Source organism: Pseudomonas sp. 2FG (assembly GCF_005502935.1).
GTDB lineage: Bacteria > Pseudomonadota > Gammaproteobacteria > Pseudomonadales > Pseudomonadaceae > Aquipseudomonas.
Map to the genome: position 1 here is coordinate 114,827 of NZ_SCMP01000008.1, position 54,828 is coordinate 169,654.

The window sequence follows — 54,828 nt, forward strand, 5'->3', positions numbered from 1 at the left end:
TCACCGGGGAACATTTCGAGCACGGCACCTGAGGGTTGCAGGGTGACTTTCATCAATCTATTCCAAGGTCCTTCCACAGCTCATCGACCCGACGCTTGACGGCCTCGTCCTGGACAATCACCCGACCCCATTCCCGCGTGGTCTCGCCCGGCCACTTGTGGGTGGCGTCCAGGCCCATCTTCGAGCCGAGGCCGGAGACGGGCGAGGCGAAGTCCAGGTAGTCGATCGGTGTGTTGTCGATCAATACCGTGTCGCGCGAAGGGTCCATGCGTGTGGTGATGGCCCAGATCACGTCGTTCCAGTCGCGGGCATTCACATCGTCGTCGGTGACGATAACGAACTTGGTGTACATGAACTGGCGCAGAAACGACCAGACCCCGAGCATGACGCGCTTGGCGTGGCCCGGGTACTGTTTCTTCATGGTCACCACCGCCATGCGGTAGGAACAGCCTTCCGGCGGCAGGTAGAAATCGGTGATCTCCGGGAACTGCTTCTGCAGGATCGGCACGAACACCTCATTCAGCGCCACCCCGAGAATCGCCGGCTCATCCGGCGGACGCCCGGTATAGGTGCTGTGGTAGATCGGCTTCTGCCGGTGGGTGATGCGCTCGACGGTGAACACCGGGAAGCGGTCGACCTCGTTGTAGTAGCCGGTGTGGTCGCCGTAGGGCCCTTCATCGGCCATCTCGCCGGGATGGATCACCCCTTCGAGGACGATCTCGGCACTGGCCGGCACCTGCAACTCGCTGCCCCGGCACTTGATCAGCTCGGTGCGGTTACCGCGCAGCAGGCCGGCGAAGGCGTACTCGGAGAGGCTGTCCGGCACCGGGGTGACCGCGCCGAGAATGGTCGCCGGGTCGGCACCCAGGGCCACGGCGACCGGAAACGGCTGCCCCGGATGCTTGTCGCACCATTCCTTGAAGTCCAGCGCGCCGCCACGATGACTGAGCCAACGCATGATCACCTTATTGCGGCCGATCACCTGCTGGCGATAGATGCCGAGGTTCTGTCGCTCCTTGTTCGGCCCCTTGGTAATGGTCAGGCCCCAGGTAATCAGCGGGCCGACGTCACCGGGCCAGCAAGTCTGCACCGGCAGTGTGCCGAGGTCGACCTCCTCACCCTCTTCGATCACTTCCTGACAGGGCGCGTCCTTGAGCACCTTGGGCGCCATGGCGATGATCTTCTTGAAGATCGGCAGCTTCGACCAGGCATCCTTCAAACCCTTGGGCGGCTCAGGCTCTTTCAGAAAGGCCAGCAGCTTACCGATCTCACGCAGTTCGCTGACCGCCTCGGCCCCCATGCCCAGCGCCACGCGCTGCGGTGTGCCGAACAGGTTGCCGAGCACCGGCATGTCGAAGCCGGTCGGGTTCTCGAACAGCAGGGCCGGCCCCCCGCGCCGCAGGGTGCGGTCGCAGATTTCGGTCATTTCCAGGACGGGCGAAACCTTGGTGCTGATACGCTTCAGCTCGCCGCGCTGTTCCAGGCCACGGATAAAGTCGCGCAGGTCGCGATACTGCATGCTTGAGCCTCATAGCGGCGTGCGAGTCGGGCGCAAAGTTTAGCGCCGAACCCGGTCACTCAGAAGGGCGGATCTGCTCGTAGAATAGATACGCAGGTAGCAAAAAGCCGGGTTGCCCCGGCTTTCGCAAGACTTCCAGCGCTTACTTGCGCTTCATCGACTGGAAGAATTCGTCGTTGGTCTTGGTCGCCTTCAGGCGATCGAGGAGGAACTCGATGGCGGCGATCTCGTCCATCGGGTGCAGCAGCTTGCGCAGAATCCACATGCGTTGCAGCTCGTCCTCGGCCGTCAGCAACTCTTCGCGGCGGGTGCCGGAGCGATTGATGTTGATGGCCGGAAACACCCGCTTCTCGGCGATGCGACGATCCAGGGGCAGCTCCATGTTGCCGGTGCCCTTGAACTCTTCGTAGATCACTTCGTCCATCTTCGAGCCGGTTTCCACCAGCGCGGTAGCGATGATGGTCAGCGAACCGCCTTCCTCGATGTTGCGCGCGGCACCGAAGAAACGCTTGGGCTTCTCCAGGGCGTGGGCGTCGACACCACCGGTAAGCACCTTGCCGGAGCTCGGGATCACGGTGTTGTAGGCGCGCGCCAGACGGGTGATGGAGTCGAGCAGAATGACCACGTCCTTCTTGTGCTCGACCAGGCGCTTGGCCTTCTCGATCACCATCTCGGCGACCTGCACGTGGCGGGTCGGCGGTTCGTCGAAGGTCGAGGCGACCACTTCGCCGCGCACGGTGCGCTGCATCTCGGTCACTTCTTCCGGGCGCTCGTCGATCAGCAGGACGATCAGATGGCACTCGGGATTGTTGCGGGTGATGTTGGCCGCGATGTTCTGCAGCATGATGGTCTTGCCGGCCTTCGGCGGCGCGACGATCAAGCCACGCTGGCCCTTGCCGATTGGCGCACAGAGGTCGATGACCCGGCCGGTCAGGTCTTCGGTGGAGCCATTGCCGGCTTCCATGACCAGGCGCTTGTTGGGGAACAGCGGCGTCAGGTTCTCGAACAGGATCTTGTTCTTGGCGTTCTCGGGACGGTCGTAGTTGATGGTGTCGACCTTGAGCAACGCGAAGTAGCGCTCGCCTTCTTTCGGCGGACGAATCTTGCCGACTATGGTGTCGCCGGTACGCAGGTTGAAGCGACGGATCTGGCTCGGCGAGACGTAGATATCGTCCGGGCCGGCCAGGTACGAGGCGTCCGCGGAACGGAGGAAGCCGAAGCCGTCCTGGAGGATCTCCAGCACGCCATCACCGGAAATTTCCTCGCCGCTTTTCGCGTGCTTTTTCAACAGGGAGAAAATCACATCCTGCTTGCGCGAACGGGCCATATTTTCTATGCCCATCTGTTCGGCCATTTCGAGCAGTTCGGTAATCGGCTTTTGCTTGAGTTCAGTCAGATTCATATAGGAATGACGTAGTCGTGAAGGAGGGGAATAAGCGTTTAGCTTAAGAGGCCGCGCCGCGGAGAAGGCGACAGGATCGCCTGCTGGTTTATCGAAAGTATTCGAGCAGGAGTGCGTCGGCGACGGCTTGCAGAGAGCAACGGAGGAACCGTTGCGAGGCCGAATGTACCACCGGCTTAACGGAGCGTCTAGTCTCGCACCATGAAAAAGCCCCGCGGTGTGCGGGGCTTTTTAACCAAGGCTCAAATTCTCTGACAGCAGCTTAGATATTGCTGTCGAGGAAGGCGGCCAGTTGCGATTTGGACAGGGCACCAACCTTGGTGGCCTCGACGTTGCCGTTCTTGAACAGCATCAGGGTCGGGATGCCACGCACGCCGTACTTCGGCGGGGTGTCTTGGTTTTCGTCGATATTCAGCTTGCAGACCTTCAATTTGCCTTGGTAGGTCTGGGCGATTTCGTCCAGTACCGGGGCAATCATTTTGCACGGGCCGCACCACTCAGCCCAGTAATCGACCAACACCGGGCCATCAGCCTGGAGCACGTCCTGGTCAAAGCTGGCGTCGCTGACGTGGGTGATGAATTCGCTCATGGAAACTCTCCGTGGTCGGAAGCATAAAAGTGGCCGCCATCATAGCCCGGCTTTGCAGTGACCGAAAGCCGCGGCCGATTGAGCTTTGCTATAACGCGCCAGGCAAAAGCTGATCGATCGATGGTTGCGAGGCAATTTAGCGGCTGGCGCCACTCGCGCCTCGAACCCATCAATACGCCGGTCACACAACGCCTGGCATAAGTTAAAGCCTGGATAAGAATGCTCGCCAGCAGCCGCTTCAGCAAGCCACTCACACCCGGCAATAGTCGTATAACGAAATAGCCAATCACCCGGCTTCAGAGCACCAGTCATCGTCAACCGGCTGCCGCGTACTATGCTCCGCGTTGGCGTGGCCGCCCTATCGTGGCAGGATGACGCGCTCAAGCATCGAGACTCTTAGACCATGCCGCTAACGCCTGCCAAGCATTTCTCCATGATCGCCGCCATCGACCTCGGCTCGAACAGCTTCCATATCGTTCTAGCCAGAGTCGATCACGGTGAAATCCGCATTCTTGAGCGGCTCGGTGAAAAGGTTCAGTTGGCTGCCGGGATCGATGAGCAGCGCCAGCTCAGCGAAGAGTCGATGCAGCGCGGCCTCGATTGCCTGCGGCGCTTTGCCCAACTGATTAACGGCTTGCCGCAGGGCGCCGTGCGGGTCGTCGGCACCAACGCCCTGCGCGAGGCGCGCAACCGCACGGCGTTTATCCGCCGTGCGGAAGAAATCCTCGGCCACCCGGTGGAGGTCATCTCCGGCCGCGAAGAGGCCCGCCTGATTTACCTGGGCGTCTCGCACACCCTCGCCGACACCCCTGGCAAACGCCTGGTGGCGGATATCGGCGGCGGCAGTACCGAGTTCATCATCGGCCAGCGCTTCGAACCACTGCTGCGGGAAAGCCTGCAGATGGGCTGCGTGAGTTACACCCAACGCTATTTCCGCGACGGCAAGATCACCCCGGCGCGCTATGCCCAGGCCTATACCGCCGCGCGCCTGGAGCTAATGGGGATCGAGCACGGCCTGCGCCGCCTCAGCTGGCAGGAATCGGTGGGCGCCTCGGGCACCATCCGCGCCGTCGGCCTGGTGATCAAGGCCGGCGGCCATGGCAGCGGCGAAGTGAATGCCGAGGGCCTCGCCTGGCTGAAGCGCAAGGTGCTCAAGCTCGGCGAGGTGGACAAGCTGGAGATGGATGGCATCAAACCCGATCGCCGGGCCATCTTCCCGGCCGGCCTGGCGATTCTCGAGGCCATCTTCGATGCCCTGGATCTGCAGCGCATGCACCACTCCGAAGGCGCGCTGCGCGAAGGCGTGTTGTATGACCTGCTCGGCCGCCATCACCACGAGGACGTCCGTGAGCGCACCCTCAGCGCGCTGATGGAGCGCTACCACGCCGATCTGGAACAGGCTTTGCGGGTCGAAGCCAAAGCGCTGCAAGCGCTGGAGGACGTGGCCGCGGCCTGGGAGCTGGACGACGACTGGCACCGTGAGCTGCTGAGCTGGGCGAGCAAGGTGCATGAGATCGGTCTGGACATCGCCCACTATCAATACCACAAGCACGGCGCCTACCTGATCGAACACTCGGACCTGGCCGGCTTCTCCCGTGAAGATCAGCTAATGCTGGCGCTGCTGGTGCGCGGCCACCGGCGCAACATCCCCAAGGACAGATTCGCCGAGTTCGGCGATGAAGGCGTCAAACTGATGCGCTTATGCGTACTGCTGCGCTTCGCCATCCTCTTCCACCACATCCGCGGCACTCAAGAAATGCCGCAGGTGCAGTTACAGGCCGGGGAGCAAAGCCTGGATGTGCTGTTCCCCGAAGGCTGGCTGGCCGCCAACCCGCTGACTCAGGCCGACTTCGAGCAGGAGGCCGAATGGCTGAAGCGCATCGGCCTCAGCCTTAGCGTACGCTGAGCGGCAGGTTAGTCAGCCGCTCCAGCAGCCCCGCCTGCGCATTGCGCGGGTTCTGATTGCCGGTTGGGCTCACCCGCAGGTAGCGCCCGTCGGGCTGCAGCACCCAGCTCTGGGTGTTGTCGCTGAGGTAGGACTCCAGCTCCTTCTTCACCCGCAGGATCAGCTTCCTACCTTCCACCGGGAAACAGGTCTCGACCCGCTTATCCAGGTTGCGTTCCATCCAGTCGGCACTGGAGAGGTAAATCCTCTCGTCGCCGTCATTGAGGAAGTAGAAGACCCGCGTGTGCTCGAGGAAGCGCCCGATGATCGAGCGCACATGAATGTTGTGCGACACCCCCGCAATGCCCGGACGCAGGCAGCACATGCCGCGCACCACCAAGTCGATCCGCACCCCGGACTGGCTGGCCTTGTACAGCGCGCGGATGACCTTCGGGTCGGTCAAGGAGTTGAACTTGGCCATGATGTGCGCGGACTTGCCCTCGCCGGCCAACTGCGTTTCCCGCGCGATCATGTCGAGCAAGGCCTTCTTCAGGGTGAAGGGCGCGTGCAGCAGCTTCTTCATCCGCAGCGTCTTGCCCATGCCGATCAACTGGCTGAACAGCTTGGAGACATCCTCGCAGAGCGCATCATCCGAGGTGATCAGGCTGTAGTCGGTGTACAGGCGGGCGTTACCGGCGTGATAGTTGCCGGTGCCGAGGTGGGCGTAACGGACGATCTCGCCGCTCTCGCGCCGCAGGATCAGCATCATCTTGGCGTGGGTCTTGAAGCCGACCACCCCGTAGATCACCACCGCCCCCGCCGCTTGCAGACGGCTGGCCAGCTGTAGGTTGGACTCTTCGTCGAAGCGCGCCCGCAACTCGATCACCGCGGTGACTTCCTTGCCGTTGCGCGCCGCGTCCACCAGCGCGTCGACTATCTCGGAGTTGGCGCCGCTGCGATACAGCGTCTGTTTGACCGCCAGCACCTGCGGGTCTTTCGCCGCCTGGCGGAGCAAGTCGACCACCGGGGTGAAGGACTCGAAGGGGTGCAGCAAGAGGATGTCCTGCTTGCTGACCACGTTGAACAGGTTGTCGCTGTTTTGCAGCAGCTTGGGGATCGCCGGGGTAAACGGCGTGTATTGCAGCTCCGGGTGACTAGCCAAACCGGTGATGCTGAACAACCGCGTCAGGTTGACCGGACCGTTGACCCGATACAACTCGCTCTCGCTCAGGGTGAACTGTTTGAGCAGGTAATCGGACAGGTGCTTCGGACAGGTGTCGGCCACTTCCAAGCGCACCGCATCCCCATAGCGGCGCGAGAACAGCTCGCCGCGTAGGGCGCGCGCCAGGTCTTCGACATCCTCGGTATCCACCGACAGGTCGGCGTTGCGGGTCAGACGGAACTGGTAGCAACCCTTGACCTTCATGCCCTGGAACAGATCGTCGGCATGGGCGTGGATCATCGAGGACAAGAACACGTGGTTATCGCCGGCCCCGCCGACCTCTTCGGGCACCTTGATCACCCGCGGCAGCAGGCGTGGCGCTGGGATGATCGCCAGACCGGAGTCGCGTCCGAAGGCATCCACGCCTTCCAGCTCGACGATAAAGTTCAGGCTCTTGTTCACTAACAAAGGGAACGGATGCGTCGGGTCGAGGCCGATCGGCGTGATGATCGGCGCGATCTCATCGCGGAAATAGCGCCGCACCCAAGCCTTGATTTTGGCCGTCCAGTGCCGGCGGCGGATGAAGGTGATGTGGTGCTTGGCCAGCTCGGGAAACAGCACGTCATTCAGAATGGCGTACTGGCGACCCACCTGCTCATGCACCAGCTCGCTGATCCGCGCCAGCACCTGGTGCGGCTGCAGGCCGTCGGCACCGGCCTGCTCACGGGCGAAGGTGATTTGTTTCTTCAGGCCGGCGACGCGAATCTCGAAGAACTCATCCAGGTTGCTGGAGAAGATCAGCAGAAACTTCAACCGCTCCAACAACGGATAGGACTCATCCAGCGCCTGTTCCAGCACGCGGATATTGAATTTCAGCTGCGACAGCTCGCGGTGGATGTAGAGGCTGCTGTCATCCAGGCTCGGCACGCTGATCGGTGCTGGCGCTGGGATCGGCTCCGGCAGCGCCTCCACCGGCGGCGGGACTAGCGGCAGCGATTCCACTACCGCAGGCTCCTCTACGACCGGCGCCACTACAGGCAGCGCTTCAAGCAATTCAGTACTGCTGAGTCCTTGGGTATTCATCGCGTCTTCCCTGGGGGCTTACTGCCCCCGTTTTAACAGTTCTGCCGCACGGACGGCGAAATAGCTGAGGATGCCATCGGCGCCGGCACGTTTGCAGGCGGTGAGGGATTCCAGAATCACCGCCTCACTCAGCCAGCCGTTCTCGATCGCCGCCATATGCATGGCGTACTCACCGCTCACTTGATAGACAAAGGTCGGCACGCGAAATTCCTCTTTGACCCGCCAGAGGATGTCCAAGTAGGGCATGCCCGGCTTGACCATGACCATGTCCGCGCCTTCGGCCAGATCGGCGGCGACTTCGTGCAAGGCCTCGTTGCCATTGGCCGGGTCCATTTGGTAGGTGGCCTTGTTGCCCTTGCCGAGGTTGGCGGCCGAGCCCACCGCATCGCGGAACGGGCCGTAATAGGCGCTGGCGTATTTGGCCGAGTAGGCCATGATCCGCACGTTGCTGTGGTCCGCCAGCTCCAGCGCTTCGCGAATGGCCTGAATACGCCCATCCATCATGTCCGACGGCGCAACCACCTGCGCTCCCGCCGCGGCATGCGAGAGGGCCTGCCGGACCAGCGCATCGACGGTGATGTCGTTCTGCACATAGCCCTGCTCGTCGAGGATGCCGTCCTGGCCATGGGTGGTGAACGGGTCGAGCGCCACGTCGCTGATCACCCCCAGCTCCGGGAAACGCTCACGCAGCGCGCGGATGGCGCGCTGGGCAATGCCCTCCGGGTTCCAGGCCTCGCTGCCATCCAGGGACTTCTTCTCCAGCGGCGTCACCGGGAACAGCGCCAGCGCCGGAATGCCCAAGGCGACCCAGGCCTGCGCCTCTTGCAGCAGCAGGTCAATCGACAGGCGCTCGACGCCGGGCATAGAGGGAATGGCTTCGCGACGGTTGTGACCGTCCAGCACGAAGACCGGCAGGATCAAATCGTCGACCGTCAGGACAGTTTCCCGCACCAGGCGCCGGGAAAAATCGTCACGGCGGTTACGCCGTAGGCGGGTAGCGGGGAACAGACGATTGGCGGGGGTAAAGCTCACGGCAGACTCCAGGGCCCGCGCAGACGGGCGAGTGTGACAGTTATAGGCCGCTATTATGACCAAAGAATGACGACCCGGGCGCCGCTGCGACGGCACGCCACAGCTATTCTCGGCGCCCGGGTGAATCACGTCGAGAACCATCGCCATACTTTCCCCTGACGCCCAAGCGGGTTAGGCTGCGCGTTCATTTCGCCGTGCACACTGACGATGCTCCAACAATTCCTCCAGGATTTCGGCTACTTCGCCCTGTTCCTCGGCACCTTTTTCGAAGGCGAAACCATCCTGGTTCTGGCCGGCTTTCTCGCATTCCGCGGTTATATGGACATCAACGCGGTGGTCGCCACGGCCTTTTTCGGTAGCTATGCCGGTGACCAGCTCTGGTACTACCTCGGCCGTAAACACGGGCGCAAACTGCTCGCCCGCAAGCCGCGCTTGCAACTGATGGGGGTCAAGGCGCTGAGCTACGTTCAGCGCCATCCGGATATCTGGGTGCTGAGCTTTCGCTTCGTCTACGGCCTGCGCACCGTGATGCCGGTAGCCATCGGCCTGTCCGGCTACCCGCCATTGCGCTATCTGCTGCTGAACGGCATCGGTGCGGCGGTCTGGGCTGCCGCGCTGGGCTACGCGGCCTTCCACTTCGGCGCGGTGCTGGAGGGGATGCTCGGGAATATCAAACGTTACGAACTGTGGGTGCTCGGCGGCTTGCTCCTGCTCGGCGCTATCCTCTGGCTGCGCCGGCGCTTGAAGACACCGAAGCTCTGAGCAGGCCGGGTTGCCGGCCCCGCGCCAGCGCTCGGCGAGCAGTTCCAGCGCGATAGGCAGGAAGAAAAAGGCCACGGCGCAAAGGACGTAATTCATGGCCCACCCATATCGTTATGCCTGGCCGAAGGCTAGGATTGTTGCAGAGGATCCTAGCCCATGCCCCGTATTCCTCTGCGGGCGTAGCGTGACAACTTGAGCGGCATTTGACGACAGCCTGCGCAAAGCCCTTCGCCAGGGTGCAGGTGCTGCCATACGGCAACGCTAATCAGCTATTTGCCCCAAGCAGCGGTCTAACTATTTACCCATCTCGGCTAGCCAGGGATCCCCGACCAGGAACTTTCTGCGTGAGGTTCTTGGCCGCCAGCCCATCCAGTGACGAGGCGTCGCCATGCATAAAAAAGTTGCTGTAATCCTCTCCGGTTGCGGTGTCTATGACGGCGCCGAAGTCTACGAGAGTGTGCTCACCCTGTTACGCCTCGACCAACGTGGCGCCCTGGTGCAGTGCTTCGCGCCGAACATCGCCCAGCACCAGGTGATCAACCACCTCAGCGGCGAGGAGATGCCCGAATCGCGCAACGTGCTGGTGGAAGCCGCGCGGATAGCTCGCGGCCAGATCAAGGACGTGCGCGAAGCCAAGGCCGAAGATTTCGATGCGCTGATCCTGCCAGGCGGCTTCGGCGCCGCGAAGAACCTCTCCGACTTCGCCAGCAATGGCGCCCACTGCAGCGTGCAGCCAGATGTGCTGGCGCTGGCCAAAGCATTCGCCGCCGCGCAAAAACCAGTGGGGCTGATCTGCATCGCCCCGGCGCTGGCGGCGAAAATCTATGGCCCCGGCGTCACCTGCACCATCGGCAACGATGTCGGCACCGCCGCGGCGCTGAGCGAGATGGGCGTGCAGCATGAAGCGTGCACGGTCGACGAGATCATCGAAGACACCGAGCGCAAACTGGTGAGCACCCCGGCCTATATGCTCGCGCAATCGATCAGCGAGGCTGCCTCCGGCATCAACAAGCTGGTCGACCGCGTGCTCGAACTGACCGTCCCCCAGAGCTGAACCTAGGGCAACCCAACCTAGATCGGCCCCTAAGCAGGCCGATCCGGCCAATGTTCGCGGCACTCGCGCCGCGCCTCTGGCCAAGCCAGCGCGCTTGCCGCAGCGTACTAAGCCAACCCCGCCGACGCAGAATCAGCATGCCCAAGCAGCCCTTCGAACTCACCGCAGAACTGCAGCAGGCGGTGAGCAGCTTTTTCCAGCGCATTCCCTTCAACCAGGTGCTCGGCATCCAACTCGGCGAGCTGTCGCCCGAGCGGGTGGTGATGTCTCTACCGATGAAGCCAGAGCTGATCGGCAACTTCGTCCACGGCATTCTGCACGGTGGCGTGATCGCCTCGTTGCTGGATGTGGCCGGCGGTGCCATGGCACTGATCGGTGCCTTCGAGCGCCATCAGCACTTGCCCAGCGCCGAGCGCATGGCGCGACTGTCCAAGCTCGGCACCATCGATTTGCGCATCGACTACCTGCGCCCCGGTCGCGGCCAGCACTTCACCGCGCAGGCCGTGCTGCTGCGCTCAGGCAATAAAGTTGCGGTGGTGCGCTCGGAACTGCATGCCGACGACGGCACCCTGGTGGCGGTCGGTACCGGCACCTATCTCTGTGGTTAAGCCGGGAAACCCGGCCTAGCGGGTTGAGGCTCGGGCCAGACGGGTGAGGATGCGATCCAGTGCATTGGCGAAGGCCTGCTTCTCGCGCTCGCCATAGGGCGCAGGACCGCCACCGACCTGGCCTTGTTCACGCAAATCGGTAAACAGATTACGCACCGCCAGGCGCTCGCCCATGTTCCCCGCGTCGAACTCACGCCCACGTGGGTCGAGCGCCGCCACCCCTTTTTTGATCAGCCGATCGGCCAGCGGCACATCGCTGCAGATCACCAGTTCGCCGGGCACTGCATGTTCGACCAGATAATCATCGGCGGCATCCGGGCCGCTCGGCACCACGATCAAGCGCACACAGGCAAAAGCCGGCTTGATCTGACTCTGCCCGGCCACCAGCAGCACCTCGAACCGGCGCTTCAAGGCGAACTTGAGCAGTTGATCCTTGGCGGCCTTCGGGCAGGCATCCGCGTCGATCCAGACTCGCATGGGGAAATTTCCTAGGGGTTTTTTGCGCCAACGGGCGAGCAGTATGCCTCTGCTCGCCCGCTCAACCTCAGCTGGCGCCGAGCCGCTGACGCTCGGCCAGGCGGCTAGGCGCGGAAGCTGGTCGCGGCGGTCTAGCTATTACTCAGGTCGACGCCCGCCGCACGGTGGCCAATAGCGCGGCCGCGCCGACGAACAAGGTGGCGAAGGTCCGATTCATCAGCCGTTGCTGGCGCGGCGTACGCAGCACACGTAGGACCCGCGCGGCCAAACCGGTGTAACCGGCCATGACGATCAGGTCGACCGTGATCATGGTCACGCCCATGGTCAGGTACTGAGCCAGCAGCGGCGCATGCGGGTCGATAAATTGCGGCAGCACCGCCAACATGAACACCACGGCCTTGGGGTTGCTGACGTTGACCAAAAAGCCCCGCAGCACCAAGGTCAATGGCCGGCCCAGCGGGCGCTCGGCAGAGCCACTGGCCAGATCGCTCGGCAACGCCTGCCACTGCCGATACGCCAGATAGACCAGATAACCGACGCCGAACCACTTGATCAGGCTGAAGGCCAGCGCCGAAGTCGCGAGAATCGCGCCAACCCCGGCCGCGACTATGGCGATCTGCAGGGCCAGGCCCAGTTGCAGGCCGAGGGCATTCCAGTAGCCATGCCAGAAGCCGTATTGCAGGCCGCAGGACATCGAGGCAATCGCGCCGGCACCCGGCGACAGGCTGATCACCCAACAGGCAACGAAGAAGGCGAGCCAGGTCTCTAGCAGCATGGCGGGTACCTCAAAAGAAAGGGGCAGGCCCTGCAGCCTACCCCTTGCGTGCAACAGCGCCCAGTACTGTCGGTCAGTCCGGCGAACCCTTGCGCAGATGTACCGGCTCAATCTGCTTGGCTTTGCCGGTGCGCATGCGGATATTGATCGCTTCCACCGCCAGCGAGAAGGCCATGGCGAAGTAGACGTAACCCTTAGGTACATGCACCTCGAACGCCTCGGCGATCAGCACGGTGCCGACTACGATCAGAAACGACAGCGCGAGCATTTTCAGCGACGGATGCTTGTCGATATAAGCACTGATGGTGCCGGCCGCCAGCATCATCACGCCGACCGAAATCACGATCGCCGCAACCATCACCGGTACGTTCTGCACCAGGCCGACCGCGGTGATCACCGAGTCGAGGGAGAAGATGATATCGATGATGGCGATCTGCGTGATGATCCCCATGAAGCCATAGACCTTGCCGCCCGCCTGCTGCGCCTCTTCGGCGCCTTCCAGGCCGTGGTAGATCTCCGAGGAGCTCTTGAACAGCAGGAACAAGCCGCCGAAGAACAGGATCAGGTCACGCCCGGAAATCCCCTGCTCCAGTACCGTGAACAGGTCACTGGTCAGGCGCATGACCCAGGTGATCGAGAGCAACAGCAGAATCCGCGTACCCATCGCCAGGGCCAAGCCGAAGAAGCGCGCCTTGGCTTGCTGCTGCAGCGGCAGACGGCCGACCAGAATCGAAATAAAGATGATGTTGTCGATGCCGAGGACGATTTCCAGAGCCGTCAGGGTCAGAAAGGCGACCCAGATCTCAGGGCTCATTAGCCATTCCATGCGTATACCTCAATAAGGGGGGAGTAAGGGTTAATCGACCTGGGCCAACTGTTGTTCCAGGCTTTCCAAGTGTTCCAGCGCCGCCATCCAGGCCTCTTCCAGCTCGCCTTCGCGGACTTTCAGTTTGGCCTGCTCGGCGAGCAGATCCCTCAGTTCGTCTTTGCGCGCCACTTCGTAGATCGCCGCATCGCCTAGACGGGTTTCCAGGCTGGCGAGCCGGGCATGCAGCACACCGAGTTCCTTCTCCAGCTTCTCGGCCTCACGCTTATGCGGAGCCAACTGCTGGCGCAGCGCCGCCGCGGCCTGGCGCTGGGCGCGCTTGTCGGTCTTGTCCACCGCCGGTGCCGCCGAACTGGCCGGCGTCTGACGCGCGCGATAGTCAACCAACCAGCGCGCATAGTCTTCGAGGTCGCCCTCGAATTCCTGGACGCGCCCATCGGCGACCAGCAGGAACTCATCGGTGGTGCTTTTCAGCAGATGGCGGTCGTGGGAAACCACCAGCACCGCCCCGGCAAAGTCCTGCAGGGCCAGGGTCAGTGCCAGGCGCATTTCCAGGTCGAGGTGGTTGGTCGGTTCATCCAGCAGCAACAGGTTGGGTTTGCCCCAGGCGATCAAGGCCAGGGCCAGCCGCGCCTTCTCACCGCCGGAGAAATTCAGCACCGGCTCATCGCAACGCGGGCCGCGGAAATCGAAACCACCGAGAAAATCCCGCAGCGTCTGCTCACGCTCGGTCGGCGCCAGGCGTTGCAGGTGCAACAGCGGGCTGGCCTTATCGTCGAGCGAATCCAATTGATGTTGGGCGAAATAGCCGACCACCAGATTCTCGCCGCGCACCAGCCGGCCGCCGAGCGGCTCCAACTCACCGGCCAGGGTCTTGATCAGAGTCGATTTACCCGCACCGTTGGGGCCGAGCAAACCAATCCGCGCACCGGGCGCCAAGCCCAGTTTGACCTTCTCCAAGACCGTTTTCTCGCCATAGCCGAGGCGGCCTTCGGCCAGATCGAGCAGCGGGCTGGAAATCTTGTCCGCCTCGCGGAAGCTGAAATCGAACGGCGAATCGACGTGGGCAGCGGACAGCTCTTCCATCCGCTCCAACGCCTTGATCCGGCTTTGCGCCTGACGCGCCTTGGTCGCCTGCGCCTTGAAGCGCGCGATGAATTTCTCCATGTGCGCGCGCTGCGCCTGCTGCTTATCGAAGGCCTGCTGTTGCTGCGCCAGCCGTTCGGCACGGGCCCGCTCGAAGGCCGAGTAGCCGCCGCGATAGAGCGTCAGCTTGCGCTGCTCGACATGGGCGATGTGATCGACCACGGCATCGAGAAAGTCACGGTCATGGGAGATCAGCAGCAAGGTGCCGGGATAGCTTTTCAGCCAATCCTCCAACCACAGGATCGCATCGAGATCCAAGTGGTTGGTCGGCTCATCCAGCAGCAGCAGGTCCGACGGGCACATCAGCGCCTGCGCCAGGTTCAGACGCATCCGCCAGCCACCGGAGAAGCTGCCGACCTGGCGATCCATCTGCTCGTTGCTGAAGCCAAGGCCGGCCAGCAACTTGCGCGCCCGCGCATCGGCGGTGTAACCGTCGGCGCTGTCCAGTTCCGCATGCAGGCGCGCTTGCGCGGCACCGTCATGGGCGGCTTCGGCGGCGGCCAAACCATGCTGTACTTGGCGCAGGCGAATGTCGCCATCCAGCACGTAATCCACCGCCACGCGCTCGAGGGTATCGACCTCCTGGCGCATGTGGGCGATTCGCCAATCGGCAGGCAGCTGACAATCGCCGGAGTCCGGGCTCAGCTCGCCACGCAGCAGGGCGAATAGGCTGGATTTACCGGCACCGTTAGCACCGATCAGGCCGGCTTTTTGACCGGCGTGCAGGGTCAGCTCGGCGTCTTCTAACAAACGCTGCGGGCCACGCTGTAGAGTGAGGTTTTGTAGTCGAATCATAATGGCGGCGGAGTCTACCAGCTTCGCCCACGCATCGCCCGGAAAGCACCATGCCCTCTGACCTGTGGAGTTTTACCATTCGTGCCTACGCCTGCCCCGGAGTCGAGCAGGCCTGCCTGCAGTTGCAACAGGCCGGCGCGGATGTCTGCCTGTTGCTCTGCGCTGCCTGGCTCGGCCAGCGCGAAGTCAGCTGTACGGCTGAGCGCCTGCAACAGCTGGCGGCGCTGGCGCACCCCTGGCAAAGCACGGTGATCATGCCGCTGCGGCAATTGCGCCGAAGCTGGCGCGTAGCGGCCACCGGGGATAGCGCGTTGGCCACGCTGCGTGAACAGCTGAAGAGCTTGGAATTGGCCGCCGAACAGCAACTGCTGCTGAGGCTGGAGGCGGCGGCGCAGATCTGGCCGACGGGTGAGGCCAATGACTTGCCGGCTTGGCTAAGCGGCCTCGCCGCGCAAGCTGGAGAGCAAGACCGCGACGCGCTGCAGGTGCTGCGCGTCGCGGTCAGCCAAGCTTAGGACGCGTTGCTCGGTGCGCTACCGCCATTGCTGGCCGGGGTGGCCGCTACGGCTGGCGCCGCTGGAGCGGCAGGTTTAACCGGCGCCACACTGGCTGCCGACACGGCCACAACGGGCTTAGCCGCCGCAGGCTTGGCCACGGCCGGCTTAGCTGCAGCTGGTTTAGCCGCAGGCTTCACTGGCGCTTTTTTGGCTGCTGGCTTGGCGGCAGGCTTTGCCGCGGCTTTGACTGCCGGCTGAGTGGTGGCTGTAGCCACTGGCTTGCTCGCAGCTTTCACTGGCGCTTTTGCCGCAGCCGGTTTAGCCGCTGCAGGCTTGGCGGCACCCGCGACGACAGGCTTCTTCGCTACGGGTTTAGCTGCTGGCCTAGCCGGAGCTTTTGCCGGTGCTTTAGCTGCGGGCTTGGCGGCAACCGGTTTCGCGGCAGGCTTGGCGCTGCTGGCGGCGACTGGCTTAGCCACAGGTTTGACCGCGGGTTTTGCCGACGCTTTAGTCGCTGGCTGCGCAGCAGGTTTGCTCGCAACCTTGGCCGGAGCTTTTGCCGCGGCAACTTTAGCCGGGGCTTTGGGCGCCAGCGGTTTGGCCACAGGTTTAGCGCCAGCAACTGGTTTTGGCTTAGCGGCACGGCTGCTGAGAACCTTGCTCACCGCTTCCTTAACTTTGCCCACACCCTGAGCCAGCTTCAGGCTTTCCTGAGCGTCGCGCTTGAGTTGGACGATATAGCCTCGGGTCTCGGTTTGGCGGGCCTTGAGGCTGTCGAGCAACTCTTCTAGCTCGGCAACCGCCGCCTTGGCTTTGGCTTGCGCTTTGGCCTTACCGGCCGTGGCGGCATCCTGCAATTTGCTGCGGGCGTTGTGCAACTTTTCTTGGGCTTTGCCGCGTTGTTTCTCCAGCTTGGCCAGCAGTTTTTCTGCATCGACCAACGCCTGGGAACAAGCACTTTCGAGATGTTCGAGCAGGCTCTGAGAAAGCTGCTGCAGCAGATGCAAGGGAGTAGTAACCGACTTCTTATTGGCCGACATAACGCGCCTCCTGGCGAACGTAGGTGCGGCCCATACTAGCCCCCTGATTCGCCGCTCGCCAGTTCCGCCACTCAGCTGCCACAGATGACTGGCATAATCGCCGGCCAGCGCAGATCGCGCGATCACGGCGCCGAGGCGTTTTCTCGCCAACGAAAAAGCTAGAGCCGGGGTGCGCGAATTGCCTGGCGGCGTGCTGCGCATCGAGCTACGGCGCGGACACGGCGGCAAGCCAATGGCAACCAGCAAAGTGCAGGTACTTTATGTCGGCTGCTTGGCCGATGGCAGTGTGTTCGATGAGAGTGCCGAACCACAGTGGTTCCGCCTGGACAGTGCAATCGCGGGTTGGCGCACAGCGCTGCAAGAGATCCCACTCGACGCGAAGTGGCGCCTGGCGACTCCGTCAACCCGGGCCTAGGGTGCCGAAGGTACTGGCGACCCGATCCCGCCCTATGCGCCACGGGTATTTGCACTGGAGTTGCTCGGAACCGCCGACTGAGCAGCGGTTCCGCCAACGGCCACTCAGACGGCTGGCGCAGTCTGTTGTTGATGCGCGGTGTGCAGGACTTCGATCAGGCAATCTTCCAGCTCGAAGCGCTCATGCAAGAGCTGACCGAGACGCTCGAGCTCGGCCCCCAAAGACACGCTGTCGCGGCAGTCGCCGTTATCGCAACGGTCGTTGAACGACAGCGCGGCTTCGGTGATGGCTTCAATCCGTGGATAGATCTGCTTGGCCAACTCGAGCCCCCGCTGATCGCCGAAGGCTTTCGCCTCGCCGGTCAGCTGTTCGTAGACCTCGAAGTGTCCGGCCGAGACATAGTCGACCAGCACCTCACAGAACCTCAGTAGGGCTTGCGCATTGGCGGCAGGCGGCTGTGGACTGTCGTTGAGAACATCGTAGGCGCGCACCAGTTCATGGCGCTCTTGCAACCAACGGTCGATTAGCAGATGAACCCCACCCCAGCGTTCTTGGGCGTTCTGGCAGCTCTCGAGCATGATGACCTCACTTCCCTTATCGATAATGCTGTTATACGTCTGCTCCGCGACGATTTTTTGTCAATCGGTGCTTGGTCTTGGGAAGGCAACGCCGAAACGGCAATATTCCGGCGGCATGTGCAGGCCAGATTAAGCTCGCCAGACAGCGCCTTCAAGGCACCCGCGGAGAAGAATTCATACGAGCGTTTAATCGACACCCCGCACACGGCTTGGCTTGCAGAAACTCACCCGAATCGACCCACGCCCAACACCGCACCACAGTAGACCGGCAGCTTTAGGATAACGCGCCCACTCGCGAGCGCAATCGCCCCGCACCTGCTCAAGCGCGCCGGAGCAATTGGAACAAGGCGAACACGAGCATGCCGGCGAAGGCCAACAAGCTCCACTCTGGAATGCTCATGCCAAACAGTGTCCAGCTGACCTCGGCGCAATCGGCGGTGCCGTGCAGCACCAGGCGCACTATGTCCTGAAATGGCAGGGCCTCCATCATGTAATCCAGGCTCGGCAGACAGGCCGGCAATTCCTCGGCCGGGACGTTCTGCAGCCACACCTGACGCCCAGCAGTCGCAGCACCCGCCAGCGCACTGAGCAGTGCCAATACCGAATAGGTCCGCACCCCAGTCCGCCCAGGCGCATGCAGTGCGGCAATCAGGCAGATCACTCCGAAAGCCATCACGCAGACGCGCTGCACGATGCACAGAGGGCAAGGTTCGAGCCCCAGCACATGCTCCAGATACAGCGCCCCGCCCATCAGGGCGACGCAAGCAAGAAAGGCAAGAAGAAACAACGAACGCGGACTGGCCAGCGGCATGACGACTCCAATGGAGGCAGGGAAAGGTCGTTACGGTAGTGGAAAGCGCCAGGCGCTTACAAGCCAAGCCGCTCGGCCAGAGGGGGCAGCCATCCGGCGCAGGCCACCATGCGTCAGTTGCTGACAGCACCTTGGCTCAGCCGGCGCGAGCCCGCCCGGATCACCTGCAGAGCGCAGACATTTTGGCGTTGCCCGTGCCAGGCGCTCTGCGGCGCAACGCCCAATCGAGTGGCGCAAACACCGCGACACTACAGCGCAGGCACAAGGTGGATTGCCGCGGCAGCGCTCCACCTCCAGAACCTCAGACGTGCACCGACTCCGGCAAGGGCAAGAGCGGCAAACGCTGATCAAGCAGGCCGAGACCTTCCTGAAACAGCTGATTGCTGCGTTCGACTTCGCCCTGCTGAGCCAGCAACCGAGCCAGCTCCGCGCAGGCTTGCGGGTCGCGCGCAAAGCTCAGGCTGCTCTCGAAGTATTCCTTGGCCTTGCCCCACAGGTGATTCTGTAGGCACAGACGGCCGAGGCTCAACAGCAGGTCGGCATCACGGGGTTGCTGTTTCAGCCAGCTTTCGGCCGTTTGCAGCTGGCGCACCGGGTCACGACCCCGCACCAGGCCATAGAGCCTCGCCAGGCGACTGTCGTAGTTGCGCTGCAGTGCAGTGCGCAGCACTTCTTCGGCCTCTTCCTGGGCACCCAAGGCCCGCAGCTGTTCGGCATACACGGCGATCAGCTGCGGCTCGCCGCGTTGCGCCTTGGACAACTGCTGCCAGGCCTGCGTCAGCGGCTGCAGCGCCGTTTCACCGCCGTTCAAACCATCCTGCCCGGCAGTCACCAGCCGCGCGCTCCAGGCTTGGCGCTCGAGCGCTAGCAACTCGGACTCCGCTAGCGCCTTGTCCTTACGCAACTCCGGCAACAAGGCGAGCAGTGCCGACCAGTCGCCGCGCTGCCGATACAGCTGCTGCAGCTGACGCAGCACTTGTCGATGATGGGGATGGCGCTCGCGCATGACCTGCAGGGTTTCCAGCGCCGCATCGGCCTGCCCGCGCGCCTGCTGCAGCTCGGCATGGGCCAAGGCAATCGCCAACTCGGCCTGCGGCTGGCGTTCCAGAGCCCGCTCCAACAGGGCGTCGCTCTCTTCATGCTGGCCCAGTTCATTGGCCGCTCGCGCAGCACCGAGGTAATAGGTCAGCGGCTGCCGCTCGCCTTCTGCGGCCCGTTGTAAGTGTCGCAAGGCGCGAGCCCAGCGACCCTCCGCGAGATCCAGCAGACCCTGCTGCGCCGCCAGTTGCACGCGGCGACTACGATTGCGGCGCGACCAGGGATTGACCACGCCCCCCGAGACAAACACCAGACTGAACAGCCAGCGCGCGCCGTAAACCAACAGCCAGAGCAGCGCCACTACTGCCACTGCCGCCCAGAGGCTCGACTCGTAGCGAAAACCCTTATAGGCGATCAGCACATAGCCCGCGTGCTCGGCGATCGCCAGGCCAAGCAACGCCGCCGCAGCGATGAACACGAGGAGAATCAGCAACAGACGCTTCATGGGCTGGCTTCCTCCAGCTCATCGCTCGTGGGCTGCTGCAAAGCTTTTGCCGGCGCCTGGCGCTGTTGCAGATAGGCTTGCACCGCGCTCAACGCGGGAGCCAGATCCGGCATCTCGACGGCCACCGGCTGGCTGCTCAGCTCGTCGATGCGCGCAAGCAGGGCCTGACTATCCGGGTTGTCCTGATTGAAATGACTCTCCAGCACGCTGCGCGCTTGCTTCAGCGCCTGCTGATAAACCTCTGGCTGACCGTTCAACGCGGCCCACTGCGCTTGCTCCAGCGCCAGCGTCAGCGCCAGGCGGACCTGCGTCAGGCTCTGGCCGGCCAGCAGCGGACGGATGTTCCGGTCGGCATTGAAGTCGATGCGGATGTAACGCGAAATCTTTTCCCACCACTGCGCCCAACGGCTGCTGCCATCGCCTTCGGCGGCCAGCCCGAGCTGCTCGCCAGTGCTGACAAACACCGGCGCCAACGCACTCAGCTGCGCGGCCTGGGCGCGCAACGCGCCAAGCTGCAGGAACAGGCCGGTGCGATCCAGGGCCGCCAGGCTACGCAAGGCTGCCAGGCTCTTCGCCAGTTGCTCACGAGCCGCGAAGGCGGCAGGGTCATCCTGATCGCGGAGAATCTCATCGGCGCCCTGCACCAGCACCTTGGCGCTGTTGATGTCCTGCAGCGCCGACAGGCGCAGGCTGGCCAGACGCAGCAGGTGCTCGGCTTCGGCCAGACGCCAGTCCTGACGGCTGGCGCCGAGCACGCTTTCGAGGCGCTGGCTTAAGTGCTGTTGATCGCCCTGCAACTGGGCCAGCAGACGTCGGCGGGCTTCCAGCTCCTCGGGCAACGGCAGCTCGGCCAGGCGTGCAGCCAGGCTTTGCTCACGCAGGGTCAGCGCCTGAGTCTGGCCACGGGCATCCTCCAGCTGCGCGAGTTGCTCCTGGTCATGCGCCTGCAAGCTACGCACCTGCCACCAGCCCCAGCCGCCAGCCGCCACGCCCGCGGCGCCGAGAAACAGGGCCAGCACGGCCAGGCCATTACCCCGTCGCTCAGGGCTCTTGGCAGCCGATGTGGGCGCATCGAGCGCGGGCTGGGTAGCGTCTTTCGGGGAGGTTGCTTCGCTCACGTATCCTTCCTACATCAGAGGGCAGGTGCAGACTGAGTCTGCAAAGCTGCCAGCAACGCCGCGGCACTCGCGCCACGGCAGTCCACAACCGTTCGAGCGCCGGCGGCACGCGCCAACTCGGCGACCCGCGGGCTCGGTACAAACAAGGGTAACCGCGCCAGCTCGGGCCAGGCATCCGCAGCCAACTGGCGCAGGTGGGCAAACCCCTCGCCACTGCTGACCACCAGGCCATTCAAGCGCTCCGCGGCGATCCGCTCCAGCAGGGTTGCCGCCGGATAGTCCGGCAGACGACGCCGATAGAGTTGCAGATAATCGACCGTCACACCTTGACCGCGCAAGCACTCGGCAAGGGCTTCGCGACCACCTTCGCCACGCAGGATCAGCACTCGCGGCGTAGGTACCGCCAAGGCCGCACGCAACTGCGGCAGCGCGAGCAGGGCCTCGCTGTCGTCACCGCCTGAAGGGCAGGTCACGGGCAAGCCGTAGTCTTCGAGAATCTGCGCCGTGGCGGCGCCGACGCTGAACCACGGCTGATCCGCCAAGGGCTGCGGCCAGTAACGGTCGAGCAGCTCAAGCCCCAAACGCGCGGCCGGCTTGCTGACCACAATCACCGCGCAGTAGCGATCCAACTCGAGGATGGTCGCCCGCTGCTGCGGGGTCTCCGCCAGTGGCTCGATATCCAGGAGTGGCAGGCTGCTGCTGAAGATCGCCTGTTCGGCCAGGCTGGCAGCCAGCGCCGCACACTCCTCGGCGGGACGGGTCAACAGCAGACGCCAGGCGGTCACGGGTGATCGACCTCGCCGTAGACGCCCTCGAGGATGGCCGCCGCGCCCTGCGCCAAGAGGTCTTCGGCGACCCGCACACCCAACTCTTCCGGCTCGGCAAGCGAGCCACGGGCTTCGGCGCGCAGGAGCAGGCCGCCATCCGGCTGGCCGACCAAACCGCGCAGCCACAACTGCTCGCCGTCCAGCTCGGCGTAGCAGGCGATCGGCACCTGACAGCCACCGTTGAGGCGCTTGTTGAGCGCACGCTCGGCACTCACCCGCAGGGCGGTATCGCGATGGTGCAAGGGCGCCAGCAGGGCATGAATCTCGCTATCCGCGCTGCGGCATTCGATGCCGACCGCGCCCTGACCGCCCGCCGGCAGGCTGTCGAGCACACTGATACTGGAGCGGATACGCTCGCCAAACCCGAGACGAATCAGGCCCGCCGCGGCGAGGATGATGGCGTCGTACTCACCGGCATCCAGCTTGGCCAGCCGGGTGTTGACGTTGCCACGCAGGAAACGAATCTGCAGATCCGGCCGCAACGCCAGCAGTTGAGTCTGGCGCCGCAAGCTGGAGGTGCCGACCACGCTGCCGACCGGCAATGCCGCCAGGCTGTCGTAGCGATTGGAGACGAAGGCATCGCGCGGGTCTTCGCGCTCGCAGATGCAGTAGAGACCGAGACCTTCGGGGAAGTCCATCGGCACGTCTTTCATCGAGTGCACGGCGATGTCCGCTTCATGCTCCAGCAGTGCGGTTTCCAGTTCTTTAACGAACAGGCCTTTGCCGCCAATTTTCGACAACGGCGAGTCGAGCAGCTTGTCGCCGCGACTGACCATCGGCACCAGGCTGACGTTCAGCCCCGGGTGAAATGTTTCCAGGCGGGCTTTGACGTACTCGGCCTGCCAGAGGGCCAAGGCACTTTTGCGGGTGGCGATACGGATTTCGCGGGACGGCATGGCGACTCTCGAACGTAGGGAACTTAGGTATCTTAAGTCAGCCCGACGAGTGACGCACGATCAGAGGTTGTTCATCAGCTTGCGCACGCCGGCCACATGCCGGCGACTGACGATCAGCGCATCGCCGTTAAGACCCTTGAGGAACAGCTGGAAATGCCCGAGCGGCGTGCGTTGCAGGCGCTCGATGCGCTCACGGGCGACCAGGGCATTGCGATGGATACGCACGAAACGATCACCGAATTCGTCTTCCAGCGCCTTCAGCGGCTCATCCAGCAACACCTCGCCGCCTTCATGGCGCAAGGTGACGTATTTGTGGTCGGCGATAAAGAAGATCACCTGATCCAACGGAATCAGCTCGATACCTTTGCGGGTGCGCGCGCTGATATGGCTGCGTGGGCCGTTGCCGCTTTCCGCCGCCGGCCGGGTCAACGCCACGAGTTGCACGCGATTAGGCCGTTCGGCCTTCTTCAAGGCCTCGATCAAGCTTTCCGGGCGCACCGGCTTGACCAAATAGCCGACCGCACTGACCTGAAACGCCTCGATCGCAAACTCATCATGGGCGGTGCAGAAGATCACCGCCGGCGGCGCCTCGCGCTCGCAGAGTTTGGCCGCCACTTGCAAACCATCCAGCCCCGGCATGCGGATATCGAGTAACACCACATCGGGTTTCAGGCTGTCGATCAGCGTCAACGCCTCTTCGCCATTGCTGGCGCTGGGCTCCAGGACACGATAGCCATCGAGCTCACTGACCATTCGGCTCAGGCGCTCACGGGCAAGGGGCTCATCATCGACGATCAGGACATTCATATTGCTCTGGCTTCCTGCGTAGGTCTCGCACAAGGATAGCGTAGACAGGTGAAGTGGCGCCCGTCACGGCGATCCACGCTGAGACTCGCGCGCGAGCCAAAAAGTGCCGCGAGACGCGCATCTATATTCACCAACGCCTGCTGAGTACCCCGCGAGGGTTTTTGCTCACCGCCCTCGTCATAGGGATTGCTGACGCACAGCTGGAACACCCCCTCGTTATAGTCGGCCTCGACCCGCACCATGCCCCCCCCGATGCGCGGCTGAATGCCATAGATCAAGGCATTCTCCAGCAGCGGCTGCAAGGTCAGTTGCGGGATCGGCAAATCGTCCGGCACCCCCGCCACCAGCCACTCCAGCTGGAGACGCTCGCCCAGACGATAGTGTTCGATCGACAGGTAACGTTTGCTCAGCTCCAACTCCTCACTCCAAGACACCAGGCTGCCGGGCTTGGCCAGACTGGCGCGAAACAGATCGGACAAATCCAGCACCGCCTGCTCGGCCTTGTACGGATCGATCACCACCAGGCTGGCGATGCTGTTCAAGCTGTTAAACAAGAAATGGGGGCGGATCCGCGCTTGCAACGACTCGATGCGCGCCTTGAGCTCCGCCTGTTGCTGCCGACGCCATTGGCTCTGCAGATAGAAATAGCGTAGCAGCAGCGCGGACATGATCAGGCTGATCAGCGCATGACGCAGGTACAGGTTGACCTCGCCACTGCGCGGCAAGGGTCCGCCCAGATCGTAATAATCGGCGACCGCGGTGCAGCCCAGCGCCAGCCCGACCACGATCAGGCAACACAGCATGCCCGCAAGGGCGGCGGGCAAACGCGCCAGCAACGGGCGCAGGCGACAGAGCAAGGCGGCCGAGAGCAGCACTATCCACTGCACGAACAAGGAGGTCAGGGCCAGGCGCACCCAGTTGAACCCCGGCTGCATCGGTTCGGCCAGCACCAGCACCAGCACCAGCAGTTCGGCGAGCAGCACCAGCACCAGCAAGGCTTCGGGCAGGCACAACTCGGGCAGGAAGAATTCGCCATGGGCGGTCGTGTTGTTGTTATTTTTGAACCAGTCGATACGCATCGGCACAGTTTCCGTGGAGGCCGGTATGGCGGCAAGCGAACTCGCGCCGCTCAAGCTAAATAAAGCACTGAAATACCCGACCGCACTAAAAACTGTGACCGGCGCAACACTGCCCAGTCAGCCAGGCGCGGCGCAAGACGACAAAGCGCCGCGGCGAATTTGCCTTTTACCCTGCTATTATCGGCACACTTTGTCCGCCATGCAGGCTGCCACTCGCGGCCCGCCCGTTTTTGCGCATCAGCCGAGCGAATCCCATGAGCATTGAGAAGACCAACCAATCCTGGGGCGGCCGCTTCAGCGAGCCCGTCGACGCCTTCGTCGCCCGCTTCACCGCCTCCGTCAACTTCGACCAGCGCCTCTATCGCCACGACATCATGGGTTCCATCGCCCACGCCAGCATGCTGGCCAAGGTCGGCGTACTGACCATGGAAGAGCGCGATGCCATCGAGGCCGGCCTCCAGCAGATCCAGGTTGAAATCGAGGCCGGCAGCTTCGACTGGCGCGTCGATCTGGAAGACGTGCACATGAATATCGAGGCGCGCCTGACCGACCGTATCGGCGTTACCGGCAAGAAACTGCACACCGGCCGCAGCCGCAACGATCAGGTCGCCACCGACATCCGCCTGTGGCTGCGTGACGAGATCGACCTGATCCTGGGTGAAATCACCCGCCTGCAGCAGGGACTGCTGGAACAGGCCGAGCGCGAAGCGGCCACCATCATGCCCGGCTTCACCCACCTGCAAACCGCCCAGCCCGTCACCTTCGGCCATCACCTGCTGGCCTGGTTCGAGATGCTCTCGCGTGACTACGAGCGCCTGGTCGATTGCCGCAAACGCACCAACCGCATGCCGCTGGGCAGCGCTGCCCTGGCCGGCACCACCTACCCGATCCAGCGCGAGATCACCGCCGAACTCCTGGGTTTCGACGCCGTTGGCGGCAACTCCCTCGATGGCGTCTCGGATCGCGACTTCGCCATCGAATTCTGCGCCGCCGCGAGCCTGGCGATGATGCACCTGTCGCGCTTCTCCGAAGAGCTGGTGCTCTGGACCAGCGCGCAGTTCCAGTTCATCGACCTGCCGGATCGCTTCTGCACCGGCAGCTCGATCATGCCGCAAAAGAAGAACCCCGACGTCCCGGAGCTGGTGCGTGGCAAATCCGGCCGCGTGTTCGGCGCGCTGATGGGCCTGCTGACCCTGATGAAAGGCCAGCCGCTGGCCTACAACAAGGACAACCAGGAAGACAAGGAACCGCTGTTCGACGCCGCCGACACCCTGCGCGACAGCCTGCGCGCCTTCGCCGACATGATCCCGGCGCTCAAGCCCAAGCACGCCAGCATGCGCGAAGCGGCCCTGCGCGGCTTCTCCACCGCCACCGACCTGGCCGATTACCTGGTACGCAAGGGCCTGCCCTTCCGCGACTGCCACGAAATAGTCGGCCATGCGGTGAAGTATGGCGTGGAGTCTGGCAAGGACCTGGCCGAGATGAGCCTGGAAGAGCTGCGCAAATTCAGCGACCAGATCGATCAGGATGTGTTCGCCGTGCTGACCCTGGAGGGCTCGGTGAATGCCCGCGACCATATCGGCGGCACCGCGCCGAACCAGGTACGCGCGGCGGTAGTACGCGGTAAAGAGTTGCTGGCCGGACGTTAATCCGCGCCGCTTATTCAGCTAGTGCGACAACGTACGGCGCAATGACCGCAAGGCATTGTTGCGCCGTATACCTCCCTCTTACTTCCCTCCCCGCGCCTTCGCCAAAAACTCCGCCATCTCGGCATCCCTGTCCGCCGCCACCCGCTGTACATGCGGGTTCTGGTTGAGCAGAGCGAACAGCGCTTGGGCGGCGGGAAAGTCGGCCAGCAGATCGAGCTCGAACATCTTCTTCGCCACCGCACAGGCCAGGTCCAAGCTGTAGAGGAAGTAGATATCCGCCAGGCTGAACCGCTCGCCGGCCACATAGGGGCCGAACTTGCCGTGGCGCTTGAGAGTGGCGACCCCTGCCAGCAGATCGCCTTTGGCCTTGGCCTTGATCGCCTCATCGACCCGCCCACCGAAGAACGCTTCGAGGTAGCAGGCGCGCGCCGGCAGTTCGACATACAGCTCGATCTCGCGCATCAATGCGCGCACATAGGCGCGCGCGTAAGGCTCGGTCGGCAGCAGGGGCTGGCCTGTCTGGCGGTCTTCCAGATAATCGAGGATCACGCTGGTTTCGTTGATAAAGCCCTGCTCGGTCTGCAACACCGGCACCTTGCCGCGCGGGCTGATGGCGAGGAACTCGTCGCTCTGGCCGCCATGGATGGCGACCACCTCGAAGGGCACACCCTTCTCCAGCAGCGCCAGTTTGACCATGTTGAAGTAGTTGCTGACCGCGAAGCCGTAGAGCTTGAGCATGAGAACCTCCGAGCCGTATGGGGTGGGCATCCCCCCCTTATAAGCCGACGTCGCGCCGGCGCCCACGAGCATCAGAATCGTGAATGCTCGCGCCACAGCAACCAGCCGCCACTCGTGGCAAACTGCCGGTTCATTCCGCAGGAGTCCGCCCATGAGCGAGCACGATGAGAGCGAAGAAGCCTTCGCCGAAGCCACCCTGACCCAGGCCATCGAGAATCAGATCGAGACCGATAACCCGCCAGCGGCCAAAGCCACCTTCAATAAACTGACTCTGGTCGGCTACCCGCGCGAAGAGATCCTGCAATTGATGGCGCTGGTGCTGGCCCACGAAATCGACGCCATGCTGGATGAGGATCGTCCCTTCGACAGCGCCTGGTATGAGCAAGCCCTGCGCGCGCTACCGGAACTGCCGGAAGAATCCTGAGAGTCTGACCCAACCTACGGTCTTATTCCGCGCAATGGCCGTTATCGGCAAAGTCTTGAAACCTGACGCCAGTCGTAAAACCCAACACGGCGAGCAACTCCTCGCTACACTGGCAAAACGCCCCCGCCCGTTGCGGCGGGGCTACTCCAGCCGGACATCGCGGATGGCCGGCGTACAACTACAAGAGCCTGGAGCGAACATGTCCTTTACCCCTGAGCTGATTGCCGAACTGGAAATTCTTGCGCTGTTCAACCTGGCCAACACCTTGGAAGGTCTCAAGGTTCATCAGACTGCCTCACCCGAGGCTGTTGCCGCCGCGCTGCGACTGCACGATAAAGGCCTGATCACCCAACCGGATGGCGGTTACCTGACCAGCCTCGGCCTGGATGCGGCAGGGCATGCACAAGGCCTGCTGACCATCCTGACGGTCGAAGAACCCGCCTAAACAGCACCCATCTCCCGTCGTCGCAGCCCTCAAGCTGCCGGCGACGCGGGCGCGAGGATCGACACCGTACCCTCGCTACCAGCGTCCTGCGGGTAGACCAGGGTCAGGTGATGTTCCTTGCCGTTGCCTTCGTCGCGGCAGAACACCCGCGAATTCATCGTCACCACACCCGCCGGCACTTCGTCGTGACCGACCACCTAGGCGCGCGCCAGCTCCTGTTCCAGGGCCTTAGCGCCGGGGCCGAAATCGTCCAAGCTCTCGAGCAAACGCTCCAGGCGCTGCAAATCCAGACGGGTGATGGTGATCGACGGTGTGCTCATGATGGCGGCGACTCTCCTGACGACGGACGCAGAAAAAGCAAAACCCCGGCCGAAGACGGGGTTTTGACGAACCTCAGCTGGGCGAGGTGTAGGCCGACCGTATCACAGCCAAACAGATAAACAAGGCTGGTGGTGGTCAGCCCCCACTCAGCGGCGACGGACGCACACGGGTCTGTGCGACCCGGCAGATTTCCCGCCGGCGGCGGCTGTCGGCCGCCTTCCATTCGCGGATTTCCGCGAGCAGGCGACCGCAGCCGATGCAGATATCCTGCTCGTCCAGGCAACACGCGCGGCGACAGGGCGAGGCCACCAGCTCATCCGCCGCTGGCGCGGTAACGCTCACCGCTGCCGCGGCCATGGCGCAATCAGAGCTCTTCAAACTCAAGCGCCTCGCCCGCCTGTTCCAGAGCAATACGCGCCAACATCTCCCCCAGCAGCTCATCGCTGCTGTCGCAGATCCAGCGGTCGCTGGCCTGATCGTAATCGAAGTGGAAACCGCCCGAACGCGCCGCCACCCAGAGCTGACGAATCGGCGCCTGACGACTGAGGATTAGCTGGGTACCGTTCTCAAAGCGCACGGTAAGAATGCCCGCCGAGTTCTCCAGGTCGAGATCCAGGCCGCTGTCATCGAAAATGTCTTCCACGGCCTGCTGGGTGGCATCCACCAGATCGTGGAAGCGGGCTTCGGTCAAACTCATTACGCGTTACCTCGGGAAAAGGGTTGGCAGCACCCGCTCCCGGCGGGCTTGCTGCATCGGCCACGGCATGTGGGTCACAAGTGACGACGATAGTCGGCGGGACTTTGTCCGGGCCAACGTCGGCACGCGCGGGCTCGCTGAAACCGACCAAAAAGGCGATATCCGCCCGCGCCAACGTCGGATCGCGCAGAGAGTGCAACACCAACTGCCGGCACGTTTCATCGACGAGCTGGCCGAATGATAACCCGGTCTCGCGCAGACGGCGCTGCAAGGTGCGCGGAGTCAACGCTAAAACCTGAGCGCGGCGGCTCATTGGCCAGGGTCGCCGGGGGCCAGCGGCGCGCCGGGCTCGACACCCTGCCGGCCCAGGTAATCCAGCAGGCCCTGCAAATAGGCGAGCGAAACCGCGCTGGCGAGCGGTGCGGGATTCTCCATCGAGGCGCCTTTTTAGTCCGTCATCCTAGCCGCAAGCCCCGTCGGACGGGAGCCTTGGCGCATAGGCAAGGCGTCGGGGGGCCGGTATACTCCGGCGCAATCACTGCTTTTACAAGGATTCCGCCATGAAGCGGCTACTTACTGCCCTTATCGCGCTCGTCGCCGTCTCTTCGTTGCTCACCGGGTGCGGCCAGAAAGGCCCGCTGTACCTGCCAGACGAAGATCAACCCGCTGCTGAACACACCCACTAAGGAGGCGGTATGCACGCCTTCAATTACCGCGCAGGTCAGCTGTTCGCGGAGGGTGTGGCGCTGTCCGCCATCGCCGAGCGCTTTGGCACGCCGACCTATGTCTACTCACGGGCGCATATCGCCGCGCAGTACCACGCCTATGCCGATGCCTTGAACGGCGTCCCGCACCTGGTCTGCTACGCGGTAAAAGCCAACTCCAACCTCGCGGTACTGAATGTCCTGGCGCGTCTCGGCGCGGGTTTCGACATCGTCTCCCGTGGCGAGTTGGAACGCGTCCTGGCCGCCGGTGGCGAGCCGAGCAAGATCGTCTTCTCCGGCGTCGGTAAGACCCGCGACGACATGCGCCGCGCCCTGCAGGTCGGTGTGCACTGTTTCAATGTCGAATCCACCGACGAGCTGGAGCGCCTGCAACTGGTCGCCGCCGAACTGGGCGTGCAGGCCCCGGTGTCGCTGCGGGTCAACCCGGATGTCGATGCCGGCACCCACCCGTACATTTCCACCGGTCTGAAAGAAAACAAATTCGGCATCGCCATCGCCGATGCCGAGGCCGTGTACGCCCGCGCGAATGAACTGGCGAATCTGCAGGTGATCGGCGTCGACTGCCATATCGGCTCGCAGCTGACCAGTCTGCCGCCGTTCCTCGATGCCCTGGATCGCCTGTTGGCGCTGATCGACCGTCTGGCCGAGCGCAGCATCCGCATTCGCCATCTGGATCTCGGCGGCGGAGTCGGTGTGCGCTACAAGGATGAAACCCCGCCACTCGTCAGCGACTACATCCAGGCCGTGCGCGCGCGTACCGCCGGGCGCGATCTGGCCCTGGTGTTCGAGCCGGGCCGGTATATCGTGGCCAACGCCGGGGTGCTGTTGACCCAGGTCGAATACCTCAAGCACACCGAACACAAAGACTTCGCCATAGTCGATGCGGCGATGAACGACCTGATCCGCCCTGCGCTGTACCAGGCCTGGATGGACGTGGTCGCCGTGCAGCCGCGCGACGGCCAGAGTCGCCTGTACGACATAGTCGGGCCGATCTGCGAGACCGGCGACTTCCTCGCCAAAGGCCGCGAACTGACGCTGGCCGAAGGCGATCTGCTGGCCGTGTGTTCGGCCGGTGCCTACGGCTTTGTCATGGGCTCCAACTACAATACCCGCGGCCGCTGCGCCGAGGTGCTGGTGGATGGCGAGCAGGCTTTCGAAGTGCGGCGCCGCGAGACCGTGCAAGAACTCTACGCCGGCGAAAGCCTGCTGCCGGAGTGACGGTCATGTTGCTGCGTTTCACCAAGATGCACGGCCTGGGCAACGACTTCATGGTCCTCGACCTGGTCAGCCAGCACGCGCACATCCTGCCCAAGCACGCCAAACAATGGGGCGACCGCCATACCGGGGTCGGCTTCGATCAGTTGCTGCTGGTCGAGCCACCGACCAACCCGGAGGTGGATTTCCGTTACCGCATCTTCAACGCCGACGGCTCGGAAGTGGAGCAATGCGGTAACGGTGCCCGCTGCTTCGCCCGTTTCGTGCTGGACAAGCGCCTGACCATGAAGCGGGAAATCCGCGTCGAAACCTCGGCCGGGGTCATCGAACTGAATGTCCGCACGGACGGGCAGATCAGCGTCAACATGGGCGCCCCGCGCCTGGCGCCGGCGCAGATTCCGTTCCAGGCCGACAGCCAAGCCTTGAGCTATCAGGTCGAAGTCGACGGCCAAAGCGTCGAGCTGGCCGCCGTGTCCATGGGCAACCCGCATGCGGTGTTGCGGGTGGAGGATGTCGGCAGCGCGCCGGTTCATAGCCTGGGGCCGAAGCTGGAACAGCATCCGCGCTTTCCACAGCGGGTCAATGTCGGCTTCCTCCAGGTCCTCGACCGCCAGCAAGCCAAATTGCGCGTCTGGGAGCGCGGCACCGGTGAGACGCAAGCCTGCGGTACCGGCGCCTGCGCCGCGGCGGTCGCGGCCATCAGCCAGGGCTGGATGGACTCGCCGCTGCAGATCGAGCTGCCCGGCGGTCGCCTCTCCCTCGAGTGGGCAGGGCCAGGGCAGCCGGTTATGATGACCGGACCCGCCGTCCGGGTTTACGAAGGACAGGTTCGTCTATGACCGACAAGCGCCAGGACCCGCCACAGCCCCTCGACTCCGAGGCGGTCGCCGCCTATCTACGTGCCCATCCGGAGTTCTTCGTCGATCATGACGAGCTGCTGCCCGAGCTGCGCATCCCGCATCAACGCGGTGAAGCGGTGTCGCTGGTCGAGCGCCAGGTCAAACTGCTGCGCGAGCGCAACATCGAGATGCGCCATCGCCTGTCACAACTGATGGACGTGGCGCGCGACAACGACCGGCTGTTCGACAAGACCCGCCGGCTGGTGCTCGATTTGCTCGACGCGGTAAGCCTGGAAGAAGTGGTCGGCGCGGTGGAAGACAGCCTGCGCCATGAGTTCCAGGTGCCTTTCGTCAGCCTGATTCTGTTCAATGAAACGCCGCTGCCGGTCGGGCGCTGGGTCAGCAGTGCCGAGGCCCATCAAGCCATAGGCGGGCTGTTGGCCGGCGGCAAGACCATCTGTGGCGTGCTGCGCAGCCATGAACTGGCCTTCCTGTTCGGCGAAGACGAGCGCGAGAACGTCGGCTCCGCCGCCGTGGTCGCCCTGGCTTATCAAGGCCTGCATGGCGTGCTGGCGATTGGCAGCGCCGATCCGCAGCACTACAAAAGCTCCCTCGGCACACTGTTTCTCGGCTACATCGCCGAAGTCCTCGCCCGCGTCTTGCCGCGTTTCGCCACGCCGCTACGCTCGGTACGCTGAGGCAATCTAGGCTGGGATAGACCGCAGGTCGCCACCAACCGGTGCACCGCACCGCCAGCGCCGGCCACTCGCAGGAGCATTCATGCATGCACGCCGCTCTGGACGCCTACCTGAAACACCTGCGCAGCGAGCGGCAGATGTCGCCGCATACCCTCGCGGCCTATCGACGTGATTTGCTGAAATTGCTCGAGCTCTGCGACCAGCAGGCCATCACCGCATGGGCCCAACTCGATGTGCGCAGCCTGCGCAGCTTCATCGCCCGCCTGCATCAGCAAGGCCTGTCGGGGCGCAGCCTGGCCCGGCTGCTCTCGGCAACCCGCGGCCTCTACCAGTTCCTGATCGGCCAAGGGGTGTGCCAGCATGATCCCGCCAACGGCGTGTCCCCGCCGAAGCGCGAACGCCGTTTGCCGCGCACGCTGGATGCCGACCGCGCCCTGCAACTGCTCGATGGCGCGGTGGAGGACGACTTTATCGCCCGTCGCGACCAGGCCATGCTCGAACTGTTTTATTCCTCCGGCTTGCGCCTGTCCGAGCTGACCGGCCTGGACCTGCAGCAACTCGATCTGGCCGACGGCCTGGTGCAGGTGCTCGGTAAAGGCGGCAAGGTCCGCGTGCTGCCGGTCGGGCGCATGGCCCGCCAGGCGCTGGAGCACTGGCTGCCGCTGCGCGCCCTGGCCAAGCCCGTGGATGGCGCGGTCTTCATCAGCCAGCAGGGCCGCCGCTTGGGCCCGCGGGCGATTCAGCTGCGGGTACGCCAAGCCGGGGTCCGCGAGCTGGGCCAGCATCTGCATCCACACATGCTGCGGCACTCATTCGCCAGCCATATGCTTGAGTCCTCGCAGGATCTGCGGGCGGTGCAGGAGTTGCTTGGGCATGCCGATATCGCCACCACGCAGATCTACACCCATCTGGACTTCCAGCATCTGGCCGCGGTCTATGATGGCGCCCACCCACGGGCCAAACGCTCCAAAGCCGGACAGCACGCGAGCGTTATAAGCGAAGATGAGACAAGGCCAAAACGTGCGCGGCCGCAGAGTTCAGAAAACATAAATGAGCAGGCCGAGCCGGCTCCAACGCCGGATCAATGAGTCCAATAGCTCTCGTTCCACCTGAGAAGACTGAATGAGCATTCAACTAGTTACCTTCGACCTCGACGACACCCTCTGGGACAACCGCCCGGTGATTGAAGGCGCGGAAGCCGCGATGCGTGACTGGCTGATACTGCACGCACCGCAGCTGGGCGGATTGCCGGTCGAGCATTTGTGGGCCATCCGCAGCAAGCTGCTGGCAGGCGAGCCGACGCTGAAGCACCGCCTGAGCGAACTGCGCCGCCGCACGCTGTTCCACGCCCTGGAAGGTGTCGGCTACCCTCACCAGGAGGCCATGGCGCTGGCCGAGGGCGCCTTCCAGGCGATGCTCCATGCCCGCCATCGCATCACCTTCTTTGCCGAGACCGTGCCGACCCTGGAGCTCCTCGCCGGCCGCTTCATCCTCGGCGTAATCACCAACGGCAACGCCGACGTGCGCCGCCTGGGCCTGGCCGACTATTTCCAGTTCGCGCTGTGCGCCGAAGAGTTGGGGGTCGGTAAACCCGATCCACGCCCGTTTCTTACCGCCTTGCAGCGCGCCGGCGTCGCCGCCAGCGCCGCCGTGCATATCGGCGATCATCCCGGTGACGACATTCAAGGTGCACGTGAGGCCGGGATGCGCGCGATCTGGTTCAACCCTGAGCGCAAGGACTGGAGTGCCGCAGAGCGCCCTGATGCCGAGATTCATAGCCTGGCCGAACTACCGGCCGTGTTGCATGGATGGACCAAGACGTAGGCTTGCGATGCCCGGGCCTGCACTCCAGAAAGCAAAAGCCCGCCAAACGGCGGGCTTTTGCATCAGCATCCGGGCACTTAAATAGGCCGGCTGCCGTATTTGCTGTCCGGCTTCTTCGGCGGGTCGGCCACCACGTTCGGCTCGACTTCCTGCACCTTGCCGCCACGCGAGAGAAACTCCTGCATGGCACGCTCTAGAGCATCACGCTCCTTCTGCTTAGCCTCGATACTCGGCAGCTCTTCGATGTCGACCGCCGCCTTGGCTTTCTTGCCCGACTTGACCAGCGGCTCGCCGTCGCTATCGCCGTCATCATCGGCGCCATCATCCGCGGCAGCCAGCTCCTCGCCTTCATCCTCGGCGCCACCTTCCAGCTCGTCTTGTTCCAGGTCTTCGTCGCTCATGTTTAACCTCATGACTTGCGCAAAGCAGGTTAGTTATAGCCCAGCTCCGTCCGCTTTCGAACGTTGCCGGGAAAAATTCAAAGAGCCTCGCCCTGCAAGGTGGCGAGCACTCGGCGCGAACCCGCGTGATCGCGATGCTCGCCCAGATAAATTCCTTGCCAGCGGCAGGCTCAGCTGACCGCCGGGGCTGCATTCTCGTTGCGGCTCAACGAGGCCGAGCCGCGCGGCCGTGATGCGCGCTGACCAGGCTCTGCTGCCACCTACGGATCTGCGCAGTTTCGGCGCGCATTCTAGCGCGCTGCGAGAAAAAGCAAAGAGTGCTTGTTAGAGGCTTTTGTTTATTGCCGGAGTCCCGTTATGCGGCAACCGCGGCTAGACGCGAAGGCTGCCCCCGGGCTGGCCGCAAAAAGCAAAATGCCCGGCACTGCCGGGCATTTTTTGCAGCGCCGAACGCTTACAGGTTATAGCCGCGCTCGTTGTGCTGAGCCAGGTCGAGACCAACGGTCTCTTCCTCTTCGCTGATGCGCAGGCCCATCACCAGGTCGAGCACCTTGAGGATCACGAAGGTGACGATGGCGGTGTAGACCACGGTGAAACCAACACCTTTGAACTGGATCCAGACTTGTGCGGCGATGTCTTCTACAGTGCCGAAGCCACCCAGTGCCGGCGCCGCGAACACGCCGGTCAGCAGCGCGCCGACGATGCCGCCGATACCGTGCACGCCGAAGGCATCCAGGGAGTCGTCATAGCCGAGCTTGCGCTTCAGACTGGTGGCGCAGAAGAAGCAGATCACCCCAGCCGCCAGACCGATTACCAAGGCGCCCATCGGGCCCACGGTGCCGGCCGCCGGAGTGATGGCCACCAGACCGGCCACCACACCCGAGGCGATGCCCAGAGCGCTCGGCTTATCGTGAGTGATCCATTCGGCGAACATCCAGCCCAGGGCAGCCGCCGCGGTGGCGATCTGGGTGACCAGCATGGCCATGCCAGCGGTGCCGTTGGCGGCAACGGCGGAACCGGCATTGAAGCCGAACCAGCCGATCCACAGCATGGCCGCGCCCATCAGGGTGTAGCCGAGGTTGTGCGGCGCCATCGCCGTGGTCGGGTAGCCCTTGCGCTTGCCCAGCACCAGGCACGCCACCAGACCGGCGATACCGGCGTTGATATGCACCACGGTGCCACCGGCGAAGTCCAACACACCCCAGTCCCACAGCAGGCCGCCGTTGCCGCTCCAGACCATGTGGGCGATCGGTGCGTAGACCAGGGTGAACCAGATAGCCATGAAGATCAGCATCGCGGAGAACTTCATGCGCTCGGCGAAAGCCCCGACGATCAACGCCGGCGTGATGATGGCGAAGGTCATCTGGAAGACGATGAACACGCTTTCCGGGATGGCATAACTCAGGCTCGCTGGCGTGACACCGGCGAGGAAGGCCTTGGACAGGCCGCCGACGAAGGAGTTGAAGTTAACCACCCCCTGCTCCATACCGGCGGTGTCGAACGCGATGCTGTAGCCGTAGATGACCCACAGAATGCTGATCAGGCCGGTGATGGCGAAACACTGCATCATCACCGAGAGGATGTTCTTCGAACGGACCATGCCGCCGTAGAACAGGGCCAGGCCGGGGATGGTCATAAACAGTACGAGTGCGCTGGCGACGAGCATCCACGCGGTATCACCGCTATTCAACACAACCTCGTCAGCGGCCATGGCCAGACCGGGGGTAACGAGGGACAACAGGGCTCCTAGCCCTGCGAGCTTACGCAGAGTCATATTGTTTTCTCCTGGGGCGTTGGGTTCGGCGGCTTAGATTGCGTCGGTGCCGGTTTCGCCGGTACGGATGCGGATGGCCTGTTCCAGATTGACCACGAAGATCTTGCCGTCACCGATCTTGCCGGTGTTGGCGGCCTTGGTGATGGCCTCGATCACGCGATCCAGTTGGTCGTCGGCGATGGCCACGTCGATCTTCACCTTGGGCAGGAAGTCGACCACGTATTCGGCGCCGCGATACAGCTCGGTGTGGCCCTTCTGCCGCCCGAAGCCTTTGACTTCGGTGACGGTGATGCCCTGCACGCCGATCTCCGACAGCGACTCGCGCACATCGTCCAGCTTGAACGGTTTGATGATGGCAGTGACTAACTTCATGAAACTCTCTCCCGTATTGGTGGACTTGCCCCAGGAAAAACGAACCCGGCTCAAGTCTAAGCGCAGTGTCTGGCTTTGTAACGCATCGGGCACCCTCGCTGTGGCCACTCCGACAACAACCAATCGCTCTTGGCGAAACAACTCCCCGCTTCGCCTTACGCACCGAACTGCATCGGTGCATGCGTCATAGGCCACCAAGCAGAAAGCTTGCCAGCTCTGTGAAAAGCTTGGTTTTCAGGCATTTATCATCTGAAAGCCGCACTGTGACCGGATTGCGCAAGTGAGTCACGCACAACAACAGTGCGCACTGCGCCCCACTAGCGCCCTAAAACCGTGCAAAACGTCGCCCCCGTTCAGACGCGATGCTGCGTGTTACACTGCCGGCCGTCTTATCCGGAACCCCGCCATGCTGCCGCCCAAAGCCTTGCTCGATGCCCTCAGCGCTCACGCCTCCCGTCTGTTCAACGGCGATAGTCCGTTGCCGCGTAGCGAGTTCGAAACACAGTTCAAAGCCCTGTTGCAGAGCGGTTTCAGCAAGCTGGACCTGGTCAGCCGGGAAGAATTCGACAGCCAGATGGCCGTGCTGGCGCGCACCCGCGCGCGCCTGGAGGCCCTGGAAGCCAAAGTCACCGAGCTGGAAGCCAAACTGTCGCCGCCCACCGAGTAACGCACTCGGCGTGAGCGGCATGTGATCAAGGAGTGATCCATGTCTCTGGCCATCGTCCATAGCCGCGCGCAAGTCGGCGTCGAAGCCCCGGCGGTCACAGTCGAGGCCCATCTGGCCAACGGCCTGCCGTCGCTGGCGCTGGTCGGTTTGCCGGAAACTGCGGTCAAGGAAAGTAAGGACCGGGTGCGCAGCGCCATCCTCAATTCCGGCTTCGACTTCCCGCCACGGCGCATCACCTTGAACCTGGCGCCCGCCGACCTGCCCAAGGATGGCGGCCGCTTCGATCTGGCCATCGCCCTCGGCATTCTCTCCGCCAGCGGCCAAGTGCCGGGCGCCGCGCTGCTCGAGGTCGAATGCCTGGGCGAGCTCGCGTTATCCGGCGCCCTGCGGCCGGTGCAGGGCGTGCTGCCCGCCGCGCTCGCCGCCCGCGCCGCCGGGCGCGCCTTGGTGGTGCCGCGCGCCAATGCCGAAGAAGCCTGCCTGGCCTCGGGCCTCGTCGTGATCGCCGCCGACCACCTGCTGGAGCTGGCGGCGCACTTCAACGGCCAGACTCCGCTGGCGCCCTACCAGGCCCAGGGCCTGCTGCGGCACGCCGCGCCCTACCCCGACCTCGCCGAGGTGCAGGGCCAGGTCGCGGCCAAACGCGCCCTGCTGGTGGCGGCCGCCGGCTCGCACAACCTGTTGTTCAGCGGTCCGCCCGGCACCGGCAAGACCCTGCTGGCCAGCCGCTTACCCGGGCTGCTGCCGCCGCTGAACGAGCGGGAAGCCTTGGAAGTCGCCGCCATCCAGTCGGTGGTCAGCCATACGCCGTTGAACGCCTGGCCCCAGCGGCCATTCCGTAATCCACATCACAGCGCCTCGGGGGCGGCGCTGGTCGGCGGCGGCAGCCGGCCGCAGCCGGGCGAAATCACCCTGGCGCACCAGGGGGTGTTATTTCTCGATGAGCTGCCGGAGTTCGATCGCAAGGTCCTGGAAGTGTTAAGAGAGCCGCTGGAAAGCGGCCAGATCGTCATTGCCCGGGCGCGGGACAAGGTGCGCTTCCCCGCCCGCTTTCAACTGGTCGCGGCGATGAACCCCTGCCCGTGCGGCTATCTGGGTGACCCGAGCGGCCGTTGCCGCTGCAGCTCCGAGCAGGTCCAGCGCTACCGCGCCAAGCTCTCCGGGCCGCTGCTCGACCGCATCGACCTGCACCTCACCGTGGCGCGGGAAACCACCGCGCTGCATGTGCCGAGCGCGGCCGGCGCCGACAGCGCGAGTGCCGCCAGCCTGGTCGCCCAGGCACGCGAGCGGCAGCTACAGCGCCAGGGCTGCGCCAATGCCTTTCTCGATTTGCCCGGCCTACGCCAGCATTGCGCGCTCGGTAGCAGCGACCAGGCCTGGCTGGAAAGCGCCTGTGAACGCCTGGGCCTGTCCCTGCGCTCGGCCCATCGAGTGCTCAAGGTCGCCCGCACCCTGGCCGATCTGGAACAGATCGAGGCCATCGGCCGCGCGCATCTGGCCGAAGCCCTGCAGTACCGGACGAATTTGTCCTGAAGCGGCTGTCGGCGGCAGAGCGCGATAAAGCTGAAGGCTGCCTAGCCCAAACGTCCAGCGCAGGCAACGGCAACGTCGCCACGGCCTCACACAAGCGCTCCTGCTTGGATCTGCCGGGCTCCTTGGGGCACCCACCAGGCAATCGTCTAGACTACTTGCCAGCGCGGTCGGCGTAAGTAGAGTGCGGCGCCCCGCAGCAATGCCCTCGGCCATCGGCACCCATGCTGAGGGACGGTCCATAGATTAAAAGTAAATCTGCCCCCCCTTTTCCTGTGACACGCGGAAAGTCGGGGCGACCGAAACAAGCTGCAAAGTCAGAGTCTGGCTTGTTGTTCTAGAAACCAGGGAGCCCCTATTTCGCTACTTTGCCGCTTCTGCCACGACAGACGGGATCAAAGCGGATCGGCTATGCACAGATGAAACCGCGCGGGATCCGCAAAGGATGCTGCCATGTCAGGCATTTCAGTCTTGGGGGCGTAAATGAAAAATCTTAAAATCTGGCAAAAACTGGCATTGATGGGTGCCGTTTTCATGCTTCCTTTTGCCGTGGTGACCTACAAGATGGCGTCCTCCATCGACGCACTGGGGGTCGAATTCGCCCGGCAAGAGCTTCGTGGCGTGGAATATTACACCCCGTTACTTGGCCTCCTGAAGCATCTGCAACAGCACCGCGGCATGACCAACGCCTGGTTGAGCGGCGATAGCTCCTTCAAGGACAGAGTGGCCGGCAAGAGCGCCGAGATCGAGAACGATCTCAAGCGCATGGACGAGCTCGACCAGCGCCTGGGCAGCGCGTTGCGAACGAGCCAGCAATGGGCGGCCTTGAATGCGGCCTGCCGCGACCTTCTGAACCAAACGACCAGCCTGTCTCTTGAGGATGGTTTTGAGCTACACACGAAGGTGATCGGCGACACCATCGCCCTGATCACCGACGTCGGCGATGCTTCCAACCTGACCCTCGATCCCGATCTCGACAGTTACTACCTGATGAATGTGCTCATTTTTCAGGGGCCCGAGTTAGGTGAACTGCTGGCCCAGGCTCGTGGCCTGGGCAGCGGCATGGCGGTCCAGCAGAAAGGGACAGCCGAACAGTTCGAAAGACTGAACCGCCTGTCCATCCTGGTGGCGTTTCTGCAGAAAAAAATGCAGGAATCACTGAGCAAGTCCTTGCAGGCCAATGCAGCGCTTGGACCGCAACTCGAAACGCACACGCAAACCACCATGAATGCTGTCCAGGACGCGGCGAGCTACGTCAGGAGTCTGGCCGTAAGCCGCAAGCTGGATACCAGCGAGGATTATTTCGCGACTATGAGTCGGAGCGTCGACGCGGTTTTTGACGTGGAGGCTGACACCGCCAAGGCCCTGAAGGGCCTGCTCGACAAGCGCATCGAGAAACTCCAGGGCGAAGTGCTCTTGACGCTGGCAGGGGCCGCGCTCGGCCTGCTGGTGGTTTCCTGCATCGGCTTCTTCATCGTCCGCGACATCACGGTTAGCCTCCGGCAGGTCGTGGGAATCGCCAACCAGATTGCCTCCGGGGATCTCACGGTGCAGACAACCGCCGGGGCGCGCAAGGATGAAGTCGGGGTATTGGCGCATGCGTTTGGGCGAATGGTCGCCGGCCTGAAGGAGACGGTCGTCGCCGTGCAGAAATCTGGCATCCAGGTCAACACTTCGGTCATGGGGATCTCGGCCACGGCCAAGCAGCAACAGGCCACGGCCAGCGAGGTCGCCGCGACGACGGCCGAAATCATGGCCACTTCCAAGGAGATTTCCGCCACCTCCCGGCAACTGGTCAAGACCATGAATGAGGTTTCCGTGGCTGTCGAGCAAACCGCGACGCTGGCGGGCAACGGACAAAGCGGCCTCAGCCGCATGGATGAAACCATGCAAAAAGTCATGGCCGCCGCCGGCCTGATCAATACCAAGCTGGTGGTGCTTAGCGAAAAGGCCGGCAACATCAATCAGGTGGTCACCACCATTACCAAGGTCGCCGATCAGACCAACCTGCTGTCGCTGAACGCCGCCATCGAAGCCGAAAAAGCCGGTGAATATGGCCGCGGTTTTGCCGTCGTGGCGACGGAGATCCGGCGCCTGGCCGACCAGACCGCGGTGGCGACTTACGATATCGAGCAAATGGTGCGGGAAATCCAGTCGGCGGTGTCAGCGGGCGTGATGGGCATGGACAAATTTTCCGAAGAGGTACGCCGTGGCATGCAGGACGTGCAGCAGGTCGGCGATCAGTTGTCGCAGATCATTCACGAGGTACAGACCCTGGCACCCCGTTTTGAAGCGGTCGGTGAAGGCATGCAGGCCCAGGCAGCGGGAGGGGAGCAGATCAGTGAGGCCCTGACCCAGCTTGGCGAGGCCTCGCAGCAGACCGTGGAATCACTGCGCCAGTCGACCAGGACGATAGGCGAACTTAATCAGGTGGTGGGCGGACTGCGCGACTCGGTGTCCCGTTTCGGGCTGCAGGAGTTAGGGGCAGGCGCGGTCTGATCGGCATGGCTACCGGGTTTAATCGGGGAACACTCAGGAACTGGTTTATTTCTAGTCGTAAACAAAGAGTGGCGACCACACCTTGACTCTACCAGAGGCAACTCTCTACCTTGAGTTTCAAACGTTGCACCCAGTTTTCGCCGCAACCCACTGAAAACTAAAAAATAAGGGCTCCACAGATGAATCATATGGTTGTTAGCAATTTATTTCGGATATCCGAAGAGGGCCCGGTTAGCACTCAAACACCCAATCCTGAGCTTGTGCACCTGCGCCAAGGCGACATGGATGGTGCTTGTGGGCCCTACTGTATCGTCATGGCGCTCATTGCTTTGGGGCTGATGACTCGAAGCCAAGCTGAGAACATGGATCAATTTGATGGGCGCGGAAAAAAAGGGCACTTTCGTGATGCACTAAAGGATTTTGGTGCTTTGGTTTCACAGGGCACGAATACCAATGATTTACTCCGACTTACAGACTTTTTTAAAACCGAACAACTCAAAAGAAATCATGTTTTCGGCAAGAAGGAGGACGTTTTTAATGCAGTAAATGATGCTGTTGAAGATGCTCTGCCAATCATCTGTCTGCGCTGGGAAGGTGGTTCAGGACACTGGTTACTGGTAGTGGGATATCAAGGCATTAAGTGCGACGGCGAACTGCGTGCTACTCACTTGCTGTGCCTCGATCCCGGACAAGAAACCCCGACAACTGGACTCTGGAATGCCGTTGTGGAGGTGTTTAAGCCTGACGGGTTATCCGCCGAACGCGGGCGCTTGAGCTCTGCGCACTGGGGTATGAGCGGCGGGAAGAGAAAATGTAAGCTTGAAGATACCTTGATTCTGAAAATTAAGTGATGGGCTGATCCAGTGTCGAGGACATACCGAAAACAGAAGCCCTTCTAGATTGAAGTACACCCCATGGGATAAGTAGGTGGGCGGCTCGAGCAATGATTTACACGTTGCTTTTTGGCGAGCCATTAACTAGACCCCTTAATTTAGCTCGCTTTAATTTTCAATTCAGACTATATAGAAATATAGGCAGCCCTGACAAATGAAAACCAAAGAATCCAATTCATCCGCCATTTTTATTGGCGCCAGCAATGATACCGAGCCTGGAATATTTATTGATACGAACTCTCCAGCCCATCTAATTCCAGAGTTACTGAGAAAAGAATGCGGAAAGTCAGCCCATGAGAAACCTATTACTGAAGCCCCCATCGCTATTGTGGCTGTAGGAAAACTCGGCCGCTCCATGCTTGAGCGTGCAGGGCTGGCATTGATGCGCCCGTATATAACTATTGTAATTGATACTGACCGCAAGTGGTTAACATATAGCACCTACGCCACTCGTACGTTACTAGTCGACTGCAAGGGAGTGCCGGCGAAAAGCCAGAGTGAAGTGAGGCGTATTGTCATGCTTCAACAGGAAGAAATTGGACATTTATTAGATGGCCTAGACGTGGTTGTTCTTCTTACGGGATTAGGAGGCACTGCAGAAACTGAAATATCCTGCGTAGTGGCCGATATTTTGGCTACACGTAATAATCCAACCTTCGCTGTTGCAATTACCGCATCTGAAACTGAGGGGGAAATACTTTACAAACGCAGCACTGCAGGTTTGAAAGCATTGAGAGGGCGAGTAACAGCGTTGCTTGAGGTGCAAAATCATGCACTTGAAGAAGAACAAATAGTGTTAACAAAAAAAGCATATTTCGAGCGTGCGGCACAACTAGCCGAGCAGTTCATCCGTGTTATCGCATCTCCCGCCCCGACTCCTGGGTTAATTGGTGTAGACATTGTCGACGTAATGAGCGTCCTGAGTGGTGGACGGGCAATAGTGATGGGCTGTGGCACTGGGAATGGCATAAATAGTGCCTCAATTGCGCTGAAAGCCGCTTTAAGCGGGACTGTATTGGAAATAGAAAAATTACGCTCGGCTGACGGGCTAATGGTTTTAGTGGAAATTGGAAACAATTTTAGTATCGACCAATTTGGCCCTATGTATGAACTAATCGATACGTATTTTAGCGAATATACAAATGTTAAAATGTCCTGCATTCACATTGAGGAGTTAGAAGTTGACGCTCGTGTCACGGTACTGGCTCGGCTTTTACCAGAAGCACTAGATTGAGAGCGCCTCACTAAGCCCAGCAGGAGCCACAGCAAGCCAAGATGCAAACCGGGGGCTTGGCGTTTGGTTTAGCCACAGCGGCGCTGGGCCTGACCCTGAGCTTTGAATGGAAGACCGCGCGGCGGCCGCTGCCGTTACGACGACAGCTTGCTCAGCAACGGTTGACGCTGGCCAAAGACTAAAAAGCGCGCCAACTCGACCAGCGGCAAGGGTTTGCTGATCAGGTAGCCCTGCACCTGATCGCAACCGAACTGGCGCAGCAGGGCCAACTGCTCGGCGTTTTCCACCCCTTCGGCCACCACCTGCAGATTGAGGTTATGCGCCAGGTTGATCATCGCCCGCACCAGTTGGCGGTTCTCCGGGCGTTCACCCATGCCCGCGACGAAACTCTTGTCGATCTTCAGCAGGGTGATCGGCAAGCTGTTGAGGTGCACGAAGGAGGAGAAACCGGTGCCGAAATCGTCCAGCGAGAAGCGCACGCCGAGCCGCCCGAGCGCCTGCATGGTCAGCTGCACCTGGTCGCTGCGGCGCATCACCGCGGTCTCGGTCAGCTCGAACTCGAGCCACTGAGCATCCACCCCGCGCTCGCTGATCAGGCGGCTCAGGGTCGGCAGCAACTGGCTGTCCTGAAACTGCCGGAAGGATAGATTGACCGCCATGTGCAGCGCCGGCAGGCCGCGCCCACGCAGCCACTGCATATCGCGCAGGGCACGGGAAATCACCCAATAGCCGAGCGGCACGATCAGCCCGCTCTCTTCGGCCAGCGGCACGAACTCATTCGGCGCCAGCAGGCCACGCTCGCCGTGCCGCCAGCGCACCAGCGCCTCCAGACCGAGAATCCGCCCGCTCTGCAGGCACAGCCGCGGCTGATAGTGCAGCTCCAGCTCATCCCGGCGCAGGGCGCGACGCAGCTCGGCTTCCAGGTCGGCGAGGCTGCGCGCATTGCGGTTGATCCGCTCGTTATAGACATGGAAGGTGCAGCCCTGGGCGCTCTTGGCCTGCTGCATGGCGATATGCGCATGCCACATCAGGGGATCGGCACCCACCTCGGCGCTGGCATGGGCCAGCCCCAAGCTGCAGCCGATCAGCAGGCTCTCGCCATCCACCCAATAGGGCTCGGACAGTGCCTCGCCGATACGCTCGGCAATCCGCTCGGCGCGCGCCGGGTCACGGCGGGTATCCAGCAGCAGGGCGAACTCGTCACTGCCCAGGCGCGCCAGCTGATCGCCGGCCTCCAGCTGCGCCTTCAAGCGTGCGACCACCTGCAGAATCAAGCGATCGCCGGCTTGGTGGCCGAGGGTATCGTTGGCATGGCGGAAGTTATCCAGATCGAGATGGCCGAGGGCCAGACCACGGCCCTGGAACTCGGCCAGGCGCGCCGCCAGCAGCGTCTGAAAACCCTGGCGATTGACGATGCCGGTCAGCGGATCCTGCTCGGCCAAGCGCTGCAAGGTAGCTTTCAGCGTGCCGTGTTCCCGCACATAACGCAGGCAGCGGCGCAGCACCCCGGCGCAGAGGCCGTCGCGCACCAGCCAATCGCTGACCCCGATCGGCGACTCGGCCGGCTCTTGCTCCAGCAGCAACACAGTCGGCAGCGAGCAACGCCCGGGGGCCGGCTGCAAGGCCTGGGTGGTCAACAGCAAACCGTTGCCGCCTTCATCGAACAGGTTGCTGGCAGCCTCCCAGGACGGCGCGGTAATCAGCGGGGACAGGTTGCCCAACGCGGCCAGATGCTCACGCAGTAACACCGCCCATTCCGGCGCCTCGGCCAGCAGGACTATACGTAAGGGTTCGACAAGCGCAGACAAGCAACCTCCCCAAGAACCAGACAGCGGCGGTTATATTCCGCCTGAACGCGCCATTGCAGGCGTCTATTCCGCACGTCCTGTGCAGTTTGCTCACGCATCCTGCGGGAAAGCCCAAGCACCGGCAAGTCCGGCAATAGGTACAAGCGTACTGGACTACAACAAATAACCAAGCCCGACATGCAACCAGTAGGTGCTGCGTCACAGTCTCCAGACGGTTACGGCAGAGTCGCCCGAGCCTGCTAAAATGCGCGCCCATTCCCTTCGATAGCCGACCATGTCCCGACTCAATCCCCGGCAGCAAGAAGCCGTGAACTACGTCGGCGGCCCACTTCTGGTGCTCGCTGGCGCCGGCTCCGGCAAGACCAGCGTAATCACCCGCAAGATCGCCCATCTGGTGCAGCAGTGCGGCATCCGCGCCCAGCACATAGTCGCGATGACCTTCACCAACAAGGCCGCGCGGGAGATGAAGGAGCGCGTCGGCAGCCTGCTCAAGGGCGCCGAGGGTCGTGGCCTGACGGTGTCGACCTTCCACAACCTGGGCCTGAACATCATCCGCAAGGAGCACTCGCGCTTGGGTTTCAAGCCCGGTTTCTCGATTTTCGACGAGACCGACGTGAAGGCCTTGATGACCGACATCATGCAGAAGGAGTACGCCGGCGACGACGGCGTCGACGAGATCAAGAACATGATCGGCGCCTGGAAGAACGATCTGATCCTGCCGCCGCAAGCTTTGGACAATGCCCGCAACCCCAAGGAGCAGACCGCCGCCATCGTCTACCTGCACTACCAGCGCACCCTGCGGGCCTACAACGCGGTGGATTTCGACGACCTGATCCTGCTGCCGGTGAAGCTGTTCCAGGATCACCCCGACATCCTCGAGAAATGGCAGAACAAGGTGCGCTACCTGCTGGTGGACGAATACCAGGACACCAACGCCAGCCAATACCTGCTGGTGAAGTTGCTGGTCGGCCAGCGCAACCAGTTCACCGTGGTCGGCGACGATGACCAGTCGATCTACGCCTGGCGCGGCGCCCGCCCGGAAAACCTGATGCTGCTGAAGGACGACTACCCCTCGCTGAAGGTGGTGATGCTCGAGCAGAACTACCGCTCCACCAGCCGCATCCTCAAGTGCGCCAACGTGCTGATCGCCAACAACCCGCACGCCTTCGAGAAGCAGCTGTGGAGCGAGATGGGCCACGGCGACGAGATCCGCGTGATCCGCTGCCGCAACGAGGACGCCGAGTGCGAGCGGGTGGCCATGGAGATCCTCAGCCTGCACCTGCGCACCGACCGCCCCTACAGCGATTTCGCCATCCTCTACCGCGGCAACTATCAGGCCAAGCTGATGGAGCTGAAGTTGCAGCACCACCAGATTCCCTACCGGCTGTCGGGCGGCACCAGCTTCTTCGGCCGCCAGGAGGTGAAGGACCTGATGGCCTACTTCCGCCTGCTGGTCAACCCGGATGACGACAACGCCTTCCTGCGGGTGATCAACGTGCCGCGCCGCGAGATCGGTTCGACCACCCTGGAGAAGCTCGGCAACTACGCCACCGAACGCAAGGTTTCGATGTACGCCGCCAGCGACGAACTGGGCCTCGGCGAACACCTCGACAGCCGCTTCAGCGAGCGCCTGCAGCGCTTCAAGCGCTGGATGGACGGGGTGCGCCAGCAGTGCGCGCAGCACGATCCGATCGCCGCGCTACGGAGCATGGTGATGGACATCGACTACGAGAACTGGCTGCGCCAGAACGCCTCCAGCGACAAGGTGGCCGAGGCGCGGATGGGCAACGTCTGGTTCCTCATCGAAGCGCTGAAAAACACCCTGGAGCGCGACGAAGACGGCGACATGACCATAGAGGAAGCCATCGGCAAGCTGGTCCTGCGCGACATGCTGGAACGCCAGCAGGAAGAGGAAGACGGCGCCGAGGGCGTGCAGATGATGACCCTGCATGCCTCCAAGGGCCTGGAGTTTCCCTACGTGTTCATCATCGGCATGGAAGAGGAGATCCTCCCGCACCGCTCCAGCATCGAAGCCGACACCATCGAGGAAGAGCGTCGCCTGGCCTACGTCGGCATCACCCGCGCGCGGCAGACCCTGGCCTTCACCTTCGCCGCCAAGCGCAAACAATACGGCGAGATCATCGACTGCGCGCCGAGCCGCTTCCTCGATGAGCTGCCCACCGATGATCTGCAGTGGGAAGGCCTGGAAGACACCCCGGTGGAGGTCAAAGCCGTACGCGGCAACGCGGCCCTGGCGGATATCCGAGCGATGATGAAGCGCCCGTAAGCGCCGCGCCAATGAACTCCGGGGCCAACTAAAATCACGGCCCGCTCCTTGCCATAACAACGAGGGTCACCACGTGGAAGCGCTGAAAAAGAAGATTGTCGCAGAGGGCATCGTGCTGTCCGACCAGGTGCTCAAGGTCGATGCCTTCCTCAACCACCAGATCGACCCGCGGTTGATGCAGCAGATCGGTCACGAGTTCGCCGAGCGGTTCCGCGATCAGGGCATCACCAAGATAGTCACCATCGAAGCCTCGGGTATCGCCCCGGCGATCATGGCCGGGCTGGAGCTGGGCGTGCCGGTGATCTTCGCGCGCAAGTATCAGTCACTGACGCTGACCGACAATCTGCTGACCGCCAAGGTGTTCTCCTTCACCAAACAGAGCGAAAGCACCATCGCCGTTTCCGCCAAGCATCTGCTGGCCAGCGACCGGGTGTTGCTGATCGACGACTTCCTGGCGAACGGCCGCGCGGCCCACGGCCTGATCGACCTGATCAAGCAGGCCGGCGCGACCATAGTCGGCATCGGTGTGGTGATCGAGAAGTCCTTTCAGAAGGGTCGCCAGGAACTCGACGAGCAAGGCTACTGGGTCGAGTCGCTGGCGCGTATCCAGTCCCTGGAACACGGCACGGTGCGCTTTCTCGACTGAGAACCTGCTCAATATCTGCTGCGCTTGGCCATGCCGCGTTGAAAACAGGCTCGGACTGCTCATTTACAACTCGTAAACTCCGCGTCCTCGCCTGTTTTCGCCTTGCCTGACCCGCGCTCGCGACGATCTTGAACAGGTTCTAAGCGCCTGGCTCGCCGTGGCGCGGTTCCAGGCTCAACCGCTGGCCGCAGGAGCAACGAAAAAGCCGCCCGAAGGCGGCTTTTTTGATCGATGGCGGCGCCGTTACAGGCCGGACATCTTCTGGATCGCGCCTTTCAGCTCGTCATCCGAGCAGTCGGCGCAGGTGCCCTTCGGCGGCATGGCGTTGACCCCGGCGATAGCATGCTTGAGCAGCCCATCGAGACCACCGGCCGCACCGGCACGGGCTTTCCAGGCCGCGCCGTCGCCAATTTTCGGCGCACCCAGCACGCCCGCGGTGTGGCAAGCGCCACAATGCTTGGTGATGATGTCGTCGGGGGTTTTCGCCCCGCCGCCGGCCGCTGCGGCCACGGCTTCAATGCCTTTGCACTCTTCGCCTTGCACGCAGACTTCACCGACCGGCTTCAGGCGCGCGGCGATGTCGTCGTTAGTCGTAGCCTGAGCGCTGACCGCCCACAGGGCCAACACGGCAGCATGGGCCGCCAGCATTTTCTTAATTAGGTTCACGCTTACACCCTCATCGTGGCTAGTACGCCCGCGGCCACGGTTTCGCGAGCGGGCGCCAGTATAACGGTTAGCCCGCCAGGCCGAAACAACCCAACTTGTCGCAGGGGCTTATGCCTAGCGTCGTTGCAACACTAGAAGTTCGCCGGTGTGGTGGCGCTGATCAGTCGCGCCGGGGCATCGAAGGGGTTACGGAAACGATGCGGCTTGCTGCTTTCGAAGTAATAGCTGTCACCGCTTTCGAGGATATAAATCTCGCTGCCGACGGTCAGCTCCAGGCGCCCGTCCACCAACACGCCGGACTCCTCACCCTCATGGGTGAGCATCTCGTCGCCGGTATCGGAACCCGGTGGGTAGGTCTCATCGAGGAAGGCAATCGCCCGACTGGGGTGCGCTTTACCGACCAGTTTCATGCTTACCGCACCACTGGAGAGGTCGATCAGCTCACTCGCTTTGTAGACCACCTGGGTGTGGTTGTCTTGCTCCACTTCGAGGGAGAAGAACTCCACCAACGACATGGGAATGCCCGCCAACACCTTTTTCAACGAGCTGATCGAGGGGCTGACGCTGTTCTTCTCGATCATCGAAATGGTGCTGTTAGTGACGCCCGCGCGTTTGGCGAGTTCACGTTGCGATAGGCCTTTAAGCTTGCGAATGGATTGCAGTCGAACGCCGACGTCCAATGATGGAGTCCCCCTCGGGAAGATACGGAAATGTAGCCGTATCATGGCAACAGCGTTCAGTATTTACAACACCTTGATTGCAATCCTCTTCGGCCTTGCTGCTAAGCCCCGGAATAGACCAAGGGCACCCGGCGCAAATTGCAGAATAGCTGGTAGGGAATAGTCCCGGCCAAGGCCGCAACGTCGCTGGCCAGCACGTTTTTACCCCAGAGCTCGACGCGGCTGCCGAGTCCGGCCTGGGGCAAGTCGGTCAGATCGACCGTGAGCATGTCCATCGATACCCGGCCAATCAATCGACTCGGCTGGCCATCGATCAGCACCGGCGTGCCGGTTGGCGCGTGGCGCGGATAGCCGTCGGCATAGCCCATGGCGACCACGCCGACGCGGGTCGGCCGCTCGGTGATGAAACGCGCGCCATAGCCGATCGGCTCGCCGGCCGGCAATTCACGCACACCGATGATTTTCGACTCCAGCGTCATCACCGGCTGCAAGCGCGCCGCCAGAGCCTGCTCCTGCTCGAACGGCGTCGCCCCGTAGAGCATGATGCCGGGCCGTACCCAATCACTGGGCTGCTGTTGCGGGACAAGCTGCGGCCAACCGAGCACGGCCGGCGAGTTGCGCAGGCTGACTTCGCCCTCCAGGCCCGCACGCGCCTGTTCGAACACCGCGACCTGCTCGGCACTGCGCTCGCAATCCAACTCGTCGGCGCGGGCGAAGTGGCTCATCAGCACTATCTTGCCGACCTTGCCGCTGGCCTGCAGACGCCGATAGGCCGCCTGATAATCGGCCGGATGCAGACCGACCCGATGCATGCCGGAGTCGAGCTTCAACCAGACCGTCAGCGGCCGGGCGAGCCGCGCGCGCTCAATCGCCTCGATCTGCCACATCGAATGCACCACGCACCACAGGTCGTGCTGGTCGATCAGCGCCAGTTCTTCGGCCTCGAAGAAGCCTTCGAGCAGCAGAATCGGCTTGCCAATCGCGGCATCACGCAGCTCCAGCGCCTCTTCGATGCAGGCCACGGCGAAACCCTCGACTTCGGCCTCCAGCGCCTTGGCGCAGCGCACCGCGCCATGCCCGTAGGCATCCGCCTTGACCACGGCGAGGGCCTTGGCGCCGCTGACGGTGCGGGCCAATTGGTAGTTGTGACGCAGGGCATCGAGATCAATCAGGGCGCGGGCTGGACGCATGGCGACAGACTTCTGCTGAGGAATAAAAAAACCCGGTGTGAAGCCGGGTAAACAGGATTTAAGGCAGTGCGGCGACGACGGACATCTCCACCAGAACTTCCGGCGCATACAGCCTGGCTTCGACTGTGGCGCGGGCCGGCGCGGCGCCCTTCGGCACCCAGGCATCCCATGCTGCGTTCATGCCTGCGTAGTCGGCGTCGATATCCTTCAGGTAAATCGTCACCGACAGAATCCGCGTCTTGTCGGTACCGGCCTCATCGAGCAGGCGATCGATGCTGGCCAGGGTCTCACGGGTCTGCTGCTCGATACCGGCACTCAGGCCCTCATCCAGCTGACCGGCCAGGTAGACGGTACCGTTGTGGATGACGATTTCGCTGTAACGCGCTTCAGTGTGCAGACGCCGGACGGACATGTTGGTCGGTCTCCTGAGAATTGTCGTAACGAGTGATATCGAGGCCTTCGGCGCTGATTTGCGGGCGTTTCTTCGCCATCAAATCGGCCAGCAGGCGACCAGAGCCACAGGCCATGGTCCAGCCCAAGGTGCCGTGACCGGTATTGAGGAACAAATTGCGTACCGGTGTGGCGCCGACAATCGGCGTGCCGTCCGGCGTGGTCGGGCGCAGCCCGGTCCAGAAATCCGCCCGGCTCAGATCGCCACCTTGCGGGTAGAGATCGCCGACTATCATCTCCAACGTCTCGCGCCGGGGTGGGTTCAGCACCAAATCGAAGCCGGCGATTTCCGCCATGCCGCCGACCCGGATGCGCTTGTCGAAGCGGGTGATGGCGACCTTATAGGTCTCATCGAGGATGGTCGAGGTCGGTGCCATCGCCGGATTGGTGATCGGCACGGTCAGCGAATAGCCCTTCAGCGGGTAAACCGGCGCCTTGATGCCGAGCGGCTTGAGCAGTTGCGGCGAGTAGCTGCCGAGCGCCAAGACGTAGCGATCGGCGGTTTCCAGCTTGTCGTCGATCCACACGCCATTGATGCGGTCGCCGGCGAAGTCCAGGCGCTCGATGTTCTGCCCGAAACGGAACTCCACACCCAGTTGCACGGCCATCTCGGCCAGGCGGGTGGTGAAGATGTGACAGTCGCCGGTCTGGTCATTCGGCAGCCGTAGGGCGCCCGCCAGAATATTGGTGACGCCGGCCAGGGCCGGCTCGACGCGGGCGATGCCCTCACGGTCGAGCAACTCATAGGGCACACCGGACTGTTCCAGTACGGCAATGTCCTTCGCCGCGTTATCCAGTTGCGCCTGGGTACGGAACAATTGCGTGGTCCCAAGGCTACGGCCTTCATAGGCGATGCCGGTTTCCGCCCGCAGTTCGTCGAGGCAGTCGCGGCTGTACTCGGACAAGCGCACCATGCGCTCCTTGTTCACCGCATAGCGGCTGGCCGTGCAGTTGCGCAGCATCTGCAGCATCCACAGGTATTGATCGGCATCGGCGGTGGCCTTGATCGCCAGCGGCGCGTGCCTTTGCAGCAGCCACTTCATCGCCTTCAGCGGCACCCCAGGCGCGGCCCAGGGCGAGGCGTAGCCGGGGGAGACCTGGCCGGCGTTGCCAAAGCTGGTTTCCATGGCCGGCGCAGCCTGGCGGTCGACTACCACCACCTCGAAGCCGGCACGGGCCAGATAATAGGCGCTGGTGGTACCGATCACACCGCTGCCAAGCACCATCACTCGCATGTTCGTCTCCTCGCCGCGACTTTACGCCGACGTTTGTTATCTTGAGCGTTAATGTGCGCAGTATAGAAAGCTACAGCCAGTGCATTTCACTATATTGAAGGCTATATTTGGCGAGAATTCTCGGCACAAACCCTAATGGCAGAGGCGGATTCCCCATGAGAACCCAGCATCAGACCCGTCGCGAGCTGGATAAGATCGACCGTAATATTTTACGCATACTGCAGGATGACGGCCGCCTGTCCTTCACCGAGCTGGGCGAACGGGTCGGCCTCTCCACCACGCCCTGCACCGAGCGGGTGCGGCGTCTGGAGCGCGAGGGGATCATCATGGGCTACACGGCACGGCTGAACCCGCAGCACCTGAAGGCCAACTTGCTGGTGTTCGTCGAGATCAGCCTGGACTACAAGTCCGGCGACACCTTCGAGGACTTCCGCCGTGCCGTGCTCAAGCTGCCGCACGTGCTGGAGTGCCACCTGGTCTCGGGCGACTTCGACTACCTGGTGAAGGCGCGGATCTCGGAGATGGCCTCCTACCGCAAACTGCTCGGCGACATCCTCCTCAAGCTGCCGCATGTGCGCGAGTCGAAGAGCTACATCGTCATGGAGGAGGTGAAGGAGAGCCTGCATCTGCCGGTGCCGGAGTAGGGTCCCAGGCGTAGGGCGTCAATCTGGCCATAGACCGCATTGCGCCCGAGGAATCACACCAGCACTTGCCGCGTGGTCGCAATCAGGTGGTGGATCTGCTGCTCGATGCGTGGCTCGATCATCGCCTCCGGGCGCCGGCCATTCGGGCACGGCAGGCGCGGGGTGGTGCCGAACAGCCGGCAGATCAGCGGGCGCTCGGCATAGACCTGGCAGCCGTTCGGCCCCAGGTGCACGCAATTCAACTCGGCCAACGCAGCCTCATGCTCCGCGTCGCTTTTCACCGGTAGTCGGGACATTTCCTCCGACGAGGTGGTCACCGGCCCACAGCAGTCGTGACAGCCGGGCACGCACTCGAACGCGGGGATCCGCTGGCGCAAATACTCGATTTTCCGACTGTTGCAGCTCATGGGCTGGGCCCCTTGGGAATCTGACGCAGACAGAATGGCCTGCGCGGCGGTGCGCGACGCAGTGCCTCTCTTCGCCAGGCGCGCGCATGCTAACAAAGATACCCGTGCAGCACCCACCTCGGCCGATACCAGGCGCTCGGCGGCACTTTTGCCCCTGCGGCACAAGGTTTTTTCCTGCGCCCCCCTTGGCGTCGGCGCGAGGTCAGGCTTATTCTGCGTAAAATTTACCAAACACAATAATCAGGATTTCGCACATGAACGCCCGCGTTCAGCCTTCGGCCCAGAACCACCAGCACGCCCCGTCCTACTACGCCGCCAGCGTCAACCGCAGCCTCAGCTACCCGGCCTTGGCGGGCGAGGTGCGCGCCGACGTGTGCATTGTCGGCGGCGGCTTTTCCGGCCTGAACACGGCCATCGAGCTGGCCGAACGCGGCTTCTCGGTGGTGCTGCTGGAGGCGCACAAGATCGGCTGGGGCGCCAGCGGGCGTAACGGCGGTCAGTTGATTCGCGGCGTCGGCCATGGCCTCGAACAGTTCGCCGGGGTGATCGGCAACGACGGCGTGCGCGAACTGCAATTGCTCGGCCTGGAAGCGGTGGAGATCGTTCGCCGGCGGGTCGAGCACCATGGCATCGACTGTGACCTGACCTGGGGTTACTGCGACCTGGCCAACAAGCCACGCGATCTGGCCGGCTTCGCCGCAGACCTGGACGAACTGAAGAGCCTCGGCTACCGCCACGAACTGCGCCTGCTGCAGGCGGATGAGATGCACCAGGTGGTCGGCTCCAACCGCTACGTCGGCGGCCTGATCGACATGGGCTCTGGCCACCTGCACCCGCTCAACCTGGCCTTGGGCGAGGCCGCGGCGGCGCAGTCACTCGGCGTGCAGCTGTTCGAACAGTCGGCGGTGACGCGTATCGACTACGGCCCCGAGGTCTGCGTGCAGACCGCCAACGGCAAAGTCCGCGCGAAAACCCTGGTACTGGCCTGCAACGCCTACCTCAACGGCCTCAACCCGCGCCTCGGCGGCAAGGTGCTGCCGGCCGGCAGCTACATCATCGCCACCGAGCCACTGAGCGAAGCCCAGGCCAGAACCCTGATTCCGCAGAACATGGCGCTCTGCGACCAGCGCGTGACCGTGGACTA

The 54,828-nt window shown here is 62.8% G+C and carries 55 protein-coding genes and 6 pseudogenes (2 of these 61 only partly in view); 25 read left to right on the forward strand and 36 right to left on the reverse strand.

All coding sequences use genetic code 11. The features are described 5' to 3' along the window. From FFS13_RS10195 to trxA, 4 genes are all read right to left on the reverse strand, one after another. Positions 1 to 53, reverse strand: the start of a protein-coding gene (locus tag FFS13_RS10195) for a CDP-6-deoxy-delta-3,4-glucoseen reductase (RefSeq protein WP_137818993.1). Its footprint begins 916 nt before the window's first position; the window shows 53 of its 969 coding nt (coding positions 1-53); the start codon lies at positions 51 to 53; its stop codon lies off the left edge, out of view. Beyond that, a complete protein-coding gene (ubiD, locus tag FFS13_RS10200; RefSeq protein WP_137818994.1) occupies positions 53 to 1,519 on the reverse strand; it encodes a 4-hydroxy-3-polyprenylbenzoate decarboxylase in 1,467 nt (488 codons plus the stop codon). The genes FFS13_RS10195 and ubiD overlap by 1 nt, the downstream gene beginning before the upstream one ends. Before the next feature lie 142 nt (positions 1,520 to 1,661). Next, the gene (rho, locus tag FFS13_RS10205) at positions 1,662 to 2,921 is read right to left on the reverse strand and encodes a transcription termination factor Rho (RefSeq protein ID WP_137818995.1); all 1,260 of its coding nucleotides are present in this window, start codon (positions 2,919 to 2,921) and stop codon (positions 1,662 to 1,664) included. 262 nt (positions 2,922 to 3,183) lie between these two features. Then, positions 3,184 to 3,510 (reverse strand): thioredoxin TrxA, encoded by a 327-nt coding sequence (trxA, locus tag FFS13_RS10210; RefSeq protein WP_119953307.1) that lies wholly within the window; start codon positions 3,508 to 3,510, stop codon positions 3,184 to 3,186. A gap of 403 nt (positions 3,511 to 3,913) precedes the next feature. Between trxA and ppx the strand changes: the two genes are divergently transcribed. After that, positions 3,914 to 5,416, forward strand: coding sequence for an exopolyphosphatase (gene ppx / locus FFS13_RS10215; protein WP_137818996.1), 1,503 nt, complete (start codon positions 3,914 to 3,916; stop codon positions 5,414 to 5,416). On the opposite strand, the gene ppk1 is transcribed toward ppx, so the two are convergent. Continuing rightward, the gene (ppk1, locus tag FFS13_RS10220; protein WP_137818997.1) at positions 5,403 to 7,640 is read right to left on the reverse strand and encodes a polyphosphate kinase 1; all 2,238 of its coding nucleotides are present in this window, start codon (positions 7,638 to 7,640) and stop codon (positions 5,403 to 5,405) included. The two genes, ppx and ppk1, sit on opposite strands and share 14 nt — an antisense overlap. Positions 7,641 to 7,658: 18 nt before the next feature. Then, positions 7,659 to 8,672 (reverse strand): porphobilinogen synthase, encoded by a 1,014-nt coding sequence (gene hemB / locus FFS13_RS10225; protein ID WP_137818998.1) that lies wholly within the window; start codon positions 8,670 to 8,672, stop codon positions 7,659 to 7,661. Between the two features lie 207 nt (positions 8,673 to 8,879). Between hemB and FFS13_RS10230 the strand changes: the two genes are divergently transcribed. The 3 genes from FFS13_RS10230 to FFS13_RS10240 all read left to right on the forward strand — a co-directional run bounded on the left by FFS13_RS10230 (position 8,880) and on the right by FFS13_RS10240 (position 11,096). Next, positions 8,880 to 9,434, forward strand: coding sequence for a DedA family protein (locus tag FFS13_RS10230; RefSeq protein WP_137818999.1), 555 nt, complete (start codon positions 8,880 to 8,882; stop codon positions 9,432 to 9,434). Positions 9,435 to 9,822: 388 nt separating this feature from the next. Next, the gene (gene elbB, locus FFS13_RS10235; RefSeq protein WP_137819000.1) at positions 9,823 to 10,488 is read left to right on the forward strand and encodes an isoprenoid biosynthesis glyoxalase ElbB; all 666 of its coding nucleotides are present in this window, start codon (positions 9,823 to 9,825) and stop codon (positions 10,486 to 10,488) included. 137 nt (positions 10,489 to 10,625) lie between these two features. Further along, positions 10,626 to 11,096, forward strand: a complete 471-nt coding sequence (locus tag FFS13_RS10240) for a thioesterase family protein (protein WP_137819001.1) — start codon at positions 10,626 to 10,628, stop codon at positions 11,094 to 11,096. A gap of 15 nt (positions 11,097 to 11,111) precedes the next feature. On the opposite strand, the gene FFS13_RS10245 is transcribed toward FFS13_RS10240, so the two are convergent. The 4 genes from FFS13_RS10245 to FFS13_RS10260 all read right to left on the reverse strand — a co-directional run bounded on the left by FFS13_RS10245 (position 11,112) and on the right by FFS13_RS10260 (position 15,115). After that, on the reverse strand, positions 11,112 to 11,573 hold the full coding sequence (locus tag FFS13_RS10245) for a YaiI/YqxD family protein (protein ID WP_137819002.1): 462 nt from the start codon (positions 11,571 to 11,573) through the stop codon (positions 11,112 to 11,114). 142 nt (positions 11,574 to 11,715) lie between these two features. After that, entirely contained in the window at positions 11,716 to 12,348 is a 633-nt protein-coding gene (locus FFS13_RS10250) for a LysE family transporter (protein ID WP_137819003.1), read from the reverse strand. Positions 12,349 to 12,421: 73 nt separating this feature from the next. Next, on the reverse strand, positions 12,422 to 13,174 hold the full coding sequence (locus FFS13_RS10255; protein ID WP_137819004.1) for a TerC family protein: 753 nt from the start codon (positions 13,172 to 13,174) through the stop codon (positions 12,422 to 12,424). A gap of 30 nt (positions 13,175 to 13,204) precedes the next feature. Beyond that, positions 13,205 to 15,115 (reverse strand): ATP-binding cassette domain-containing protein, encoded by a 1,911-nt coding sequence (locus FFS13_RS10260; RefSeq protein ID WP_137819005.1) that lies wholly within the window; start codon positions 15,113 to 15,115, stop codon positions 13,205 to 13,207. 50 nt (positions 15,116 to 15,165) lie between these two features. Between FFS13_RS10260 and FFS13_RS10265 the strand changes: the two genes are divergently transcribed. Beyond that, positions 15,166 to 15,630 carry a TIGR02444 family protein gene (locus FFS13_RS10265; RefSeq protein WP_137819006.1) on the forward strand — a complete coding sequence of 155 codons (465 nt, stop codon included), beginning with the start codon at positions 15,166 to 15,168 and terminating at the stop codon, positions 15,628 to 15,630. Here the strand turns inward: FFS13_RS10265 and FFS13_RS10270 are convergent. Continuing rightward, positions 15,627 to 16,652 (reverse strand): AlgP family protein, encoded by a 1,026-nt coding sequence (locus FFS13_RS10270; RefSeq protein WP_137819007.1) that lies wholly within the window; start codon positions 16,650 to 16,652, stop codon positions 15,627 to 15,629. The genes FFS13_RS10265 and FFS13_RS10270 overlap by 4 nt on opposite strands. Positions 16,653 to 16,791: 139 nt before the next feature. Here FFS13_RS10270 and FFS13_RS10275 point away from each other — a divergent pair. Further along, positions 16,792 to 17,148, forward strand: a pseudogene (locus tag FFS13_RS10275) (FKBP-type peptidyl-prolyl cis-trans isomerase); the annotation flags it as partial. Between the two features lie 23 nt (positions 17,149 to 17,171). Here FFS13_RS10275 and rsd read toward each other — a convergent pair. The 8 genes from rsd to FFS13_RS10315 form a co-directional block, all read right to left on the reverse strand. After that, on the reverse strand, positions 17,172 to 17,645 hold the full coding sequence (gene rsd / locus FFS13_RS10280) for a sigma D regulator (RefSeq protein ID WP_137819008.1): 474 nt from the start codon (positions 17,643 to 17,645) through the stop codon (positions 17,172 to 17,174). 319 nt (positions 17,646 to 17,964) lie between these two features. Continuing rightward, complete coding sequence (locus tag FFS13_RS10285) at positions 17,965 to 18,456, reverse strand: disulfide bond formation protein B (RefSeq protein WP_137819009.1); 492 nt, start codon at positions 18,454 to 18,456, stop codon at positions 17,965 to 17,967. A 301-nt stretch (positions 18,457 to 18,757) separates the two neighbouring features. After that, positions 18,758 to 19,999, reverse strand: a complete 1,242-nt coding sequence (locus FFS13_RS10290) for a heme biosynthesis HemY N-terminal domain-containing protein (protein WP_137819010.1) — start codon at positions 19,997 to 19,999, stop codon at positions 18,758 to 18,760. Beyond that, positions 19,996 to 21,117, reverse strand: a complete 1,122-nt coding sequence (locus FFS13_RS10295) for a uroporphyrinogen-III C-methyltransferase (protein ID WP_137819011.1) — start codon at positions 21,115 to 21,117, stop codon at positions 19,996 to 19,998. Before FFS13_RS10295 ends, FFS13_RS10290 begins: the two co-directional genes overlap by 4 nt. A 14-nt stretch (positions 21,118 to 21,131) precedes the next feature. Continuing rightward, positions 21,132 to 21,902, reverse strand: a complete 771-nt coding sequence (locus FFS13_RS10300; protein ID WP_137819012.1) for a uroporphyrinogen-III synthase — start codon at positions 21,900 to 21,902, stop codon at positions 21,132 to 21,134. Then, complete coding sequence (hemC, locus tag FFS13_RS10305; RefSeq protein WP_137819013.1) at positions 21,899 to 22,840, reverse strand: hydroxymethylbilane synthase; 942 nt, start codon at positions 22,838 to 22,840, stop codon at positions 21,899 to 21,901. Before hemC ends, FFS13_RS10300 begins: the two co-directional genes overlap by 4 nt. Positions 22,841 to 22,900: 60 nt before the next feature. Continuing rightward, a complete protein-coding gene (locus tag FFS13_RS10310; protein ID WP_137819014.1) occupies positions 22,901 to 23,647 on the reverse strand; it encodes a LytTR family DNA-binding domain-containing protein in 747 nt (248 codons plus the stop codon). Beyond that, positions 23,644 to 24,726, reverse strand: coding sequence for a sensor histidine kinase (locus FFS13_RS10315; protein WP_137819015.1), 1,083 nt, complete (start codon positions 24,724 to 24,726; stop codon positions 23,644 to 23,646). The genes FFS13_RS10310 and FFS13_RS10315 overlap by 4 nt, the downstream gene beginning before the upstream one ends. A 25-nt stretch (positions 24,727 to 24,751) precedes the next feature. Between FFS13_RS10315 and FFS13_RS10320 the strand changes: the two genes are divergently transcribed. Together FFS13_RS10320 and argH are read left to right on the forward strand one after the other, a co-directional pair. Beyond that, the gene (locus tag FFS13_RS10320) at positions 24,752 to 24,991 is read left to right on the forward strand and encodes a hypothetical protein (RefSeq protein WP_137819016.1); all 240 of its coding nucleotides are present in this window, start codon (positions 24,752 to 24,754) and stop codon (positions 24,989 to 24,991) included. Next, complete coding sequence (gene argH, locus FFS13_RS10325; RefSeq protein ID WP_137819017.1) at positions 24,981 to 26,375, forward strand: argininosuccinate lyase; 1,395 nt, start codon at positions 24,981 to 24,983, stop codon at positions 26,373 to 26,375. Before FFS13_RS10320 ends, argH begins: the two co-directional genes overlap by 11 nt. Positions 26,376 to 26,453: 78 nt before the next feature. Here the strand turns inward: argH and FFS13_RS10330 are convergent, their stop codons facing one another. Then, the gene (locus FFS13_RS10330; RefSeq protein ID WP_137819018.1) at positions 26,454 to 27,113 is read right to left on the reverse strand and encodes a glutathione S-transferase family protein; all 660 of its coding nucleotides are present in this window, start codon (positions 27,111 to 27,113) and stop codon (positions 26,454 to 26,456) included. Positions 27,114 to 27,264: 151 nt separating this feature from the next. Between FFS13_RS10330 and FFS13_RS10335 the strand changes: the two genes are divergently transcribed. Continuing rightward, positions 27,265 to 27,537, forward strand: coding sequence for a hypothetical protein (locus tag FFS13_RS10335; protein WP_137819019.1), 273 nt, complete (start codon positions 27,265 to 27,267; stop codon positions 27,535 to 27,537). Positions 27,538 to 27,736: 199 nt separating this feature from the next. Continuing rightward, entirely contained in the window at positions 27,737 to 27,982 is a 246-nt protein-coding gene (locus tag FFS13_RS10340; protein WP_137819020.1) for a TIGR02647 family protein, read from the forward strand. Positions 27,983 to 28,017: 35 nt separating this feature from the next. Here FFS13_RS10340 and FFS13_RS10345 read toward each other — a convergent pair. The 5 genes and pseudogenes from FFS13_RS10345 to FFS13_RS20100 all read right to left on the reverse strand — a co-directional run. Further along, positions 28,018 to 28,305: pseudogene (locus tag FFS13_RS10345) on the reverse strand (nucleoside diphosphate kinase regulator); the annotation flags it as partial. Positions 28,306 to 28,438: 133 nt separating this feature from the next. After that, the gene (locus tag FFS13_RS10350; protein WP_137819075.1) at positions 28,439 to 28,660 is read right to left on the reverse strand and encodes a DUF1289 domain-containing protein; all 222 of its coding nucleotides are present in this window, start codon (positions 28,658 to 28,660) and stop codon (positions 28,439 to 28,441) included. 7 nt (positions 28,661 to 28,667) lie between these two features. Further along, positions 28,668 to 29,000, reverse strand: coding sequence for an iron donor protein CyaY (gene cyaY / locus FFS13_RS10355; RefSeq protein ID WP_137819021.1), 333 nt, complete (start codon positions 28,998 to 29,000; stop codon positions 28,668 to 28,670). Positions 29,001 to 29,074: 74 nt separating this feature from the next. Then, positions 29,075 to 29,301, reverse strand: a pseudogene (locus FFS13_RS20095) (helix-turn-helix domain-containing protein); the annotation flags it as partial. Positions 29,302 to 29,309: 8 nt separating this feature from the next. Continuing rightward, the gene (locus FFS13_RS20100; RefSeq protein WP_256657865.1) at positions 29,310 to 29,435 is read right to left on the reverse strand and encodes a hypothetical protein; all 126 of its coding nucleotides are present in this window, start codon (positions 29,433 to 29,435) and stop codon (positions 29,310 to 29,312) included. 125 nt (positions 29,436 to 29,560) lie between these two features. Here FFS13_RS20100 and FFS13_RS10365 point away from each other — a divergent pair, with 125 nt between their 5' ends. The 6 genes and pseudogenes from FFS13_RS10365 to FFS13_RS10390 all read left to right on the forward strand — a co-directional run bounded on the left by FFS13_RS10365 (position 29,561) and on the right by FFS13_RS10390 (position 34,301). Beyond that, positions 29,561 to 29,686: a lipoprotein gene (locus FFS13_RS10365; protein WP_137819022.1), complete on the forward strand. Its 126-nt coding sequence runs from the start codon at positions 29,561 to 29,563 to the stop codon at positions 29,684 to 29,686. 9 nt (positions 29,687 to 29,695) lie between these two features. Next, positions 29,696 to 30,943 carry a diaminopimelate decarboxylase gene (gene lysA, locus FFS13_RS10370; RefSeq protein ID WP_137819023.1) on the forward strand — a complete coding sequence of 416 codons (1,248 nt, stop codon included), beginning with the start codon at positions 29,696 to 29,698 and terminating at the stop codon, positions 30,941 to 30,943. Positions 30,944 to 30,948: 5 nt separating this feature from the next. After that, the gene (gene dapF, locus FFS13_RS10375) at positions 30,949 to 31,779 is read left to right on the forward strand and encodes a diaminopimelate epimerase (protein ID WP_137819024.1); all 831 of its coding nucleotides are present in this window, start codon (positions 30,949 to 30,951) and stop codon (positions 31,777 to 31,779) included. Next, positions 31,776 to 32,477, forward strand: coding sequence for a DUF484 family protein (locus FFS13_RS10380; RefSeq protein WP_137819025.1), 702 nt, complete (start codon positions 31,776 to 31,778; stop codon positions 32,475 to 32,477). Before dapF ends, FFS13_RS10380 begins: the two co-directional genes overlap by 4 nt. Positions 32,478 to 32,563: 86 nt before the next feature. Further along, positions 32,564 to 33,442, forward strand: a pseudogene (gene xerC, locus FFS13_RS10385) (tyrosine recombinase XerC); the annotation flags it as partial. A 157-nt stretch (positions 33,443 to 33,599) separates the two neighbouring features. Next, positions 33,600 to 34,301 (forward strand): HAD family hydrolase, encoded by a 702-nt coding sequence (locus FFS13_RS10390; RefSeq protein WP_137819027.1) that lies wholly within the window; start codon positions 33,600 to 33,602, stop codon positions 34,299 to 34,301. Between the two features lie 77 nt (positions 34,302 to 34,378). On the opposite strand, the gene sutA is transcribed toward FFS13_RS10390, so the two are convergent. The 4 genes and pseudogenes from sutA to glnK form a co-directional block, all read right to left on the reverse strand. Next, positions 34,379 to 34,702 carry a transcriptional regulator SutA gene (gene sutA, locus FFS13_RS10395; protein ID WP_137819028.1) on the reverse strand — a complete coding sequence of 108 codons (324 nt, stop codon included), beginning with the start codon at positions 34,700 to 34,702 and terminating at the stop codon, positions 34,379 to 34,381. Positions 34,703 to 34,779: 77 nt separating this feature from the next. Next, a pseudogene (locus FFS13_RS10400) lies at positions 34,780 to 34,863 on the reverse strand (YjbQ family protein); the annotation flags it as partial. A gap of 293 nt (positions 34,864 to 35,156) precedes the next feature. Continuing rightward, the gene (locus tag FFS13_RS10405) at positions 35,157 to 36,476 is read right to left on the reverse strand and encodes an ammonium transporter (protein ID WP_137819029.1); all 1,320 of its coding nucleotides are present in this window, start codon (positions 36,474 to 36,476) and stop codon (positions 35,157 to 35,159) included. A gap of 33 nt (positions 36,477 to 36,509) precedes the next feature. Continuing rightward, positions 36,510 to 36,848, reverse strand: coding sequence for a P-II family nitrogen regulator (gene glnK, locus FFS13_RS10410; RefSeq protein WP_003457590.1), 339 nt, complete (start codon positions 36,846 to 36,848; stop codon positions 36,510 to 36,512). 406 nt (positions 36,849 to 37,254) lie between these two features. Here glnK and FFS13_RS10415 point away from each other — a divergent pair, with 406 nt between their 5' ends. The 5 genes and pseudogenes from FFS13_RS10415 to FFS13_RS10435 all read left to right on the forward strand — a co-directional run bounded on the left by FFS13_RS10415 (position 37,255) and on the right by FFS13_RS10435 (position 43,671). After that, positions 37,255 to 37,515, forward strand: coding sequence for an accessory factor UbiK family protein (locus FFS13_RS10415; protein ID WP_119953263.1), 261 nt, complete (start codon positions 37,255 to 37,257; stop codon positions 37,513 to 37,515). Between the two features lie 39 nt (positions 37,516 to 37,554). Beyond that, positions 37,555 to 39,048: a YifB family Mg chelatase-like AAA ATPase gene (locus tag FFS13_RS10420; protein ID WP_137819030.1), complete on the forward strand. Its 1,494-nt coding sequence runs from the start codon at positions 37,555 to 37,557 to the stop codon at positions 39,046 to 39,048. 1,407 nt (positions 39,049 to 40,455) lie between these two features. After that, positions 40,456 to 41,544, forward strand: a pseudogene (locus tag FFS13_RS10425) (methyl-accepting chemotaxis protein); the annotation flags it as partial. A 179-nt stretch (positions 41,545 to 41,723) separates the two neighbouring features. Beyond that, positions 41,724 to 42,395 (forward strand): hypothetical protein, encoded by a 672-nt coding sequence (locus FFS13_RS10430; protein WP_137819031.1) that lies wholly within the window; start codon positions 41,724 to 41,726, stop codon positions 42,393 to 42,395. 196 nt (positions 42,396 to 42,591) lie between these two features. Beyond that, positions 42,592 to 43,671, forward strand: a complete 1,080-nt coding sequence (locus tag FFS13_RS10435) for a hypothetical protein (RefSeq protein WP_137819032.1) — start codon at positions 42,592 to 42,594, stop codon at positions 43,669 to 43,671. A gap of 134 nt (positions 43,672 to 43,805) precedes the next feature. Here the strand turns inward: FFS13_RS10435 and FFS13_RS10440 are convergent, their stop codons facing one another. Then, positions 43,806 to 45,479, reverse strand: a complete 1,674-nt coding sequence (locus FFS13_RS10440) for a bifunctional diguanylate cyclase/phosphodiesterase (protein ID WP_137819033.1) — start codon at positions 45,477 to 45,479, stop codon at positions 43,806 to 43,808. Positions 45,480 to 45,753: 274 nt separating this feature from the next. Here FFS13_RS10440 and rep point away from each other — a divergent pair, with 274 nt between their 5' ends. After that, entirely contained in the window at positions 45,754 to 47,766 is a 2,013-nt protein-coding gene (rep, locus tag FFS13_RS10445) for a DNA helicase Rep (RefSeq protein ID WP_137819034.1), read from the forward strand. A gap of 73 nt (positions 47,767 to 47,839) precedes the next feature. Continuing rightward, a complete protein-coding gene (locus tag FFS13_RS10450) occupies positions 47,840 to 48,412 on the forward strand; it encodes a xanthine phosphoribosyltransferase (protein ID WP_137819035.1) in 573 nt (190 codons plus the stop codon). A gap of 243 nt (positions 48,413 to 48,655) precedes the next feature. On the opposite strand, the gene FFS13_RS10455 is transcribed toward FFS13_RS10450, so the two are convergent. From FFS13_RS10455 to dadA, 5 genes are all read right to left on the reverse strand, one after another. Continuing rightward, positions 48,656 to 49,078 carry a cytochrome c5 family protein gene (locus FFS13_RS10455; protein ID WP_137819036.1) on the reverse strand — a complete coding sequence of 141 codons (423 nt, stop codon included), beginning with the start codon at positions 49,076 to 49,078 and terminating at the stop codon, positions 48,656 to 48,658. A gap of 131 nt (positions 49,079 to 49,209) precedes the next feature. Further along, positions 49,210 to 49,758 (reverse strand): cupin domain-containing protein, encoded by a 549-nt coding sequence (locus tag FFS13_RS10460; protein WP_119953220.1) that lies wholly within the window; start codon positions 49,756 to 49,758, stop codon positions 49,210 to 49,212. A gap of 101 nt (positions 49,759 to 49,859) precedes the next feature. After that, entirely contained in the window at positions 49,860 to 50,948 is a 1,089-nt protein-coding gene (alr, locus tag FFS13_RS10465) for an alanine racemase (protein ID WP_137819037.1), read from the reverse strand. A 58-nt stretch (positions 50,949 to 51,006) separates the two neighbouring features. After that, complete coding sequence (locus FFS13_RS10470) at positions 51,007 to 51,360, reverse strand: RidA family protein (protein ID WP_137819038.1); 354 nt, start codon at positions 51,358 to 51,360, stop codon at positions 51,007 to 51,009. Beyond that, on the reverse strand, positions 51,335 to 52,633 hold the full coding sequence (dadA, locus tag FFS13_RS10475; RefSeq protein ID WP_137819039.1) for a D-amino acid dehydrogenase: 1,299 nt from the start codon (positions 52,631 to 52,633) through the stop codon (positions 51,335 to 51,337). Before dadA ends, FFS13_RS10470 begins: the two co-directional genes overlap by 26 nt. A gap of 155 nt (positions 52,634 to 52,788) precedes the next feature. Between dadA and FFS13_RS10480 the strand changes: the two genes are divergently transcribed. After that, positions 52,789 to 53,277, forward strand: coding sequence for an Lrp/AsnC ligand binding domain-containing protein (locus tag FFS13_RS10480; protein ID WP_137819040.1), 489 nt, complete (start codon positions 52,789 to 52,791; stop codon positions 53,275 to 53,277). A gap of 53 nt (positions 53,278 to 53,330) precedes the next feature. Here the strand turns inward: FFS13_RS10480 and FFS13_RS10485 are convergent, their stop codons facing one another. Then, complete coding sequence (locus FFS13_RS10485; protein ID WP_137819041.1) at positions 53,331 to 53,684, reverse strand: YkgJ family cysteine cluster protein; 354 nt, start codon at positions 53,682 to 53,684, stop codon at positions 53,331 to 53,333. A 254-nt stretch (positions 53,685 to 53,938) separates the two neighbouring features. On the opposite strand from FFS13_RS10485, the gene FFS13_RS10490 reads away from it, so the two are divergent. Next, positions 53,939 to 54,828 carry the 5' portion of an FAD-binding oxidoreductase gene (locus FFS13_RS10490; RefSeq protein ID WP_137819042.1) on the forward strand. It continues 430 nt past the right edge of the window, so 890 of the gene's 1,320 nt are visible here — the first part of the coding sequence; the start codon lies at positions 53,939 to 53,941; its stop codon lies beyond the right edge, outside the window.

What these genes read in the sequence shown, in the direction of transcription:
- ubiD (WP_137818994.1), bottom strand. Translation starts at nt 1,519, where the DNA reads ATGCAGTATCGCGACCTGCGCGACTTTATCCGTGGCCTGGAACAGCGC.
- rho (WP_137818995.1), bottom strand. Translation starts at nt 2,921, where the DNA reads ATGAATCTGACTGAACTCAAGCAAAAGCCGATTACCGAACTGCTCGAA.
- trxA (WP_119953307.1), bottom strand. Translation starts at nt 3,510, where the DNA reads ATGAGCGAATTCATCACCCACGTCAGCGACGCCAGCTTTGACCAGGAC.
- ppx (WP_137818996.1), top strand. Translation starts at nt 3,914, where the DNA reads ATGCCGCTAACGCCTGCCAAGCATTTCTCCATGATCGCCGCCATCGAC.
- ppk1 (WP_137818997.1), bottom strand. Translation starts at nt 7,640, where the DNA reads ATGAATACCCAAGGACTCAGCAGTACTGAATTGCTTGAAGCGCTGCCT.
- FFS13_RS10230 (WP_137818999.1), top strand. Translation starts at nt 8,880, where the DNA reads ATGCTCCAACAATTCCTCCAGGATTTCGGCTACTTCGCCCTGTTCCTC.
- elbB (WP_137819000.1), top strand. Translation starts at nt 9,823, where the DNA reads ATGCATAAAAAAGTTGCTGTAATCCTCTCCGGTTGCGGTGTCTATGAC.
- FFS13_RS10240 (WP_137819001.1), top strand. Translation starts at nt 10,626, where the DNA reads ATGCCCAAGCAGCCCTTCGAACTCACCGCAGAACTGCAGCAGGCGGTG.
- FFS13_RS10245 (WP_137819002.1), bottom strand. Translation starts at nt 11,573, where the DNA reads ATGCGAGTCTGGATCGACGCGGATGCCTGCCCGAAGGCCGCCAAGGAT.
- FFS13_RS10250 (WP_137819003.1), bottom strand. Translation starts at nt 12,348, where the DNA reads ATGCTGCTAGAGACCTGGCTCGCCTTCTTCGTTGCCTGTTGGGTGATC.
- FFS13_RS10255 (WP_137819004.1), bottom strand. Translation starts at nt 13,174, where the DNA reads ATGGAATGGCTAATGAGCCCTGAGATCTGGGTCGCCTTTCTGACCCTG.
- FFS13_RS10260 (WP_137819005.1), bottom strand. Translation starts at nt 15,115, where the DNA reads ATGATTCGACTACAAAACCTCACTCTACAGCGTGGCCCGCAGCGTTTG.
- FFS13_RS10265 (WP_137819006.1), top strand. Translation starts at nt 15,166, where the DNA reads ATGCCCTCTGACCTGTGGAGTTTTACCATTCGTGCCTACGCCTGCCCC.
- FFS13_RS10270 (WP_137819007.1), bottom strand. Translation starts at nt 16,652, where the DNA reads ATGTCGGCCAATAAGAAGTCGGTTACTACTCCCTTGCATCTGCTGCAG.
- rsd (WP_137819008.1), bottom strand. Translation starts at nt 17,645, where the DNA reads ATGCTCGAGAGCTGCCAGAACGCCCAAGAACGCTGGGGTGGGGTTCAT.
- FFS13_RS10285 (WP_137819009.1), bottom strand. Translation starts at nt 18,456, where the DNA reads ATGCCGCTGGCCAGTCCGCGTTCGTTGTTTCTTCTTGCCTTTCTTGCT.
- FFS13_RS10290 (WP_137819010.1), bottom strand. Translation starts at nt 19,999, where the DNA reads ATGAAGCGTCTGTTGCTGATTCTCCTCGTGTTCATCGCTGCGGCGGCG.
- hemC (WP_137819013.1), bottom strand. Translation starts at nt 22,840, where the DNA reads ATGCCGTCCCGCGAAATCCGTATCGCCACCCGCAAAAGTGCCTTGGCC.
- FFS13_RS10310 (WP_137819014.1), bottom strand. Translation starts at nt 23,647, where the DNA reads ATGAATGTCCTGATCGTCGATGATGAGCCCCTTGCCCGTGAGCGCCTG.
- FFS13_RS10315 (WP_137819015.1), bottom strand. Translation starts at nt 24,726, where the DNA reads ATGCGTATCGACTGGTTCAAAAATAACAACAACACGACCGCCCATGGC.
- FFS13_RS10320 (WP_137819016.1), top strand. Translation starts at nt 24,752, where the DNA reads ATGGCGGCAAGCGAACTCGCGCCGCTCAAGCTAAATAAAGCACTGAAA.
- argH (WP_137819017.1), top strand. Translation starts at nt 24,981, where the DNA reads ATGAGCATTGAGAAGACCAACCAATCCTGGGGCGGCCGCTTCAGCGAG.
- FFS13_RS10330 (WP_137819018.1), bottom strand. Translation starts at nt 27,113, where the DNA reads ATGCTCAAGCTCTACGGCTTCGCGGTCAGCAACTACTTCAACATGGTC.
- FFS13_RS10335 (WP_137819019.1), top strand. Translation starts at nt 27,265, where the DNA reads ATGAGCGAGCACGATGAGAGCGAAGAAGCCTTCGCCGAAGCCACCCTG.
- FFS13_RS10340 (WP_137819020.1), top strand. Translation starts at nt 27,737, where the DNA reads ATGTCCTTTACCCCTGAGCTGATTGCCGAACTGGAAATTCTTGCGCTG.
- FFS13_RS10350 (WP_137819075.1), bottom strand. Translation starts at nt 28,660, where the DNA reads ATGGCCGCGGCAGCGGTGAGCGTTACCGCGCCAGCGGCGGATGAGCTG.
- cyaY (WP_137819021.1), bottom strand. Translation starts at nt 29,000, where the DNA reads ATGAGTTTGACCGAAGCCCGCTTCCACGATCTGGTGGATGCCACCCAG.
- FFS13_RS20100 (WP_256657865.1), bottom strand. Translation starts at nt 29,435, where the DNA reads ATGGAGAATCCCGCACCGCTCGCCAGCGCGGTTTCGCTCGCCTATTTG.
- FFS13_RS10365 (WP_137819022.1), top strand. Translation starts at nt 29,561, where the DNA reads ATGAAGCGGCTACTTACTGCCCTTATCGCGCTCGTCGCCGTCTCTTCG.
- lysA (WP_137819023.1), top strand. Translation starts at nt 29,696, where the DNA reads ATGCACGCCTTCAATTACCGCGCAGGTCAGCTGTTCGCGGAGGGTGTG.
- dapF (WP_137819024.1), top strand. Translation starts at nt 30,949, where the DNA reads ATGTTGCTGCGTTTCACCAAGATGCACGGCCTGGGCAACGACTTCATG.
- FFS13_RS10380 (WP_137819025.1), top strand. Translation starts at nt 31,776, where the DNA reads ATGACCGACAAGCGCCAGGACCCGCCACAGCCCCTCGACTCCGAGGCG.
- FFS13_RS10390 (WP_137819027.1), top strand. Translation starts at nt 33,600, where the DNA reads ATGAGCATTCAACTAGTTACCTTCGACCTCGACGACACCCTCTGGGAC.
- sutA (WP_137819028.1), bottom strand. Translation starts at nt 34,702, where the DNA reads ATGAGCGACGAAGACCTGGAACAAGACGAGCTGGAAGGTGGCGCCGAG.
- FFS13_RS10405 (WP_137819029.1), bottom strand. Translation starts at nt 36,476, where the DNA reads ATGACTCTGCGTAAGCTCGCAGGGCTAGGAGCCCTGTTGTCCCTCGTT.
- glnK (WP_003457590.1), bottom strand. Translation starts at nt 36,848, where the DNA reads ATGAAGTTAGTCACTGCCATCATCAAACCGTTCAAGCTGGACGATGTG.
- FFS13_RS10415 (WP_119953263.1), top strand. Translation starts at nt 37,255, where the DNA reads ATGCTGCCGCCCAAAGCCTTGCTCGATGCCCTCAGCGCTCACGCCTCC.
- FFS13_RS10420 (WP_137819030.1), top strand. Translation starts at nt 37,555, where the DNA reads ATGTCTCTGGCCATCGTCCATAGCCGCGCGCAAGTCGGCGTCGAAGCC.
- FFS13_RS10430 (WP_137819031.1), top strand. Translation starts at nt 41,724, where the DNA reads ATGAATCATATGGTTGTTAGCAATTTATTTCGGATATCCGAAGAGGGC.
- FFS13_RS10435 (WP_137819032.1), top strand. Translation starts at nt 42,592, where the DNA reads ATGAAAACCAAAGAATCCAATTCATCCGCCATTTTTATTGGCGCCAGC.
- rep (WP_137819034.1), top strand. Translation starts at nt 45,754, where the DNA reads ATGTCCCGACTCAATCCCCGGCAGCAAGAAGCCGTGAACTACGTCGGC.
- alr (WP_137819037.1), bottom strand. Translation starts at nt 50,948, where the DNA reads ATGCGTCCAGCCCGCGCCCTGATTGATCTCGATGCCCTGCGTCACAAC.
- FFS13_RS10470 (WP_137819038.1), bottom strand. Translation starts at nt 51,360, where the DNA reads ATGTCCGTCCGGCGTCTGCACACTGAAGCGCGTTACAGCGAAATCGTC.
- dadA (WP_137819039.1), bottom strand. Translation starts at nt 52,633, where the DNA reads ATGCGAGTGATGGTGCTTGGCAGCGGTGTGATCGGTACCACCAGCGCC.
- FFS13_RS10480 (WP_137819040.1), top strand. Translation starts at nt 52,789, where the DNA reads ATGAGAACCCAGCATCAGACCCGTCGCGAGCTGGATAAGATCGACCGT.
- FFS13_RS10485 (WP_137819041.1), bottom strand. Translation starts at nt 53,684, where the DNA reads ATGAGCTGCAACAGTCGGAAAATCGAGTATTTGCGCCAGCGGATCCCC.